General features: G+C 72.6%; 23 protein-coding genes (2 of these 23 running past the window's edge). 15 read left to right on the forward strand and 8 right to left on the reverse strand.

The features are described from left to right. The 3 genes from ACZ69Q_RS06500 to ACZ69Q_RS06510 all read left to right on the forward strand — a co-directional run. Positions 1 to 4,574: the final stretch of an SDR family NAD(P)-dependent oxidoreductase gene (locus ACZ69Q_RS06500; RefSeq protein ID WP_471037322.1), read on the forward strand. Its footprint begins 8,089 nt before the window's first position; 4,574 of the gene's 12,663 nt are visible here — the last part of the coding sequence; the start codon falls outside the window, past its left edge; the stop codon is at positions 4,572 to 4,574. Positions 4,575 to 4,743: 169 nt separating this feature from the next. Beyond that, a complete protein-coding gene (locus ACZ69Q_RS06505) occupies positions 4,744 to 22,311 on the forward strand; it encodes a type I polyketide synthase (protein WP_471037325.1) in 17,568 nt (5,855 codons plus the stop codon). Next, positions 22,308 to 30,953, forward strand: a complete 8,646-nt coding sequence (locus ACZ69Q_RS06510) for a type I polyketide synthase (RefSeq protein ID WP_471040109.1) — start codon at positions 22,308 to 22,310, stop codon at positions 30,951 to 30,953. The genes ACZ69Q_RS06505 and ACZ69Q_RS06510 overlap by 4 nt, the downstream gene beginning before the upstream one ends. Before the next feature lie 69 nt (positions 30,954 to 31,022). On the opposite strand, the gene ACZ69Q_RS06515 is transcribed toward ACZ69Q_RS06510, so the two are convergent. From ACZ69Q_RS06515 to ACZ69Q_RS06525, 3 genes are all read right to left on the reverse strand, one after another. Then, on the reverse strand, positions 31,023 to 31,856 hold the full coding sequence (locus ACZ69Q_RS06515) for a phytanoyl-CoA dioxygenase family protein (protein WP_471037327.1): 834 nt from the start codon (positions 31,854 to 31,856) through the stop codon (positions 31,023 to 31,025). Between the two features lie 55 nt (positions 31,857 to 31,911). Further along, positions 31,912 to 33,102 (reverse strand): cytochrome P450, encoded by a 1,191-nt coding sequence (locus ACZ69Q_RS06520; RefSeq protein ID WP_471037329.1) that lies wholly within the window; start codon positions 33,100 to 33,102, stop codon positions 31,912 to 31,914. Positions 33,103 to 33,297: 195 nt separating this feature from the next. Further along, entirely contained in the window at positions 33,298 to 34,479 is a 1,182-nt protein-coding gene (locus ACZ69Q_RS06525) for a cytochrome P450 (RefSeq protein WP_471037331.1), read from the reverse strand. A 361-nt stretch (positions 34,480 to 34,840) separates the two neighbouring features. On the opposite strand from ACZ69Q_RS06525, the gene ACZ69Q_RS06530 reads away from it, so the two are divergent. Together ACZ69Q_RS06530 and ACZ69Q_RS06535 are read left to right on the forward strand one after the other, a co-directional pair. Beyond that, positions 34,841 to 37,693: an ATP-binding protein gene (locus ACZ69Q_RS06530; protein ID WP_471037334.1), complete on the forward strand. Its 2,853-nt coding sequence runs from the start codon at positions 34,841 to 34,843 to the stop codon at positions 37,691 to 37,693. Between the two features lie 126 nt (positions 37,694 to 37,819). Next, positions 37,820 to 38,593: a thioesterase II family protein gene (locus ACZ69Q_RS06535; RefSeq protein WP_471037337.1), complete on the forward strand. Its 774-nt coding sequence runs from the start codon at positions 37,820 to 37,822 to the stop codon at positions 38,591 to 38,593. A gap of 61 nt (positions 38,594 to 38,654) precedes the next feature. Here ACZ69Q_RS06535 and ACZ69Q_RS06540 read toward each other — a convergent pair whose 3' ends face one another. The 3 genes from ACZ69Q_RS06540 to ACZ69Q_RS06550 form a co-directional block, all read right to left on the reverse strand. Continuing rightward, positions 38,655 to 39,347 carry a LuxR C-terminal-related transcriptional regulator gene (locus ACZ69Q_RS06540; RefSeq protein WP_471037341.1) on the reverse strand — a complete coding sequence of 231 codons (693 nt, stop codon included), beginning with the start codon at positions 39,345 to 39,347 and terminating at the stop codon, positions 38,655 to 38,657. A 420-nt stretch (positions 39,348 to 39,767) separates the two neighbouring features. Then, positions 39,768 to 42,548, reverse strand: coding sequence for a helix-turn-helix transcriptional regulator (locus tag ACZ69Q_RS06545; protein WP_471037345.1), 2,781 nt, complete (start codon positions 42,546 to 42,548; stop codon positions 39,768 to 39,770). A 3-nt stretch (positions 42,549 to 42,551) separates the two neighbouring features. Continuing rightward, positions 42,552 to 45,155 carry an AAA family ATPase gene (locus tag ACZ69Q_RS06550; RefSeq protein ID WP_471037348.1) on the reverse strand — a complete coding sequence of 868 codons (2,604 nt, stop codon included), beginning with the start codon at positions 45,153 to 45,155 and terminating at the stop codon, positions 42,552 to 42,554. 687 nt (positions 45,156 to 45,842) lie between these two features. On the opposite strand from ACZ69Q_RS06550, the gene ACZ69Q_RS06555 reads away from it, so the two are divergent. The 5 genes from ACZ69Q_RS06555 to ACZ69Q_RS06575 are packed head-to-tail and all read left to right on the forward strand — an operon-like array spanning position 45,843 to position 49,788. Next, entirely contained in the window at positions 45,843 to 46,028 is a 186-nt protein-coding gene (locus ACZ69Q_RS06555; RefSeq protein WP_393504700.1) for a hypothetical protein, read from the forward strand. Positions 46,029 to 46,050: 22 nt separating this feature from the next. Further along, positions 46,051 to 46,749, forward strand: a complete 699-nt coding sequence (locus tag ACZ69Q_RS06560) for a hypothetical protein (RefSeq protein ID WP_471037353.1) — start codon at positions 46,051 to 46,053, stop codon at positions 46,747 to 46,749. Then, positions 46,746 to 47,762 (forward strand): DUF6895 family protein, encoded by a 1,017-nt coding sequence (locus ACZ69Q_RS06565; protein WP_471037356.1) that lies wholly within the window; start codon positions 46,746 to 46,748, stop codon positions 47,760 to 47,762. The genes ACZ69Q_RS06560 and ACZ69Q_RS06565 overlap by 4 nt, the downstream gene beginning before the upstream one ends. Next, positions 47,759 to 48,679, forward strand: a complete 921-nt coding sequence (locus ACZ69Q_RS06570) for a DUF6895 family protein (protein WP_471037360.1) — start codon at positions 47,759 to 47,761, stop codon at positions 48,677 to 48,679. The genes ACZ69Q_RS06565 and ACZ69Q_RS06570 overlap by 4 nt, the downstream gene beginning before the upstream one ends. Further along, a complete protein-coding gene (locus ACZ69Q_RS06575; protein ID WP_471037364.1) occupies positions 48,676 to 49,788 on the forward strand; it encodes a serine hydrolase domain-containing protein in 1,113 nt (370 codons plus the stop codon). Before ACZ69Q_RS06570 ends, ACZ69Q_RS06575 begins: the two co-directional genes overlap by 4 nt. 77 nt (positions 49,789 to 49,865) lie before the next feature. Here the strand turns inward: ACZ69Q_RS06575 and ACZ69Q_RS06580 are convergent, their stop codons facing one another. After that, positions 49,866 to 51,236: an alpha-lytic protease prodomain-containing protein gene (locus ACZ69Q_RS06580; RefSeq protein WP_471037367.1), complete on the reverse strand. Its 1,371-nt coding sequence runs from the start codon at positions 51,234 to 51,236 to the stop codon at positions 49,866 to 49,868. Positions 51,237 to 51,437: 201 nt separating this feature from the next. On the opposite strand from ACZ69Q_RS06580, the gene ACZ69Q_RS06585 reads away from it, so the two are divergent. The 4 genes from ACZ69Q_RS06585 to ACZ69Q_RS06600 all read left to right on the forward strand — a co-directional run bounded on the left by ACZ69Q_RS06585 (position 51,438) and on the right by ACZ69Q_RS06600 (position 56,166). Then, positions 51,438 to 51,887, forward strand: a complete 450-nt coding sequence (locus ACZ69Q_RS06585; RefSeq protein ID WP_093748167.1) for a Fur family transcriptional regulator — start codon at positions 51,438 to 51,440, stop codon at positions 51,885 to 51,887. A gap of 24 nt (positions 51,888 to 51,911) precedes the next feature. Further along, positions 51,912 to 54,125, forward strand: coding sequence for a catalase/peroxidase HPI (gene katG, locus ACZ69Q_RS06590; protein ID WP_471037372.1), 2,214 nt, complete (start codon positions 51,912 to 51,914; stop codon positions 54,123 to 54,125). Between the two features lie 240 nt (positions 54,126 to 54,365). Next, complete coding sequence (locus tag ACZ69Q_RS06595) at positions 54,366 to 55,472, forward strand: NAD(P)/FAD-dependent oxidoreductase (protein ID WP_471037376.1); 1,107 nt, start codon at positions 54,366 to 54,368, stop codon at positions 55,470 to 55,472. 166 nt (positions 55,473 to 55,638) lie between these two features. Then, positions 55,639 to 56,166, forward strand: coding sequence for a hypothetical protein (locus ACZ69Q_RS06600; protein ID WP_471037379.1), 528 nt, complete (start codon positions 55,639 to 55,641; stop codon positions 56,164 to 56,166). 61 nt (positions 56,167 to 56,227) lie between these two features. On the opposite strand, the gene ACZ69Q_RS06605 is transcribed toward ACZ69Q_RS06600, so the two are convergent. After that, positions 56,228 to 56,791 carry a hemerythrin domain-containing protein gene (locus tag ACZ69Q_RS06605; protein WP_471037383.1) on the reverse strand — a complete coding sequence of 188 codons (564 nt, stop codon included), beginning with the start codon at positions 56,789 to 56,791 and terminating at the stop codon, positions 56,228 to 56,230. A gap of 130 nt (positions 56,792 to 56,921) precedes the next feature. On the opposite strand from ACZ69Q_RS06605, the gene ACZ69Q_RS06610 reads away from it, so the two are divergent. Further along, positions 56,922 to 57,671 carry the 5' portion of an SDR family NAD(P)-dependent oxidoreductase gene (locus ACZ69Q_RS06610; protein ID WP_471037386.1) on the forward strand. It continues 30 nt past the right edge of the window, so 750 of the gene's 780 nt are visible here — the first part of the coding sequence; it begins with the start codon at positions 56,922 to 56,924; the stop codon falls past the right edge of the window.

Raw genomic sequence — 57,671 nt, forward strand, 5'->3', positions numbered from 1 at the left:
GGGGTGTGACACCGGATGTGGTGTTGGGTCACTCCATCGGTGAATTCGCTGCCGCCTTCACGGCGGGTGTCTTCGAACTGCCGGATGCGGTGCGGTTGGTGGCGGCTCGGGCTCGGTTGATGCAGGCGCTGCCGGAGGGCGGTGCGATGGCCGCCGTGGAGGCCGGCGAGGCGGAGATCACCGAGCTGCTCGCCGACGGCGACGACGTGACGATCGCCGCCGTCAACGGACCGGCCGCAGTGGTCGTGTCCGGCGCCGAGGACGGCGTCGAGCGGGTCATGGCGGCTATCCGTGAACGCGGGCGCCGGGTCACCCGCCTGCGCGTCTCGCACGCCTTCCACTCCCCGCTCATGGAGCCGATGCTCGACGAGTTCGCCGCCGTCGCCGAACAGATCACCTACCGTCGCCCCGTTGTCGCGGCGGCCTCGTCGGTCACCGGTGAGACCGTCGGGGAGGGCGACTGGACCAACCCCTCCTACTGGGTCCAGCAGGTGCGCCGGCCCGTCCTCTTCCACGACGCCCTGGCCACCGCGACGGGGTCGCTCGGTGCCGGACGGTTGCTGGAGATCGGACCCGATCCGGTGCTGAGTGGGCTGGTCGACCCGGCGTTCGCGCCGTCCTTCTGCGCTCTGCGCAAGGGGCGCCCGGAGGCCGAGACCCTGCTCACGGCACTCGCCGAGCTCTTCGTCCGGGGGACGCGTGTCGACTGGGCGGCCCTGTTCGAGGGCAGCGGTGCGGGCCGGGTGTCGCTGCCGACGTACGCCTTCCAGCGGCGGCGCTACTGGCTCGAGCCGGCCCGCGCCGCCGCCGATGCACGCGGCCTCGGCCTGGCCCCCGCGGAACATCCGCTGCTCGGCGCGGCCGTCACCGTGGCCGGCTCCGACACCCTGCTGCTGACGTCCCGCCTGTCGGTGCGTACGCATCCGTGGCTCGCCGACCATGTCGTGGCCGGCAATGTCGTCGTACCGGGCACGGCGTTCGTCGAGCTCGCCCTCCAGGCAGGCGACCGCGCCGGTTGCGGGCGGCTGGCCGAACTCACCCTTCAGGCGCCGCTCGTGCTGCCTTCCGACGGAGGCGTCACGGTCCAGATCACCGTGGAGCCCCCGGCAGCGGACGGCGCTGAAGCCCGGGCCCTGCACATCTACGCCCGGCCCGACGACGCGGCCCCCGACCAGCCCTGGACCACGCACGCCACCGGCCTCCTGGACAACGCGGCAGCCACGCCTTCGGCCGCACCCGAACTGCGCACCTGGCCGCCGGCCGGGGCCCGTGAACTCGACCTCGACGGCCTCTACGAGCGACTCCACGGGTCCGGACTCTCCTATGGCGCCACCTTCCGCGGCCTGGCCCGCGCCTGGACCTCCGGCGACGACCTGCTTGTCGAAGCGGCCCTACCCGAGCCGGCCACCGGCGAGGCCACCGCCTTCGGGCTCCACCCGGCGCTCCTCGACAGCGTGTTGCACGCCCTCGCCCTGCGCGCGGGAGAGGAGGAGCAGGGAGCGCTGCTGCCGTTCCTCTGGTCGGGTGCCGCCTTCCACACCGTCGGCGCGAGCGTCGTGCGGGCCAGGCTCACCCCGCGCGGATCCGATACGTACGCGCTGCATGTCGCCGACGCCGCCGGCGCCCCCGTCGCCGTGGTCGACTCGCTGGTGCTGCGCCCCGTCTCGGCGGCCGACCTGACACGGGCGGCCACCGGCCCGGACGGCCTGTTCCGTCTCGACTGGGTGCAGTTGCCCAGCACCGATCGCCCCGAGACCGCCCGCACCGGTCACTGGGCGGTGGTGGGCGACCGTGACACGGCCGCATGGCGTGAGTCCGGGGTACCGACCAAGCACTACGCCGACCTGGACGCCCTGGTCGCAGCCGTGCACGGGGGCGAGCCCGCCCCGGTGGCCGTCGGACTGGCGGTCGGGGCCAACTCTGGTGAACTCCTGAGTCCGGTTGCTGATCTCCTGGGTGCCATGCGGACCTGGCTCGCACATGAGCGATGGGCTGACACGCCCTTGGTGGCACTGACCACCGGTGCGGTCGCCCTGCACCACGCCTCCGGCACCGACACCCCGGACCTGTCCGGCGCCGGTGCCTGGGGCCTGGTCCGGTCGGCGATCAGCGAGCACCCCGGCCGCCTCGCCCTCGCCGACGTCGACGGCACCGCGGCCTCGTACCGCACCCTCGCCGAAAGGCTCGCCCCCCTCGACGAGCCCCAACTCGCCCTCCGCGACGGCGAGGCGTGGGTACCGCGACTGGTCCGGATGGCTTCGGGCGGCGTCCTCGTGCCGCCGGCTCCGGCCCCGGGCACGACCTGGCGCGTGGAGGTCGCCGAGCAGGGCCGTCTCGACGGCGTGGCGGTGATCACGGAGGAACCGCGTGCCCTTGGCCCCGGTGAGGTGCGGGTGGCGGTGCGCGCCGCGGGTGTGAACTTCCGTGACGTGCTGAACGTGTTGGGTACCTACCCCGGGGATGCCGGGCGGCTGGGGTACGAAGGTGCCGGTGTCGTGGTCGAGCTGGGTCCGGAGGTGACGGGGCTGGCGGTCGGTGACCGGGTGATGGGTCTGCTGGACGGTGCGTTCGGTCCGTCGGCCGTCTCGGATGCGCGGTTGTTGGCGCGGGTGCCGGAGGGGTGGTCGTTCGAGCAGGCGGCGTCCGTGCCGATCGTGTTCCTGACCGCCTACTACGCCCTGGTCGACCTCGCCGGACTCAAGGAAGGCGAGTCCGTGCTGATCCACGCCGCTGCCGGCGGTGTGGGCATGGCCGCCGTACAGCTTGCCCGGCAACTGGGGGCCGAGGTGTATGCGACGGCGAGTGAGCCGAAGTGGCCCGTCCTGCGGGACCTCGGGATCGGCGATGAGCGGATCGCCTCCTCCCGGACGACCGAGTTCGAGGAGCGGTTCCGGCCGGGTGTCGATGTGGTGCTGGACTCGCTCGCGGGTGAGTTCGTGGACGCGTCGCTGCGGTCGGTGCGACCCGGTGGCCGGTTCGTCGAGATGGGCAAGGCCGACGTACGCGACCCGGAGAAGGTGGCGACCGCACACCCGGGCGTCACTTACCGAGCGTTCGACACGTTCGACGCGGGTCCGGACCGGATCGCGGGGATGTGGGCGGCGCTGCTGGAGCTGTTCGAGCAGGGCGCGCTGCGGCCGGTGACGTCGACTTCGTACGACCTCTCCCGGGCGCCGGAGGTGCTACGCCGGCTCGGCCAGGCCAAGCATGTCGGGAAGCTCGTGCTGCGGGTGCCGACGCCGTGGAGCGGCGACGGCACGGTGCTGATCACCGGTGGCACCGGTGGTCTGGGCGCGGAGGTCGCCCGGCACCTGGTAACCGAGCACGGCGTGCGGGACCTGCTCCTCGTCTCCCGGAGCGGGCTCGAAGCCGTCGGCGCCGTTGAACTCAGCTCCGAGTTGGCGGAGTTGGGTGCCCGAGTGGAGGTGCGGGCGTGTGATGTCTCCGATCGTGCCGCGCTCGCCGCCGTACTGGACGGGGTCGACCTGTCGGGTGTCGTGCATGCGGCGGGCGTACTGGACGACGGTCTTGTCGCCGATCTGACGCCGGAGCGGCTGGCCCGTGTCATGGCCGCGAAGGCCGAATCGGCGCTGCTTCTGCATGAGTTGACGGTCGACCGTGATCTCTCCGCCTTTGTTCTCTTCTCCTCCTTCGCCGGTGTCGTGGGCAATGCCGGTCAGGCCGCCTACTCCGCCGCGAACAACGTCCTCGACGCCCTCGCGGCCACTCGCCGTGCCCAGGGGCTGCCCGGCGTATCGCTGGCCTGGGGCATGTGGGAGGCCGGTATGGGGGGCCGGTTGCCGCAGGCGGACCTCGCGCGGTTGCGGCGTGGGGGACTGCCGCCGTTGGCCGCGAGTGAGGCGTTGGCGCTGATGGATGCCGCGCTCGTAGTCGACGAGCCGAACGCCGTCCCCGTAGCCCTCCGTCCCTCGGCGCTCTCGGGGGGCCGGGTGCCCTCCGTGCTGCGGGACTTGGCGCCGGCGGCGGGGCGGCGTTGGGGCGTCGCCGCCTCGGGTGCCGCTGCCGACGGTGGCGGCCTCGCCGAGCGGCTGCGTGGGCTGGGCTCGGTCGAACGGGACCGTGTGCTGCTGGACGCGGTGCTGGCCGAGGTGGCCGGCGTGCTGGGGCACGCCTCGGCCGGATCGGTGGACGCGTCGCGGGCGTTCAAGGAGCTCGGCTTCGACTCCCTCACCGCAGTGGATCTCCGCAACCGTCTGAACAACGTGACCGGGCTGCAGCTCCCCGCCACCCTGATCTTCGACCACCCCACCATCCTGTCCCTCCGCGACCACCTCGGCGTGGAACTCGCCCCTGTCGACGACGGTGACACCGCCTTCCTCATGGGCGAGTTGGACAAGCTCCGCACGGTCCTCGCCGAGACCGCGCCGGCCGCGGACGACGACGTGCGCGCCGCGATCGGCGACCGGCTCCAGCAACTGCTCGCCACGTGGTCGGCGGGCGCCACCGACGGGGGCGGACAGGACCCGGACCAGGGCAACCGCGTCGCAATCGACGACGCCACCGACGACGAGCTCTTCGCCCTTCTCGACGACAAGCCCTGGGTCGCCGAATGACCACCCCGCCGCACACCCCGCTCTGCCCGGCTCTGGCTCGGCGACCCGCCACCGGCGATCGGCCGGTTACCGGTCGACGGCCACCGGGCCGAGTCTCCTGACCCTGCCCCGGCACGACTTCCAGCGCCCTGATTCGGCTCTCCGCGCTCTTTCGAAGGACAAGGAACAGATGGCGAACGAGGAAAAGCTCCGCGAATACCTCAAGCGTGCGATCGCCGACGCCCAGGACGCCCACCTTCGCCTGCGTGAGGCAGAGGCGAAGGACCACGAGCCGATCGCCATCGTCGGCATGGGCTGCCGTTACCCCGGCGGAGTCGCTTCGCCGCAGGACCTGTGGGAGCTGGTGAGCGGCGGCGGGGACGGCATCACGTCGTTCCCCACCGACCGCGGCTGGGACCTGGACGCCCTGTTCGCGACCGACGCGGAGCGGGCGGCCGGCACCTCGGCCACCCGGGAGGGCGGCTTCCTGCACGAGGCCGCCGAGTTCGACGCGGAGGCGTTCGGCATCAGCCCCCGCGAGGCCCTGGCGATGGACCCGCAGCAGCGGTTGCTGCTGGAGACGTCCTGGGAGGCCCTGGAACGCGCAGGCATCGACCCGCTGTCCCTGCGCGGCACGGCGACCGGCGTCTTCGCCGGGCTCATGTACCACGACTACGCCTCCCGGCTCCAGGAGGTGCCGAAGGACGTCGCGGGATTCCTCGCCAACGGCAACGCGGGCAGCGTCTTCTCCGGACGCATCGCCTACGTCTTCGGCTTCGAGGGTCCCGCCGTCACCATCGACACCGCCTGCTCCTCGTCCCTCGTCGCGCTGCACCTGGCCTGCCAGTCCCTGCGCTCCGGCGAGTGCGCGACGGCGCTCGCGGGCGGTGTGACGGTGATGGCAGCGCCGACGACGTTCGTCGAGTTCTCCCGGCAGGGCGGACTGGCCGGCGACGGCCGCTGCAAGGCGTTCGCCGACGACGCCGACGGCACCGGATGGGCGGAGGGCGCCGGCGTCCTCGTCCTGGAGCGCCTCTCCGACGCCCGGCGTCTCGGCCACCCCGTCCTAGCCGTGATCCGGGGCTCCGCCGTCAACCAGGACGGCGCGTCCAACGGCCTCAGCGCGCCCAACGGGCCCGCACAGCAGCGCGTCATCCGCCAGGCCCTCGCGAGCGCCCGGCTCACCCCGGCCGACGTGGACGCCGTCGAGGCACACGGCACCGGAACCCGGCTCGGCGACCCCATCGAGGCGCAGGCCCTGCTCGCCACCTACGGCAAGGGACGGGACGAGAAGAACCCCGTCTGGCTCGGCTCCGTGAAGTCCAACATCGGGCACACCCAGGCGGCGGCCGGCGTCGCCGGCATCATCAAGATGGTCATGGCGCTGCGCGCCCGCCACCTGCCGCCCACCCTGCACGCGGACCGGCCCAGCTCCCACGTCGACTGGTCCGCCGGTGCCGTACGCCTCCTCACCGAGTCCCGCCCCTGGCCAGACGCCGAACGCCCCCGCAGGACCGCCGTGTCCTCCTTCGGCATCAGCGGCACCAACGCCCACGTGGTCCTCGAAGAGGCCACCCCCGAGCCCGCCCCGGCGCCCGAAGCCGAACTCCCGGCCGACGGCCCCGCCGAGGAGCCGCCCCACGCCCTGCCCCGCATCCCCTGGGTACTGACCGCACGCAGCGCAACCGCCCTGGAAGCGGCGGCCGAACGCCTCGCCGCCCACGTCACCGAAACCGACGCCTGCGCCCTCGACATCGGCCACAGCCTGGCCACCGGCCGAGCCGTCCTCGACCACCGTGCCGTCGTCCTCGGCCCCGACCGCGACACCCTGAGCGCCGCCCTCGACAACGTCACCGGCATCGCCGGTACCGCGACCGCCGTCAAGGGCACGGTCACCGAGGGCCGTACCGCCTGGCTGTTCACCGGACAGGGCAGCCAGCGCCCCGGCATGGGCCGCGAACTGTACGCGGCACACCCCGGCTACGCCCGCGCGTTCGACGAGATCTGCGCCCTTCTGGACGCCGAACTCGCCGGAGCGCCCGGCTTCGACACGCCCGTGCGTGAGGTCTGCTTCGCCGAGCCCGGCACACCCGAGGCCGCGCTCCTCGAGCGCACCGGCTACGCCCAGACGGCCATCTTCGCCGTCGAGGCGGCCCTCGTCGCCCTGCTGCGAAGCTGGGGCGCCGAACCCGACGTCGTCATCGGCCACTCGATCGGCGAGATCGTCGCCGCCCACGCCGCCGGAGCCCTCGAACTCTCCGACGCCGTACGACTGGTGGCGGCCCGCGCCCGGCTCATGCAGGCGCTCCCGGACGGCGGAGCCATGGCCGCGATCGAGGCCGACGAGACCGAGGCCACCGCGCTTCTCACGCAAGGCGCCGTCATCGCCGCCGTCAACGGCCCGCGCGCCGTCGTCGTCTCCGGCACCGAACACGCCGTCGGGCAGGTCATGGAAGCGGCCCGCGAACGCGACCTGCGCGTCACCCGCCTGCGCGTCAGCCACGCCTTCCACTCCCCGCTCATGGCCCCCATGACGGACGAGTTCGCCGAGACCATCGCGGGCCTCGGCCACCGCCGCCCGGTCGTCCCCGCCGTCAGCACCCTCACCGGACGGGCCGCCGACGGCGACGACTGGGCGAGCCCCGACTACTGGGTACGGCAGGTGCGGGAGGCCGTACGCTTCCACGCCGCCGTGCGCACCGCCACCACCGAACTCGGCGTCACCCGCTTCCTGGAGATCGGCGCGGACCCCGTCCTCACCGGCCTCGTCCAGGCCGCCGACCCCGACACCACCGCCGTGGCCACCCTGCGCGAGGGCCGCGACGAGTGCGGCTCCGTGCTGACCGCGCTCGCCGAGATGTTCGTACGGGGCGCCGCCGCCGACTGGGCCGCGGTGTTCCACGGCACCGGCGCCCGCCGCACCGACCTGCCCACCTACGCCTTCCAGCGCCACCGCTACTGGCTCGACGCCAACCGGCCCGCCACCGACGCCCGCGGCCTCGGCCTCGGCGTCGCCGGGCACCCGCTGCTGGGCGCCGCCGTCGCCGTGGCCGGCTCCGACAACGTCCTGCTCACCGCCCGGCTGTCGGTCGCCGGCACGCCCTGGCTGGCCGACCACCTGGTCGGCGGACTCGCCATCGTCCCCGGTACCGCCCTCGTCGAACTCGCCGTCCAGGCAGGCCTGCGCGTCGACTGCGGCCACCTCGACGAACTCACCCTCCAGGCCCCGCTGATCCTCCCCGAGCAGGGTGCCGCCCAGGTCCAGATCGTCATCGACGCCGCCACCGAAGACGGCCGCCGCACCGTGCGCGTCTACTCCCGCGCCGAGGACGCCGAGGTCGAACAGGCCTGGACGCTCCACGCCACCGGCACGGTCAGCGACAGCGCCCGTGCCCATACCGACGAGCCCTGGAACCTGCGCGCCTGGCCGCCCGCCGACGCCGAACCCGCCGACCTCGCAGGCCTCTACGACCGCCTCACCGACGTCGGCCTTCAGTACGGCCCCGCCTTCCGCGGCATCTCCGGCGTCTGGCGGACCGCCGACGACTGGTACGTCGAGGCCACCCTCCCCGAACCCCTCGCCGACGACGCCGGCTCCTTCGGCCTGCACCCCGCGCTCCTCGACACCGTCCTCCACGCCCTCGCCCTGCGCGCCAGCGACGACGACCGGTCAGCACTCCTGCCGTTCCTGTGGTCCGGCGTCACCCTCACGGCCGTCGGCGCCACCTCGGTCCGCGCCCGGCTCCGCATGCGCGGCGAGGGCGAGATCGGCCTGCGGATCGCCGACGCGACCGGCGAACCGGTCGCCACGGTCGACTCCCTCCTGCTCCGACCCGTCTCGACCACGGAACTCGCCGCCCAGCGAACGACCCAGGGCCCCGAGCAGCACCTGTACCGCGTGGAATGGACCGCCGTCACCGCGACGCCCACCGAAGGCCGGACGACTGACATAGCCGTCGTGGGAGACATCGCGCTCTGGACCATGGGCGACTCGGAGCAGCGGCGACGTCTCGACGCCGTCCCGATCCACCCCGACCTGGACGCACTGCTCACCGCCCTCGACACCGGCGCCGCCACCCCGCGCCGCGTCCTGCTGCCCATCGCCGACGGTCCCGTGGGGGAGGTCCTCGCCGAGACCCTCACGGTGCTGCAATGCTGGCTCGCCGAACCGAGGTTCGCGGACTCCCGCCTGGTCATCGTGACCTCGGGCGGCGTCGCCGTGACACCGGGGGAGAGCCCTGCCCCGTCCGCAGCCGCAGTCTGGGGCCTGCTGCGCTCCGCCATGAACGAGCACCCGGGCCGCTTCGCCCTAGTCGACACCGACCCCGATGCGCCGGCCGCTGCCCTGCACACCGGCGACGACACGGACCAAGTCGCCCTCCGGGACGGCCAGGTGTGGGTGCCGCGCATGGTGCGGATGGCGTCGGGTGGGGTGCTGGTGCCTCCGGTGGGTGCGGGTGCCGGTTGGCGGATGGATGTGGTGGCTCAGGGGCGGCTTGATGGCGTTGCTCTGGTGCCGGAGGAGCCGCGTGCGTTGCGGGCCGGTGAGGTGCGGGTCGCGGTGCGGGCGGCGGGGGTGAACTTCCGTGACGTGCTGAACGTGCTGGGGATGTATCCGGGAGACGCCGGACGGCTCGGCCATGAAGGCGCCGGTGTCGTCATGGAGGTTGCGCCCGACGTGACCGGCCTCGCCGTCGGCGACCGGGTGATGGGCCTGCTGGACGGCGCCTTCGGCCCGCAGGCCACCACTGACGCCAGGTTGGTGACGCGGGTGCCGGAGGGTTGGTCGTTCGAGCAGGCGGCGTCTGTGCCGATCGTGTTCCTGACCGCGTATTACGCGCTGGTGGATCTGGCTGGGCTGCGGGCGGGTGAGTCGGTGTTGATCCATTCGGCTGCCGGTGGTGTGGGGATGGCTGCCGTGCAGCTTGCCCAGCACCTTGGCGGTGAGGTCTACGGGACCGCGAGTGAGCCGAAGTGGCCGGTGGTGCGTGAGCTGGGGGTTGCGGAGGAGCGGATCGCCTCGTCGCGGACGACGGAGTTCGAGGAGCGGTTCCGGTCGGGTGTGGATGTGGTGCTGGACTCGCTTGCGGGTGAGTTCGTCGATGCCTCGCTGCGGTTGGTGCGGCCGGGTGGGCGGTTCGTGGAGATGGGCAAGACGGACATCCGCGACGCCGACGAGGTCCGGGCCGAGCATGGGGTGTCGTATCGCTCGTTCGACCTGATGGACGCCGGCCCGGACCGCATCGCCGAGATGTGGACCGCGCTGCTGGAGCTGTTCGAGCGCAGTGCGCTGCGTCCGGTGAAGGTGACTTCGTACGACCTTTCCCGGGCGCCGGAGGCGTTGCGTCTGCTGGGGCAGGCCAAGCACGTCGGGAAGGTTGTCCTTTCCGTGCCGTCGCCGTGGGGTGGTGAGGGCACGGTGTTGATCACGGGTGGGACGGGTGGTCTGGGTGCGGAGGTCGCCCGGCACCTGGTCACCAAGCACGGGGTACGGGATCTGCTGCTGGTGTCCCGGCGCGGTCCGGGAGCCCCGGGTGCCGCCGAACTCACGTCAGAACTCGTGCAGTTGGGTGCTCATGTCACGGTGGCCGCGTGTGACGTGGCTGATCGTGATGCGCTCGCTGCTGTCCTTGACGGTGTGGATCTGTCGGGTGTGGTGCATGCGGCGGGTGTGCTCGATGACGGCCTGATCGGTGACCTGTCGGCTGAACGGCTGGGCCGGGTGGTGGCCGCGAAGGCTGAATCGGCGTTGCTTTTGCATGAGTTGACGGCTGATCGTGAGTTGTCGGCGTTCGTGCTGTTCTCGTCGTTCGCCGGTGTGGTCGGCAATCCTGGCCAGGCGGCTTACGCCGCCGCGAACAACGCCCTGGACGCTCTCGCTGCGGCTCGCCGGGCCGAGGGGCTGCCGGCCGTGTCGCTGGCGTGGGGCATGTGGGCGAATGCCGACGGGATGGGCGGCACGCTGGGCGAGGCCGAGTTGGAGCGGATGGCGGGGCAGGGCTTCCCGGCGTTGGAGACGGGTGAGGGGCTGGCGCTGCTGGATGCCGCTCTGCTGGTGAACGAGCCACTCACCGTCCCCGTAGCCCTGCGAACGCCCGCCCTGGCAGTCGTACGAGACAGCCTTCCCGGCATCCTGCAAGGGCTCGTGCCTGCGGCCGACCGTCAACGCCGTGCCGCCGGTCAGGCGGGGGCGGCGGCTGCCGGCGGCCTGGCCCGGAAGCTGGCCGAGCTCCAGCCGACCGAGCAGGAACGTCAGTTGCTGGACCTGGTGCAGGCGCAGGTCGCCGCGGTGCTCGGGCATGCGTCCGCCGGGTCGATCGATACCTCACGCGCCTTCAAGGACCTCGGGTTCGACTCGCTCACCGCCGTCGATCTGCGCAACCGCCTCGGTTCCGCGACCGGTATCGCGCTCCCGGCCACCCTCGTCTTCGACCACCCGACGCCCTCCGCCCTCGCAGGCTTCCTCAAGACCGAGCTGCTGGGCGTGGCGGACACCGCGGACGGTAGCGCGGTAGCCGTCGGCCGCACGCGCACGGCTGTGGATGATCCGGTGGCGATCGTGGGGATGGGGTGCCGGTTCCCGGGTGGTGCGGATTCTGCTGAGGGGTTGTGGGATCTGGTGGTGGAGGGGCGGGACGGTTTGTCGGCGTTGCCGGTGGATCGTGGTTGGGATCCTGCTCTGTTGGAGGGGTTGGCTGCGGTTGGTGGTTTCGTCGAGGGTGCGGCGCTTTTCGATGCTGAGTTGTTCGGGATTTCGCCGCGTGAGGCGTTGGCGATGGATCCGCAGCAGCGGTTGTTGTTGGAGACGGCGTGGGAGGCGTTGGAGGACGCGGGTATTGATCCGTCCTCGCTGCGTGGAACCCCGACGGGCGTCTACGCCGGTGTCTCGGGGAGCGGCTACGGCGGGAACATGCAGAGCCCGCAGGGCGAGACCGGTGGCTATCTGCTGACCGGCAGTACGCCGAGTGTGGCGTCGGGGCGTCTTTCGTACGTGTTCGGGCTTGAGGGGCCGGCTGTGTCGGTCGACACCGCCTGCTCGTCGGCTCTGGTCGCCCTGCATCTGGCCTGCCAGGCGTTGCGGTCGGGTGAGTGCGACCTCGCGTTGGCCGGTGGCGCCACGGTCATGGCGACGCCGGGCATCTTCCTTGAGTTCGCGCGGCAGGGTGGGCTGGCGGGTGACGGGCGGTGCAAGTCGTTCGCCGATGCCGCTGATGGGACGGGCTGGGCCGAGGGCGGCGGCGTTCTCGTGCTGGAGCGGTTGTCGGATGCGCGGCGTAACAACCATCCGGTGCTGGCGGTGGTGCGGGGCAGTGCGGTCAATCAGGACGGTGCGTCCAATGGGCTGACCGCTCCGAACGGTCCTTCCCAGCAGCGGGTGATCCGCCAGGCCCTCGCGAACGCCGGGGTGTCACCGGCCGAGGTCGACGCGGTCGAGGCGCATGGCACCGGCACCCGGCTCGGCGACCCCATCGAGGCGCAAGCTCTGCTGGCGACCTACGGTCAGGCGCGCTCCGATGACGACCCGTTGTGGCTTGGCTCGATCAAGTCGAACATCGGGCACGCGCAGGCGGCGGCCGGTGTCGCGAGCGTGGCGAAGATGGTCATGGCGCTGCGGCGTGAGCGTCTGCCGCGGACCCTGCACGTTGATGAGCCGTCCTCGCATGTGGACTGGTCGGCGGGTGCGGTGGAGCTGCTGACGCAGGAGCGGGCGTGGCCGCGTGGTGAGCGTCCGCGTCGGGCAGGCGTCTCGTCCTTCGGCATCAGTGGCACCAACGCCCACATCATCCTCGAAGAAGCCCCGACCGTGCCGTCCCCGCGCCGGCCGGAGTCTCCGACCCAGGTGCCGGTCATTCCCTGGGCGCTCTCGGGGCGCAGCCGGCAGGCGATGGACGCGCAGGCGGACAGGCTGACCGCCTTCCTGGCCGAGCGGCCCGAACTGTCCCCGCTCGACATCGGACTGTCCCTGGCCACCTCCCGTGCGGCCCTCGAACACCGGGCTGTCGTGCTGGGCCCGGACAGCGACGCGCTCCGGTCGGGGCTCGCCGGGCCCGCTGTGACCGGCGTCGTCACCGAGGGCCGTACGGCGTGGATGTTCACCGGTCAGGGCAGTCAGCGTCTCGGCATGGGACGTGAACTCCACTCTGCCTACCCGCAGTTCGCCCGTGCCTTCGACGAGACGACGGCTCTGCTGGAGACCGAGCTGTCCGGCGTGGACGGCTTCCCCCTCCCGCTGCGCGCCGTCCTGTTCGCCGACGCCGGGACCGAAGCCGCCGCCCTCCTCGACCGCACCGGCTACGCACAGGCCGCCCTGTTCGCAGTCGAGACCGCGCTCGCGGCACTACTGGACTCCTGGGGGCTGCGGCCCGACCTCGTGCTGGGCCATTCCATCGGCGAATACGCCGCCGCCTGCACGGCCGGTGTCTTCGAACTCCCGGAAGCCGTACGGCTGGTGGCCGCTCGCGCCCGCCTCATGCAGGCCCTTCCCGAGGGCGGTGCGATGGCCGCCGTCGAGGCCGGCGAGGCGGAGATCACCGAGCTGCTCGCCGGCGGCGACGACGTGACGATCGCCGCCGTCAACGGACCGGCCGCAGTGGTCGTGTCCGGCGCCGAGGACGGCGTCGAGCGGGTCATGGCGGCGATTCGTGAACGCGGGCGCCGGGTCACCCGCCTGCGCGTCTCGCACGCCTTCCACTCCCCGCTCATGGAGCCGATGCTCGACGAGTTCGCCGCCGTCGCCGAACGGATCACCTATCACCGGCCGACGCTGCCCGGCGTCAGCACCCTGAGCGGGACCACGCTCGGCGACGGTGACTGGACCACGCCCGAGTACTGGGTACGGCAGGTGCGTGAGGCGGTCCGCTTCCACGACGCCGCACGCACGGCCGTGGACGAGCTCGGCGCCGTAAGGTTCCTCGAAATCGGCCCCGACCCCGTACTGTCCGCCCTGGTGGAGCCTGCGTTCGCGCTCTCCGCGCTGCGCAGGAACCTGCCGGAAGCGGAGATGGCTCTTCGTGCCGTCGCCGAGCTGTACGTCCGGGGCACCGCCGTCCACTGGCCGGCCGTGTTCGAGGGCAGCGGTGCCGTCCCGACGGCGCTGCCGACGTACGCGTTCCAGCGCGAGCGGTACTGGCTGCGCGACGCGGGCTCGGGCGGGGACGCGCGCGGGCTCGGCCTCAAGGCCGCGGACCACCCGCTGCTCGGCGCTGCCGTCCCGGTCGCGGGAACGGACGCCGTCCTGCTGACCGCGAGGCTGTCGACGGCCGTCGCACCGTGGCTCGCGGACCATGTCGTGGGCGAGACCGTCGTCGTACCGGGCACCGCGCTGGTCGAACTCGCCGTGGCGGCAGCCGACCGCGCCGGCTGCGACCGCGTCGACGAACTCACCCTCCAGGCCCCGCTGATCCTCCCCGAACAGGGCGCCGTACAGATCCAGATCGCCCTCGACGCCCCCGACGGCACGGGCGCGCGCCCGCTGCGGCTGTACGCCCGCCCGGACCACACTCAGGACGACGACGCCATCTGGACCCTGCACGCCGAGGGAACGGTGAGCGGCGGCACGGCACCTGCCCACCCCACGGAGCTGCGGAACTGGCCTCCCGCGGACGCGGAACCGATCGACACGACCGGGCTGTACGACAGGCTGGCCGAGACCGGCCTGCGCTACGGCAGCGCCTTCCGCGGCCTGCGGCAGGTCTGGGCCCGCGGCGAGGAACTGTACGTCGAGGCCGCGCTGCCCGACGGCGCGGCCACCGAGGCGAACGCCTTCGCACTGCACCCGGCACTGCTCGACTCGGTGCTGCACGCCCTCGCCCTGCGCGCCGACGAACAGCAGGGTGCACTGCTGCCGTTCGCCTGGACCGGCGTTTCCTGCCACGCCGTCGGCGCGGACCTCGTTCGCGTCCGGATCGTCCCGCGTGGCTCCGGCACCTACGCCCTGTACGTCGCCGACGGCACCGGCGCTTCCGTCGCCGTCGTCGAGTCGCTGCTGCTGCGTCCGGCGTCGCCCGCTCAGTTCGCCGCCGGCGCTGCCGCCACGAGCGCCGAGCACCTCTACCGCGTGCAGTGGACCCCGGCCGGCACCGACGACAACGTCGCCGCCGCCGTCACCGACCGGGTGACGGTCCTGCGGGTGCCGGACGACGCCGAGCCCTGGCGGGGGGCGGGGCTCGCGCTCGTTCCCTGCGATGGCGACGGTTCCTCCGCCGGAGATGCCGCCGTGTCCGCCACCGGCACCGTCCTGCTCCCGGTCCGCCGTGGGGCGGGGACCGAAGCCGTGACCGAGGTCCTGGCGGCCGTCCGCGCATGGGTCGACGGGGAGCGCTTCGCACGCGCACGCCTGGTCGTCGTGACCAACGGAGCCGTGGCCGTCCGGGACGGGGAGACCCCCGATACCGGTGGCGCCGGCGTCTGGGGACTGGTGCGCTCCGCCATGAACGAGCACCCGGGCCGCTTCGCCCTCGTCGACGTCGACGACGACCCGGCGTCGTACCGCCTCGCCGCCGCCCCCGTCGACGACCAGCAGGTCGCGATCCGCGCGGGCCGGATCTGGACGCCCCGGATGGTGCGCATGGCGTCGGGCGGGGTGCTGGTCCCTCCGACGGGTGTCGGTGCCGGTTGGCGGATGGACGTGGTGGCTCAGGGCCGGCTCGACGGGGTCGGGCTCGTTCCCGAGGAACCGCGCCCCCTCGGACCCGGCGAGGTCCGGGTCGGGGTGCGGGCCGCCGGCGTCAACTTCCGCGACGTACTGAACGTCCTCGGCATGTATCCGGGCGACGCCGGCCGGCTCGGGCACGAAGGTGCCGGCGTGGTCGTCGAGACCGGCGCGGAGGTCACCGATCTGGCGGTCGGTGACCGGGTGATGGGCCTGCTGGACGGCGCCTTCGCCCCGACGGCCGTGACCGATGGCCGACTGCTGACCCGGATACCGGAGGGATGGTCGTTCGAGCAGGCGGCGTCCGTGCCGATCGTGTTCCTCACCGCCTACTACGCCCTGGTCGACCTCGCCGGACTTGAGGCGGGGGAGTCGGTACTGGTCCACTCCGCTGCCGGAGGTGTGGGCACGGCGGCCGTACAGCTCGCCCGCCACCTGGGGGCCGAGGTGTATGCGACCGCCAGCGAGCCGAAGTGGCCGGTCGTGCGTGAGCTCGGGGTCCCGGACGAGCGGATCGCCTCCTCCCGGACGACGGAGTTCGAGGAGCGGTTCCGGTCGGGTGTGGATGTGGTGTTGGACTCGCTCGCGGGTGAGTTCGTGGACGCGTCGCTGCGGTTGGTGCGGCCGGGTGGGCGGTTCGTGGAGATGGGCAAGACCGATATCCGCGATGCCGACGAGGTCCGGGCTGAGCACGGCATCGACTACACCGCCTTCGACCTCATCGACGCGGGCCCCGACCGGATCGCCGAGATGTTCGCCGCCCTGCTGAACCTGTTCGAGGATGGCGCGCTGCGGCCCGCCCCGGTCACCGCCTACCGGATCTCGCACGCGCCGCAGGCCCTGCGCCTGCTGGGCCAGGCCAAGCACGTCGGCAAGGTCGTCATCTCGCTGCCGTCGCCGTGGAGCGGCGAGGGCACGGTGCTGATCACGGGCGGGACGGGCGGTCTGGGCGCGGAGGTCGCCCGGCACCTGGTCACCCAGCATGCGGTACGGGACCTGCTCCTTGTCTCCCGGCGTGGTCCCGAGGCACCGGGCGCCCCCGAACTCGCGGCGGAACTGGAGCAGTTGGGCGCCCGTGTCACGGTGGCCGCGTGTGACGTTGCCGATCGTGCCGCGCTGGCCGCCGCGCTCGACGGCGTCGACCTGTCCGGTGTCGTGCATGCGGCGGGCGTACTGGACGACGGTCTTGTCGCCGATCTGACGCCGGAGCGGCTGGCCCGTGTCATGGCCGCGAAGGCCGAATCGGCTCTGCATCTGCATGAGTTGACGGTCGACCGTGACCTGTCCGCCTTCGTTCTGTTCTCCTCCTTCGCGGGTGTCGTGGGTAACGCCGGTCAGGCTGCCTACTCCGCCGCGAACAACGTCCTCGACGCCCTCGCGGCCACTCGCCGTGCCCAGGGGCTGCCCGGCGTATCGCTGGCCTGGGGCATGTGGGCGCACGCGGACGGTATGGGCGGCACCCTCGGCGGGCCGGAACTGGAGCGGCTCGCCCGGCAGGGCTTCCCGGCGCTGGAGACGCGCGAGGGCCTGGCCCTCCTCGATGCCGCGCTCGTCGCCGACGAGCCGAACGCCGTTCCCGTCGCCCTGCGCACGTCCGCCCTGGCCGCCGTACGCGACAGCCTGCCCGGCATCCTGCGCGGCCTCGTGCCGGCCGCCGACCGCCGACGCCGTGCCGCCGGACCTGCCGCGAGTGGCGGTGCCCTGGCCGGACGGCTGCGGACGCTGTCCGTCGAGGAGCAGGAGCGCGAGCTGCTGGACCTGGTGCAGGCGCAGGTGGCGGCGGTGCTCGGGCACTCCTCCGCGGGGTCGGTCGACGCGTCCCGCGCCTTCAAGGACCTCGGATTCGACTCACTGACCGCCGTCGATCTGCGCAACCGGCTCGGCTCCGCCACCGGCATCACGCTTCCCGTGACCGTCATCTTCGACCACCCGACGCCGGCCGCGCTGGCCGCGTCCCTGCGGGAGCAACTCGTCGGCGCGTCGGACGACGAGCCGACGGAGGAGTACGCCGCGGTACCTGCCGACGAGCCCATCGCCGTCATCGGCATGGGCTGCCGCTACCCCGGCGGCGTGGACTCGCCCGAGGCACTCTGGTCGCTGGTCGCGGATGGCGGCGACGGCATCACGCCCTTCCCCCTCGACCGCGGCTGGAACATGAAGACGCTGGAAGGTGTGGCGGCGGTCGGCGGATTCGTCGACGGGGCGACGGAGTTCGACGCCGAGCTGTTCGGCATCTCGCCGCGTGAGGCCCTCGCCATGGACCCGCAGCAGCGGCTGCTGCTGGAGACGGCGTGGGAGGCCCTGGAGCGCGCGGGCATCGACCCGCTGTCCCTCCAGGGTTCGGCGACGGGCGTGTACGCGGGTGTGTCCGCGAACGGGTACGCCAGCGGGCAGGAGGACGACGACGCCGACCCGGAGACGGACGGCTATCTGCTGACGGGCAGCACGCCGAGTGTGGCGTCGGGGCGTCTTTCGTACGTGTTCGGGCTGGAGGGCCCGGCCGTGTCCGTGGACACCGCGTGCTCCTCCGCGCTCGTCGCCCTGCATCTGGCCGCCCAGGCGCTGCGGGCGGGCGAGTGCGACATGGCCCTGGCCGGCGGCGCCACCGTGATGGCGACGCCGGGCATGTTCCTTGAGTTCGCGCGGCAGGGCGGACTTGCCGGGGACGGCCGCTGCAAGTCCTTCGCCGACAGCGCCGACGGGACCGGCTGGAGCGAGGGCGGGGGCATGCTCGTCCTGGAGCGGCTGTCCGACGCTCGCCGCAACAACCATCCGGTGCTGGCGGTGGTGCGGGGCAGTGCGGTCAATCAGGATGGTGCGTCCAATGGGCTGACCGCGCCGAACGGTCCTTCCCAGCAGCGGGTGATCCGCCAGGCGCTGAAGGCTGCCCGCGTCTCGCCCGCCGAGGTCGACGTGGTCGAGGCGCACGGCACCGGCACCCGGCTCGGCGACCCGATCGAGGCACACGCCCTGCTCGCGACGTACGGCCGGGCGCGCACCGAGGACGAACCGCTTTGGCTCGGCTCGATCAAGTCGAACATCGGGCACGCCCAGGCGGGCGCCGCCGCTGCGAGCGTCATCAAGATGGTCATGGCGCTCCAGCGGCGCCATCTGCCGCGCACCCTGCACGTCGACCGGCCTTCCGAGCACATCGACTGGGAGTCCGGGGCCGTACGGCTGCTCACCGAGCCGCGGGACTGGGAGGCCGCCGGACACCCGCGCCGGGCCGGCGTGTCCTCGTTCGGCATCAGCGGTACGAACGCCCACGTCATCCTCGAAGAAGCCCCGGGCGGCCAGAGCGTGAACGGGCGGGAGCCGGATGGGACGCCGGGTGCGGGGGCGGCGGACCCCGGTTCCCCGCTCGTGCCCTGGGTCGTCTCAGGCCGTACCGACCGGGCGACCCGCGCCCAGGCGGCCCGGTTGACGGGCTTCATCGGCTCCCTGGACGAGCCGGCCCTCCCCGCAGACGTCGCGCACGCGCTGGCGACGACCCGTGCCGTGCTCGACCACCGTGCCGTCGTACTCGGCACCGGCCTCGACCAACTGCGCACCGGACTGGACGCGTTGGCGGCCGACGACACCCCGGCCGCCGGCCCTGCCACGATCGTCACCGGCACGGTCGGCGAGGGCCGCACGGCATGGATGTTCACCGGTCAGGGCAGCCAGCGGCCCGGCATGGGACGGGAACTCCATGCCGCCTACCCGGTGTTCGCGCAGGCATTGGACGCAGTGTGCGAGCTCCTCGAAGCCGAACTCGGGGGATCCGGGGCCGGATTCACGCATCCGCTGCGCGAGATGCTGCTCGCCGAGCCCGACGGCCGGCAGGACGACGCGAACCCGCTGAACGCCACCGGCTACGCGCAGTCGGCCCTGTTCGCCCTGCAAGTGGCCCTCGTCGAGCTCCTCAGGTCCTGGGGCGTCCGCCCCGACCTCGTGCTCGGCCACTCGGTGGGCGAGCTGGCCGCCGCGTACGCCGCCGGGGTCTTCGAACTCCCCGACGCGGTGAAGCTGGTGGCCGCTCGGGCCCGCCTGATGCAGGCGCTGCCCGAGGGCGGTGCGATGGCGGCCGTGGAGGGCGGCGAGGCCGAGGTGACCGAGCTGCTGAAGGAGCTGACCGGCAGCGGCCAGATCGCCGTCGCCGTCGTCAACGGGCCCTCGTCCGTGGTGGTGTCCGGTGACGAGGAACTGGTCGTCGAGGCGATGGCCGTGGCACGCGGACAGGGACGCAGGGTGTCCCGGCTGCGGGTCAGCCACGCCTTCCACTCACCGCTGATGGACCCGATGCTCGCCGACTTCGCCACCGTCGCCGCGACGATCGCCTACCGCCGCCCGACGACCCCCGCCGTGAGCACCGCCACGGGCGAGTCCGTCACGACCCAGTGGGCGTCCGCCGCCTACTGGGTGGACCAGGTGCGTCGTCCCGTGCGCTTCCACGACGCCCTCACCACCGCCACGGGTGGCCTCGGCGCGACCCGGCTCCTGGAACTCGGCCCCGACCCGGTCCTCACCGCGCTCGCCCGCTCCGCCACCGACGCGCGCGTGAGCGCGGCCGCCGCTCTGCGGGCGGGCCGACCCGAGGCCGAAACGCTGCTCACGGCCGTGGCCGACCTCTTCGTCCGCGGCATGCGGACCGACTGGGCCGCCGTCACGGCAGCCGCCGACCCCGCCGACCTCGGGGCCGGTGCACGCGTCGAACTGCCCACATACGCCTTCCAGCGCCGCCGCTACTGGCTGCGCGACCGCCGGGCACAACGGCCGGGCGTCGCACGGCAGCACGGCACCGACGCCGGCTTCTGGAGCCTCGTCGACGGCGGCGACCCGGCCGCGCTCGCCGACCGCCTCGGCGTCAGCGCCGACGCGCCCCTCGAAACCCTGCTTCCGGTGCTGTCCGACTGGCGCAGGCGGCAGAGCGAGGCGTCCGAACTCGCCGCCTGGCGCTACACGGTCACCTGGAAGCCGATCGGCGTACCGGCCGCCACGCTCACCGGGAACTGGCTGGTCGTCGCCCCCGAACAGGTGGCGGCCGACCAGAACGGCTTCGTCGAGCAGTGCGCGCGGGCCCTGCGGGACGCCGGCGCCCAGGTCACCGTACTGACCATCGGCAACCACGACAGCCGGACCGCGCTCGCCACCCGGGTGCGCGAACTCGCCCCGGACGGTGCGCTGTCCCTCCTGGCCTGGGCGGACGAGCAAGGGCCCGCCGGGGAGGGACAGCAGTCCGCCACGGACCGGCCGCGGCGGCAGAGCACCGGAGACGGTCACCGAGCCACGCGCGACGGGCACCAGGACACGGCCGATGGGCAGGCGCCCGTCGCGACCGCCCTGACCCTGCTGCTCGCCCAGGTGTGGGCCGACGCGGCCGGTGGAACCGGTGCGCCGCTGTGGTGCGCGACCCGGTCCGCGGTGTCCGTCGGCACCGGAGATCCGCTGCGCCACCCCGCCCAGGCACAGCTCTGGGGACTCGGCCGCAGCCTCGCCCTCGAACACCCCGACGTCTGGGGCGGATTGACCGACCTTCCGGTCCGCCCCGGGCACCGGGACCTGACCCGGCTCGCCCAGCTCCTCGCCCACGGCCGCTCAGCCACCTGGTCCGAGGACCAGCTCGCCGTCCGCGCGGGCGGTGTCTTCGCCGCGCGCTTCGTACGGGACGACGCTCCCGGCACCGTGCGCCCCGAAGTGCCGCCGGCGGACGGCCTGAGCGGCACCGTACTGATCACCGGCGGCACCGGAGCCCTCGGTCGGCGCCTCGCCCGACGGCTCGCCGAGCGAGGCGCCCGGCATCTGCTGCTCGCCTCCCGGCGCGGCGCCGACGCACCCGGCGCCAGCGAACTGCGCGACGAACTCGCCGCGTTGGGCGCCCGCGTCACCCTGACCGCCCGCGACCTCACCGACCGCGAAGAGGTCCGCGCGCTGATCGACGGGATCCCCGAGGACACCCCGCTCACCGGCGTCGTGCACGCGGCCGGCGTCCCCGCCAACGGCGTCCTCGCCGACCTCACCCCACGGCACCTCGCCGACGCCCTCGCCGCCAAGGCCCGCGCGGCGGACCTGCTGCACGAACTGACCGCCGACCGGGGCCTCGGACTCTTCGTACTGTTCGCCTCCGTGACCGGTGTCCTCGGCAACGCCGGCCAGGCCGCCTACGCCGCCGCCAACGCTCACCTCGACGCGCTCGCCCAGCACCGCCGTGCCGCGGGCCTGCCGGCCACGTCGGTCGCGTGGGGGCCGTGGGCCGGCGACGGCATGGCGGCCGACCGTGCCGCCGAGGAACGTATCCGCCGCTCCGGACTGCGCCCCCTGCCGCCCGAGCGCGCGCTCGCGGCCCTCGACCAGGTGCTCGCCGACGACCGACCCTGCACCGCAGTGGTGGACGTCTCCTGGGACCGCTTCGCGACCGCCTTCGCCCTGGCGCGTCCCAGCGCCCTGCTCGCCGACCTGCCCGACGCTGCGACCGCCACCCGCAACGGTGGCGGCACCGGCGCCGCCGAGGCCGGCGAACTCGTCGCACGGCTTCGCGGCCTGCCGGCCGGCGAACGCGAGCGCGCCCTGGGCGACTTCGTCCAGTCCCGCGTCGCGGCGGTGCTCGGCCACGAGACGCCCGCCGCGATCGACGCCGACCGTGCCTTCAAGGACTTCGGCTTCGACTCCCTCACGGCCGTCGACCTGCGCAACCAGCTCATGGCCGCGACCGGGCTCCGCCTCGCGACCACCCTTGTCTTCGACCACCCCACCCCGGCCGCCCTCGGCCGCCACCTCCACACCGAGCTCTTCCCCGACGACACCGCGGACACCTCCCCGCAGGACCTGACGGACCTCGACGAGGCCCGCCTGCGCCGCATCCTCGCCGCGGCCCCGCTCAGCCGACTGCGCGACGCCGGCCTCCTTCCCGGCCTGCGCACCCTGCTCACGGAAGCCGAGGAAGCGGAGCGTCGCGCCGAGGACGAGGGCGCGGTCTGGTCCGACGGCACGCCGGACGAGGACCCCTCCATCGCCGACCTCGCCGTCGACGACCTCGTGAACCTCGCACTCGGCGACATGACCGACCCGGCCGACGCGACCGACCGCTCGGACGACGACTTCGGCTTCGACTCCGACCCACGAGACTGACAGAGGCATCGATGAGCGCACCGTACGAAAAGGTCGTCCAGGCCCTGCGCAAGTCCCTGGAGGAGACCGAGACGCTGAAGAAGCGCAACCGCCAACTCCTCGCGGCCTCCCGCGAACCCATCGCGATCGTGGGGATGGCCTGCCGTTTCCCGGGTGATGTGTCTTCGCCGGACGAGTTGTGGGAGATGCTCGCGGCCGGCCGTGACGGAGTGGTCCCGTTCCCGGCCGACCGTGGGTGGGACATGGACGAACTTTATGACCCTGTTCCCGGGCAGCCCGGCCGTACTTACGCGAACTCCGGTGGGTTTGTGTCTGGTGTGGCGGATTTTGATGCGGAGTTGTTTGGGATTTCGCCGCGTGAGGCGTTGGCGATGGATCCGCAGCAGCGGTTGTTGTTGGAGGTGTCGTGGGAGGCGTTGGAGCGGGCTGGTGTGGATCCGGTGTCGGTGCGGGGGTCGGTGTCGGGTGTGTTTGTGGGGACGAATGGTCAGGATTATTTGTTGGCGTCGCGGGGTGGTTTTGGTGGGGTTGAGGGGTTTGTGGGGACGGGGTCTGCTGCGAGTGTGATGTCGGGGCGGGTGGCGTATGCGTTGGGGTTGGAGGGGCCGGCGGTGACGGTGGACACGGCGTGTTCGTCGGCGTTGGTGGCTCTTCATCTGGCGGTGCGTGCGTTGCGGTCGGGTGAGTGTGGTCTGGCGTTGGCGGGTGGGGTGACGGTGATGTCGTCGCCTGCTGCGTTTGTGGAGTTTTCGCGGCAGCGGGGTCTTGCGGTGGATGGCCGGTGCAAGGCTTTTGGTGAGGGTGCGGATGGGACGGTGTGGGGTGAGGGTGCGGGCATTTTGGTTTTGGAGCGGCTTTCGGATGCCTGCCGCAACAATCACCCGGTGCTGGCGGTGGTGCGGGGGTCGGCCGTCAATCAGGATGGTGCTTCCAATGGGCTGACCGCGCCGAACGGTCCTTCCCAGCAGCGGGTGATCCGCCAGGCGTTGCGGAATGCCGGTGTGGTGGCCGCGGATGTCGATGTGGTCGAGGCGCACGGTACGGGGACCGCGCTCGGGGATCCGATCGAGGCGCAGGCCCTGCTCTCCACCTACGGCCAGGAACGCACTGGCGGGCCGCTGTGGCTGGGGTCGGTGAAGTCGAATCTCGGGCATACGCAGGCCGCGGCGGGGGTGGCCGGTGTCATCAAGATGGTGCTGGCGATGCAGCGGGAGTCTCTGCCGGCGACGCTGCATGTGGACCGGCCTTCCTCGCATGTGGATTGGGAGGCGGGGCAGGTTCGGCTGCTGACGGAGTCGCGGTCCTGGCCGCGCGGGGAGCGGCCGAGGCGGGCGGGTGTGTCGGCGTTCGGGATCAGCGGAACCAACGCCCACGTCATCCTCGAAGAAGCCCCGGCCGAAAGGGCTGACCAGGCCGCCGACGAGCCCTCCACCGATTCTCGTCCCGCCGCTCAACCCCCCGTCACCCCCACCCCCTGGCTCCTGGCCGGCCGAGACGCCGACAGCCTTCGCGCACAGGCCGAACGCCTGGCCGCGCACCTCGCCGCGAACCCGGCATCCCCTGCCGACCTCGGCCACTCGCTGGCCACCACCCGTGCCGTCCTGACCCATCGTGCCGTCGTCCTCGGCCCCGGCTTCGACGAGCTGACCGGGGGCCTGTGCGCCCTCGCCGACGGACAGCAGCACTCGGCAGTGGTCACCGGGCACACCCTCAAGGGCCGTACGGCATGGATGTTCACCGGGCAGGGCAGCCAGCGGCCCGGCATGGGGCGCGAACTCCACGACGCATTCCCGGAGTTCCGCCGAGCACTGGACGAGGTCTGCGAGCTCCTGGACGCCGAACTCGGCGCGGACGACCCCGGCCACGTCCCCCTGCGCGAGACCATGTTCACCGGCGATCCCGAGACCCTGTCCCGCACCGGTCACGCGCAACCCGCCCTGTTCGCCCTGCAAGTGGCCCTCATCGCTCTCCTCGGCTCCTGGGGCATGCGACCGGACTGCGTCATGGGCCACTCCGTGGGCGAGTTCGCCGCGGCGTACGCGGCCGGGGTCTTCGAACTCCCGGATGCGGTACGGCTGGTGGCTGCGCGGGCCCGGCTGATGCAGGCCCTTCCCGAGGGCGGCGCGATGGCCGCGGTCGAGGCCACCGAGGACGACGTCACCGCGGTACTCGACGGGGACGTCGCGATCGCCGCCGTGAACGGGCCGCGCTCCGTCGTGGTGTCGGGCGCGCAGAGCGCGGTCGAGGCAGTGCTCACCGAGTTCCACGACCGTGGTTGCCGTACGAAGCGACTGCGGGTCAGCCACGCCTTCCACTCGCCGCTGATGGACCCGATGCTGGCCGAGTTCACCACCGTGGCGGCCGGTGTCTCCTACGGCACGCCGGCGGTGCCCGCCGTCAGCACCCTGACCGGCGAGGTGCTGCGCGACGGGGACTGGACCACACCGACGTACTGGATCGAGCAGGTCCGCCGGCCCGTACGGTTCCACGACGCGCTCACCACCGTCACCGGCCCCCAGGGAGCCGTCCGGCTCCTGGAGGTCGGCCCCGAAGCCGTCCTCACCGCGCTCGCCAGGGAGGCCGGGCACGCCGCGGCGGCCACCTTGCGCACCGGACAGCCGGAGCAGCAGGCCGTTCTGACGGCCGTCGCCGAGATGTACGTCCGTGGCGCCGACGTCCGCTGGTCCGCGCTCTTCGAGGGGACGGGGGCGCGGCGGGTGGACCTGCCCACGTACGCGTTCCAGCGCGAGCGGTACTGGCTGCCCGACCATGTCGTCGAGGAGCGGGGCACGGGGACCGGCCCCGACGGTGTCGAGGCACGATTCTGGGACCTCGTGGAGCGGGGCGAGGTCGGCGCGCTCGCCGAGCGGCTGGGTGTGCCCGGCGACCAGGCCCTGGACACCCTCGTCCCCGCGCTGTCCGCCTGGCGCCGGCAGGGCCGCCGGGATCTGGAGCAGGCGGCCCGCCGTTACCGCGTCCGGTGGCGGCCCGCCCGCCTCGCCGCCGACCCGGCCGGCCTCCCGGGCCGCTGGCTGGTGGCCGCGGCCGACCCCGCCGACCGAGCTGTCGCGGACATCGCGGCGGCCCTGCGCCGGTCCGGCGCCGTGGTCGACCTGATCCCCGTCGCGGCCGGCGACACCCGTGCCGACCTCGCGGACCGCATCCGCGCCACCGGCCACGAGCCCACCCATGCACTGGCGCTGGTGTCGTCGCCGGGCGCCGTGCTCGCCCTGTGGCAGGCACTCTCCGACAGCGCCCCGGCCGCTCGCTTGTGGTGTGCCACGCGCTCCGCTCAGTCGGTGGGCGCCGGTGACACCCCGTCCCGGCCCGACGAAGCCGCCGTATGGGGCCTGGGACGTACGCTCGCCCTCGAACAGCCCGACCGCTGGGGCGGCCTCCTCGACCTCCCCGCACACCCCGACCCCGACGAGCCGCAGCGCCTCGCAGGGCTGCTGGCCGCCCCCGGCGACGAGGACCAACTCGCCCTGCGCCCCACCGGAGTCCTCGCGGCCCGCCTCGTCCGCGACACCGCCGCGGCCGGGCAGTCCGCCGCCACCTCGGGCGGACGACCGCGGAGCACCCGCTTCCGCGGCACCGCCCTCGTCACCGGCGGCACCGGCGCGCTCGGCCGGCACATCGCCCACTGGCTCGTCGACCAGGGCATCGAGCATGTCGTCCTGGTCTCGCGGCGCGGCGTCACCGCCCCCGGCGCCCGAGAACTGCGCGACGAGCTGCGCGGCCGCGGAGCCGACGTCACGCTCGCCGCCTGCGACGTCGCGGACCGCACCGCCCTGGCCGGCCTCCTGGACGCCCACCCGCCGACCGTCGTCGTCCACGCGGCGGGAGTCCTCGACGACGGCCTCGCCGCCGACCTCACCCCCGAACGGCTGGCCCGCGTCCTCGCCGCGAAGGCCGACGCCGCCCAGCACCTGCACGAACTGACCGCCGACCGCACTCTCGACGCCTTCGTGCTGTTCTCTTCCACGGCCGGCGTCACCGGCAACGCCGGCCAGGCCGCCTACGCCGCCGCCAACGCCCAGCTCGACGCGCTCGCCCAGCACCGCCGTGCCGCCGGCCTGCCGGCCACGTCCGTCGCGTGGGGACCCTGGGCCGGCGACGGCATGGCGGCCGACCCGGTTGTCACCACGCACCTCGCCCGGCTCGGCATCCGGCCGCTCACCCCCGATGCTGCCCTGGACGCACTCGGACGCATCCTCGACGACGACCGCACCTGCGCCACCGTCCTCGACGCCGACTGGGCCCGCTTCGCCGAGACCACCGCCTACGCCCACCAGGGCTCACTCCTGCGCGAACTCACCGCCCCCGCTCAGCAGGACGCCCGTACCGGCAGCCCCGACCGCTCCACGGCAGGCGGCGGCGAACTCGTGACGGCCCTGCACGGCCGCCCGTCCGCGGAACGCGAACGCCTCGTCCTCGCCCACGTACGGTCCACCGTCGCCGAGGTCCTCGGGCACGACTCCGCCGCCGCGATCGCCGCCGACCGCCCGTTCAACGACCTGGGCTTCGACTCCCTCACCTCGGTGGAACTGCGCAACCGCCTGGGCGCCGCGACCGGGCTGCGGCTGCCCGCCACCCTCGTCTACGACCACCCGACCCCCGCCGCCCTCGCGACCCACATCCGCGCCCAACTACCCGGCGCCGACCCCGACATCGAGCCCCGGGACACCACCGCGGGTACCTCCACCGGCGATGCACTCGACGACGACGCCGTCGCGATCGTGGGGATGGCCTGCCGTTTCCCGGGTGGTGTGTCGTCGCCGGACGAGTTGTGGGAGATGCTCGCGGCCGGCCGTGACGGTGTGACCTCGTTTCCCGATGACCGCGGCTGGGACATCGAGCGCGTCTACCACCCCGACCCCGAGCATTCCGGGACTTCGTATGTGAATTCCGGTGGGTTTGTGTCTGGTGTGGCGGATTTTGATGCGGAGTTGTTTGGGATTTCGCCGCGTGAGGCGTTGGCGATGGATCCGCAGCAGCGGTTGTTGTTGGAGGTGTCGTGGGAGGCGTTGGAGCGGGCTGGTGTGGATCCGGTGTCGGTGCGGGGGTCGGTGTCGGGTGTGTTTGTGGGGACGAATGGTCAGGATTATTTGTTGGCGTCGCGGGGTGGTTTTGGTGGGGTTGAGGGGTTTGTGGGGACGGGGTCTGCTGCGAGTGTGATGTCGGGACGGGTGGCGTATGCGTTGGGGTTGGAGGGGCCGGCGGTGACGGTGGACACGGCGTGTTCGTCGGCGTTGGTGGCTCTTCATCTGGCGGTGCGTGCGTTGCGGTCGGGTGAGTGTGGTCTGGCGTTGGCGGGTGGGGTGACGGTGATGTCGTCGCCTGCTGCGTTTGTGGAGTTTTCGCGGCAGCGGGGTCTTGCGGTGGATGGCCGGTGCAAGGCTTTTGGTGAGGGTGCGGATGGGACGGTGTGGGGTGAGGGTGCGGGCATTTTGGTTTTGGAGCGGCTTTCGGATGCCCGCCGCAACAATCACCCGGTGCTGGCGGTCGTACGGGGTTCGGCAGTCAATCAGGATGGTGCTTCCAATGGGCTGACCGCGCCGAACGGTCCTTCCCAGCAGCGGGTGATCCGCCAGGCACTGAAGACGGCCCGGATCTCCGCTGCCGACGTCGACGTGGTCGAGGCCCATGGGACGGGCACGACGCTCGGTGACCCGATCGAGGCGCAGGCCCTGCTCTCCACCTACGGCCAGGAACGCACCGGCGGGCCGCTGTGGCTGGGGTCGGTGAAGTCGAATCTCGGGCATACGCAGGCCGCGGCGGGGGTGGCCGGTGTCATCAAGATGGTGCTGGCGATGCAGCGGGAGTCTCTGCCGGCGACGCTGCATGTCGGCCGGCCTTCCTCGCATGTGGATTGGGAGGCGGGGCAGGTTCGGCTGCTGACGGAGTCCCGGTCCTGGCCGCGCGGGGAGCGGCCGAGGCGGGCGGGTGTGTCGGCGTTCGGGATCAGCGGAACCAACGCCCACGTCATCCTCGAAGAAGCCCCCGAGCCGGAGCAGCCCCCGCGCCCCGAGCAGCCTGCATCCGACGACTCGCTCCCGCTCGTGCCCTGGGTCCTGTCCGCCCACCGCCCCGAGTCGCTCACCCAGCAGGCCGCCCGTCTCGCGACGGCGCTCACCGACGGCCACGCGGCACACGACATCGGCCACTCGCTGGCCACCACCCGCGCCGCTCTGACCCACCGCGCCGTTGCCCTCGGCCCCGACACCCGGACGCTGGCCACCGCCCTCACGTCCTTCGGTACCGGCACCACACCCCCGGACATCGTCAGCGGCACCGTCACCGAGGGCGGGACGGCATGGCTGTTCACCGGGCAGGGCAGCCAGCGCCCGGGAATGGGACGGGAGTTGTACGCCCGGTTCCCCGTGTTCGCGAAGACCTTCGACGAGGTGTGCGCGCACCTCGACGGGGAGTTCGACGGCGCCACCGGATTCACCTCGGGCGTACGGGCCGCGGTCTTCGCCCCCGAGGGCTCGGCGGACGCCGCGCTGCTGGACCGCACCGGCTACGCACAGGCCGCGCTGTTCGCCCTACAGGTCTCCCTGGTGGAGCTGCTGCGTTCGTGGGGGACCGAGCCCGACTGCGTCGTCGGCCACTCGGTCGGCGAGTTCGCGGCTGCTTATGCTGCCGGGGTCTTCGAACTCCCCGATGCGGTACGGCTGGTGGCGGCGCGGGCCCGGCTGATGCAGGCCCTTCCCGAGGGCGGCGCGATGGCCGCGGTCGAGGCCACCGAGGACGACGTCACCGCGGTACTCGACGGGGACGTGTCGATCGCCGCCGTGAACGGGCCGCGGTCCGTCGTGGTGTCGGGCGCGCAGGGCGCCGTCGAGGCAGTGCTCACCGACTTCCGCGAGCGCGGGCGGCGTACGAGCCGGCTCCGCGTCAGCCACGCCTTCCACTCACCCCTGATGCAGCCGGTCCTGGACGACTTCGCCGCCGTGGCCGACTCCATCGCCTACCGCACGCCGAGCGTGCCCGCCGTCAGTACGGTCACCGGGCAGGGGCTGCGGGACGGCGAGTGGACCACCGCACGTTACTGGGCGGACCAGATCGTCAGGCCGGTGCGCTTCCACGACGCCCTCACCACCGTCACCGCCGGCCAAGGGGTCAGCCGGCTCCTGGAGATCGGCCCGGACCCGGTGCTCAGCGCGCAGGCGCCCGCCGGGACCGCCGTCGCCGTGAGCGTCCTGCGCCGCGACCGGGCTGAGGCCGCCGCGCTGATCACCGCTCTCGCCGAGGTCTTCGTGCATGGCACGGACGTCGACTGGGGTGCCGTGTTCACCGGGACCGGTGCGCGCCGGGTCGACCTGCCGACGTACGCCTTCCGGCGCCGGCGGTACTGGCTGCCGGACCGTGCGGGTGAGAACGGCGCGATGAGCTTCCTCGGCCTTCCCGAGGTTCCGCGCGAGCTGCCCTCGTCCGACGAGCCCCTGCCCGCTCCCCACGAGCCGTCATCTCCGTCCGCGGCCGCCGACCGCCTGCGCTCCCTGCCGCCGGCCGAGCGCGAGGGCGCGGTCCTGGAGCTCGTCGTCGCGCAAGTGGCCCAGGTCCTCGGGCACACCGACACCGGCGAGGTCGGCGTCACGCAGCGGTTCCTCGAACTGGGCTTCACCTCCCTGTCGTTGGCCGACCTCAGCAACCGCATCGGCCGCGCCTGCGGAGTCGAGCTGCCGACGTCCGCCCTCTACGACCACGCCACGGCGCGCGCCCTTGCCGTCCACATCGGTGGTCAACTGGCCGATGCGGAAGGCCGGTCGGCCGTGGCCGGCGACGCCGTGACCGCGCTCGTGCGGTACGCCTTCGATCGGGAGCAGTACGACAGGGGACTGGACGTGCTGCACCTCGCGGCCGCGATGCGACCGGGATTCGGCCTGTCCGACACGCCGCCCGGCGAGGTGACCCACCCGGACGCCCGCCCCGGCGCGTCCGCCCCCGCCCCCCGGCCGGTCCGGCTCGCCACCGGCACCGACGGTGAGGCCCTGCTGTGCCTGCCGTCGTTGGTGGCACCCGTCACCGCCTACCAGTACTCCCGGTTCGCCGCCGCCCTGCACGGCAGCCGTGACGTCTGGGTGCTGCCCGCGCCCGGCTATGCGGCCGGCGAGGCGCTGCCCGACAGCCCCGAGGCCGCTGCCGCCCGGCAGGCGGAGGCCGTCCTTGCCGCCCTCGGGGACAAGCCGCTGACCCTCGTCGGCTACTCCTCCGGTGGCTGGCAGGCCCACCTTCTGGCCGCCGCGCTGACCGAGGCCGGCGCACCTCCGAACGCCTTGGTGCTGCTCGACTCGCCGGAGACACCCGACGAGAACCTCGCGCTGGCCATGGTCGCGACCTCTTGCCGGATCATGCGGGACTTCCCCGACGTCCCCGTCGACGCCGACCAGCTCACCGCGACCGCCCACTACGGCCGCCTGTTCGACGGGTGGCGGCCCGCGCCCGCCGCCGAGGCGCCGCGGACCCTCTTCGTGTCCGCCGCGGAGCACGACCCCGCCCTGCTCCTGGGCGCCGACCGGCCCGCCTGGCCGCTGCCGCACGAGGCGGTGGAAGTGCCCGGCACCCACGTCAGCCTGCTGGACGGTGACGCCGACACCACCGCGCGCGCGGTACACGGCTGGCTGTCGGAGCGCTGAACACGCCGAGGGCCGCCGCGCGGTGTGCGCGGCGGCCCTCGGCGTCGTGACGCCGTACGGCGACGGTGGTCAGCCGTCGAGCAGATGGATCGGGTCCTGCTGCTCGTACCAGCCCAGGAACGGCGGGCAAAGGCCCCAGCCGAGCAGCCGCTGGAGCTCCTCGGGGTACTCGCGGACGATTTCCCGCGGCACGGCCAGATACTGGTTCTCCTCCTGGCGCAGGTTGCCGCGCACCAACGCGAGCGTGAGGCCCGTGCGGGCGTCGTCGGCGAGGTTCGCGCCGCCGCCGTGGAAGAGGCCGCCCACCCAGATCAGGCAGGACCCCGGATCCATCTCCGCCTGTACCGCCTCCTCCGGGCGCGGCGCACGCTCCGCCTCCCACAGGTGGCTGCCCGGGTAGACCATCGTGGCGCCGTTCTCCTCGGTGAACTCGCTCATCGCCAGCATGATCTGCACCCGGTTCGTCGGGCCGGGGCTGGGCAGCAGATGCGCGATGTCGTCGCGGTGCGGCGGCTGTGCGGTCTCGCCGGGCCAGATCTGGATCACCTGGGTGATGCTGACCTGGACGTTCGGGGCGAGATCGGTGCGCTGCCGGCCGAACCAGTTCGTCGAGGGGCGCTCGATCAGATCCCGGGCGGCGCCCAGGTACAGCGGGTCGAGCGCGATGCGCTCCATGTGCCGGGAGCGGGCGAAGAGTGAGCTGAGCCGCTTGGTGCGCTGGCCGGTGAACGAGCTGTCGCCGTAGCCGACGCCGTCGAGCGCGGGACCGAGGTCGTCCCACAGACCCTTCAGGGTCGGCTCGTCGACGAGGTTCTCCACGATCACACCGCCGTCGCGTTCCAGGACGGCGGTGACGTCGGACACCGGTGCGGTGGCGGGAAGCCGGGTCAGGTCTGCGGGCATGCGAAATCCTGGTTCTGTCGGTTTCGGTCGGCGAAGCGGCCCGGCGGCCGGAAGCTCACCAGCGCACCGGGAGTTCGGCGAGCCCGTAGAGCACGCCGTTGTCCTTGTGGCTCAGGTCCTCGACGGCGCAGTCGAGCCGGATGCCGGGCAGCCGCTCGAACAGGACGCGGTAGGCCAACTCCATTTCGACGCGCACGAGATGCTGGCCCAGGCACTTGTGCCGTCCGTGGCCGAAGGCGACATGGCCCTGGGCCGAGCGGCTCGGGTCGAAGGCGTGCGGGCAGGCGAACCTGCCGTCGTCGTAGTTGGCGGCGGCCACCAGCGGTGCCACACCCTCGCCCGCCCTGATGAGCTGGCCGCCGATCTCCAAGTCCGCCACGGCAACCCGCAGCGGCACGAGATCGGCGACGGAGTAGAACCGCAGCAGCTCGTCCACGATGCCCGGGTCGCCGATCCACTCCGGATTCGTCATGAGGGGGACGGCGCCCAGGGCGATGTTGTTGGCGGTGGTCTCCTGGCCGGCGATGAGCAGCAGCAGGGCCGCCCCGCCGACCTCCATCGGGGCCAGCTCCCCGGAGGCGAGCATCGTGCTGATCATGTCGTCGCCGGGCCGGTGCCGTTTGATGGTGACCATCCGGCCCAGGTAGCGCAGGAGTTCCGTGGTCGCCTGGTCGCGCTCCTCGTCCGTGGCGGACAGGGTGACCAGGACCGAGATCCGGGACTCGAAGAAGGCCCGGTCGGCGTTGGGCACGCCGAGCAGCTCGCAGATCACCAGCGACGGAATGGGTACGGCGTAGTCCGCGACCAGATCGGCCGGGCTGCCCTTGGCGGCCAGCGACTCCACGCAGTCCTCGACGACCTTCTGGATGCGGGGGCGCAGCTCCTTCATCCGCCGTGCGGTGAAGTCCTGCATGAGGATCTTGCGGTAGCGGTCGTGCTCGGGCGGGTCGAGGGTGGCGAACCAGCCGGGAATCTGGGTCTGCGCGGGCGGTCCGCCCGTACGGCCCGGGGTGGGGAACCCCTCGTTGCGGGAGTCCGAGCTCAGGTGCGGGTGGAGCAGGGCCTCGCGCACGTCCTCGAACCGGGTCAGCAGCCAGACGCGCTGGCCGCCCGGCATCATCGACCACGCCAGCCCGTCCCGCCCCCGCAAGTCGGCGTAGCCGGGCGGGGGGAAGGGCTCGCCGGGCCGGCGGAACGGGAAGTCGACCTGCCGCGCGGCGTCGTCCTTCATGTCGGTCGCTGTCACGTGCCGTCCCCTCTCACCGTGAGGTGCACCGGGACTTCCGGACCCCGATGTGAGACGAAGGATGGGCCGCTCGCGGCGGGCAAATCCCTAGTCCTGGCACGAGATCCGAGGCCCCGGCGCGCTGTTCGGCGCCGCGCCGGGATCATGTCGTCCGTGACGTGCTCGGGTGAGCGCGGTGGTGGCCGGACCGCCTCGCTACCACCGCACCGGCAGGTCGGCGGGTCCTCCGACGAGCCGCCCGGCGCTGGTCATGAGCTCCTCGTGCGGGACCACCGGACGCAGTCGAGGCATGCGCGTGAACAGCGCGGTGAACGCCTCCGCCAGCTCGATCCGGGCGAGCGAGGCGCCGAGGCAGTGCCAGATGCCGTGCCCGAACGACAGGTGCGGGTTGGGCGCACGGCGCGGGTCGAACTCATCGGCCCGCTCGAAGACGCGCTCGTCGTGGTTGGCCAGCGCGAAGTCCAGCAGCACCAGGTCACCGGCCCGGATGGTGACCCCGGCGACATCGATGTCGGCGGCGGCGTAGCGGGGCAGGACGGAGCCGGACTGCTTGCCGTTGCGCAGGACTTCCTCCACGATCCCGGCCATCGTCTCCGGGTCGTCGAGCGCCGTCCTCAGTCGCTCGGGGTGGCGGGCGAGCAGGGCGACGCCCAGGGTGATGAAGCTCGCCACACTCTCCAGGCCCGCCATCAGCAGCGTCGCGGCGAGTGCGGCGGCCTGCTCGGTGGGGACGCCGGCGGTGACGAGCCGGGTCAGGACGTCGTCGCGCGGTGCGGTTCGCTTGGCCTCGGCGAGCGCGCCGAACAGCGTGAACAGCGGGCCGGGGCCGGGCGCGGCCTGCCCTTCCTTCCCGACCCGGCCGATGTCGGCGAGGAGCCTCGTGGCGCGGTCCCGCTCCTCGGCGGGCACGCCGATCAGCTCGTGCAGGATGCTCAGCGAGTACGGCAGCGCGAAGTGCCCGTGCAGATCGGCGGGTTGCTCACGGTCCGCGAAGTCCGCGGCGATCGCCTGCGCGGCGCCGGTCACGCGCGGCCTCAGCTCCTGCATACGGCGGGCGGCGAACTGCGGGCCGAGCAGGGACCGGGACCGGCGGTGCATCTCCCGGGCCGTGTCGGCGTCGTCGATGATCAGCATCTCCACTAGCGGGCTGTCGACGTACTTGGGCGCGGCGGCGGGGGCGGGATGGAAGCGGCCCAGCCGCTCGTCGTGGAGGAGTGCCTTCGTCTCGGCGTGGCGGGTGACGAGCCAGGCCTCGTCGCCGGCCGGGGTCCGCACGCGGCGGACGGGTGCCTCGTCCCGCAAGGTGCGCAGCGGGCTGGGGGCGAACACGGGGCGCGAGTCGGTGTCGAGCACCGGTAACGGCGGTGTGTGCGGCATGGGGCCGAGCCTGCCGTCCCGGCACTGACGAATTCCCGAGAGTTCTCGGCGCCGGCGCGCCACACCACTCATGTGTGGTGCGCCACACTCAAATGTGAATAGTACTCATCTTCCGTTCCTTGGGCGCCGACTGAACCGGCCCGAGTGATTCCGGTCAACCTCCTGACCGGCGGAAGGGTGCGGCGAGCCGGCCGCATGTTGGCAGTCGTGAACGTGTGAATGAGCCTTCGGGGGCGCGCGACCGCGTCGCGCGCGGGCGAGGAACAGCCCTGCTCGTGCGTATGATCGGACGAGAAAACGGTCGTTCGGTTCGTACATTCCGCCAACTGTGCTGTGTGGCGGCGCAATAGCAGGAGACGCGGTGGCCTTAACCTCCGGCCTGAAGGCGGAAGACGAGCCCACGCTCGTCGGTCGAGACCTGGAACTGGCCCTGATCCGTGAGCATCTCCACGGTACGGGGGAGGGCCGTGCGGTGCTGCTGCGCGGACCCGCCGGAATCGGCAAGACCCGGCTGATGCACGCCGCGTCCGCCGAACCGGACGCGAACGCCCGCGTCCTCACCGTGAAGTGCCAGGAGAGCGGCGGCGCCGCCTACGAGGCCGTGCGCGGACTGTTCGCGCCGCTCGGACTCACCGACGGTGACCCCGCCCGGCATCCGCTGCTCGCCGGCAGTGCCTCGCTTGCGGGCAGTGCCGCGCTCGCCCTGCCCGCCCTCACGACGGACGGCGACCCCGACGGCCGGCCCGCCGACATGTACGGCGTCATGCACGGCCTGTACTGGCTCACCGCCTCGCTCGCCGCCGAGCGCCCTCTCGTCCTCGCCGTCGACGACCTCCAGTGGTGCGACGAGGCGTCGCTGCACTGGCTCGGCTTCCTGCTGCGCCGGGCCGAGGGCCTGCCGGTCTCCCTGCTCCTCACCCTGCGCACCGAGGTGGAGCCCGCGCGCCCCGACGTGCTGGACGAGATGGCCGACGCCCCGTCCTGCCTCACCGTCGACGTCGAACCGCTCACCGACGACGCCGTACGCGACATGCTCGCCGCGTCCCTGACCGTCACACCCGACGCCGCCGTCGTCGCGCGCTGCATGGAGCTCACCGGCGGCACCCCGTTCCTGGTCCAGCTCCTCGCCCGCGAGCTGAAGGAACGCGCCCCGGACGCGGCCCTGGACGCCGAAGCGCTGCGCGACGGCCTCGGGCACGGCACCGTGGCCCGCTTCCACCTCGACCGGTTCACCCCCGAACGGCTCGCGGTGGCGAAGGCGCTGGCGGTTCTGGAGTCCGACGACATCGAAGCCGTCGCCGCCCTCGCCGGCACCACCCCGGGGCCCGCAGCCGGCGCAGTCGACGCCCTGCGCGCCGCCGGGCTGCTGCGCCCCGACTCCCTCGCCTACCGCCACGACCTCATGCGCCAGGCCGTCCTGGACGCGACGCCCGCCGGGGAACGCCTCGCGCTGCGCGAACGCGCCGCACGCCTGCTCAACGACTCGGGGCGCCCCAGCGACCAGGTCGCCGTCCAGCTCATGCATCTGCCCGAGGTGCCCGAGCCCTGGATGGTCACCGTCCTGCGCTCCGCGGCCCTCGGCGCCGAACAGCGCGGTGCACCCGCCACCGCGGGCCAGTACCTCTCCCGCGCCCTGCGGCACGACCTCGACGACATCGAGCTGCTGTCGGCCTCCGCCCGGGTCCTCGCCCACTCCGACCACCGCACCGCGCTCAGCCGACTGGAACACGCGCTGTCCCTCGCCACCGACCCGCGCCTGCGCTGCCGTCTCGTCCTTCAGTACGTCATCACCTCCCTCGGCGCCCAGAACTCCCTGCGGGCCTTCGAGTTGGTCGGCGAGACACTGCCCATGGTCGAGTCCGAACTCGGCGACGCCCCGGACGAACAGGCACTGCACACCCTCGTCGAGGCGATGGCGCTGGTCTCCGGGCTCGACGAGAAGTCCACCGTGCGCCGCGTCAGCGAACGGTTCCGCGAGCACACCCTGCCGCCCGGCGAGACCGCCGAGGAGCGGCTGCTGCTCGGCATGCTGTGCGCCCTCGGCACCCTGGAGGGCCGTCCCGCAGCCGAACTGGTCCCGGCCGCCGAGCGGGTCCTGCGGGTCGGGGACGTCTCCCTGGGCGGCTGGGGCGCGCTCGGCGCCAGCCTCACCCTCTACCTCGCCGACGAGATCAAGCCCGTCGAGCTGGTGCTCACCACCCTGCTCGAACACGCCCAGAAGCACGGCCAGGCCTGGAACAGCGCCCTCGCGTCCACCACCCGCGCCCAGGTGCACATGTGGGCCGGCAATGTCGCGCAGGCGCTGGCGGACGCACAGCTCGCCTTCGACCTCGTCCACCGCGACCTGCACGTGAAGAGCGCCGTCGGCCCGCAATGCACCCTCGCGGACGTCCTGGTCCTGCGCGGCGACGCCCGCCGCGCCGAGGAGATCCTCGATCTGGTGCGCCGGCCCCGCCTGGACCAGTTCACCCTGGAGTCGCACACCTACATGATGAGCCGGGCCCGCACCCGTGCCGCGCTCGGCGACCTGGAGGGAGCCCTCGGCCATCTCGTGCGGTGCGGCGACAGCCTTGCCGAGGCGGGCATCGGCAACCCCGTGCTGGCGCCGTGGTGGTACGACGCCGCCCAACTGCTCGCCGACCTCGGCCGGTACGGCGAGGGGCGGGACGTCGTCGAACGGGTCGCGCCGGCGGTGCGGCGCTGGGGCACGCCCCGGGCCCAGGGCATGCTCGCCGTCGCCCGGGGCGTCCTCACGCCCGGCGACACCGGCGTCGACGAACTGACCGAGGCCGCCCGTCTCCTCGACGGCAGCCCCGGCCGCCTGGAGCACGCCCGCGCCGAGTACCTGCTCGGCCGTCGGCTGCTGGAGCGCGACGACCTCGAGGGCGCGCGCGAACGGCTGCGCCGCGCCATCGACATCGCCGTACTGTGCGGCGACCGGCAGCTCCTCGACCAGGCGGTGCCCGCCCTCGGCGCGGCCGGCGGACGGCTGCGCAGCGGCACCGAGTCGCCGACCGACGCGCTGAGCGGCAGCGAACGGCAGGTCGCCGAGCGGGCCGTCGCGGGCGCCACCAACCGGGAGATAGCCGAGGCCCTCTTCCTCACCCAGCGCACGGTGGAGTTCCACCTCACCAGCGTGTACCGCAAGCTCGGCATCCGAGGGCGGGGCGAACTCGCGGCCGTCCTCGCCGCCGAGCGCAGACCCGTCGGCTGAGACGACTGCCGCTACCCGGCGGGCCGGAAGTTTAGGGTTTTGCGGGTGGCGGCCTGCGTTCAATGGGCGGCGACGGCGGGCCGGTTGCTGCCGCCGCACCGACGAAAGCTCTGGAAAGGGACGCCCATGTCGCGTATCGCCGACGACGCCACCACGGCGTGGATCCGCCGCTACCACCCCTCCGCCTCCAGCGCCGTACGGCTGGTCTGCTTTGCGCACGCGGGCGGTTCGGCCAGCTTCTTCCATCCGGTGTCGGTGCGCTTCACCCCGGAGGTCGACGTGGTCGCGCTCCAGTACCCGGGACGCCAGGACCGGCGCACCGAGCCGTGCGTGGAGGACATCGGCAAGCTCGCGGACCTGCTGTGCGATGAGATCCGCGAACTGAGTGAGAAGCCCACGGTGTTCTTCGGCCACAGCATGGGCGCCGTCCTGGCCTTCGAGACGGCGCTGCGGCTGGAGGAACTCGGCGCCAACCCGCCGCGCGCCGTCGTCGCCTCCGGCCGCCGCGCCCCGTCCTCCCACCGGGACGAGCAGGTGCACCAGCGGGACGACGCGGGCGTGATCAACGAGCTGCAGCTCCTGAACGGCACCGACGCGGCCGTGTTCGGCAACGACGAACTGCTGCGGATGGCGCTGCCCGCGATCCGGGGCGACTACCGCGCCATCGAGACCTACACCTGCCCGCCCGGGCGCCGTATGCGCGGCGCGCTGACGGTCCTCACCGGCGACGCCGACCCGCGCACGACCCTGGCGGAGGCCGAGGCCTGGCGCGACCACACCGAGGGCGCGTTCCGCATGCGGGTCTTCGAGGGCGGCCACTTCTTCCTCACCGGCCACCTGAACGAGGTGTACGCCGAGATCCTCACGGAGCTCGACGCCGCCCGTGCGGCCGGCTCCTGAAAAGCCCGAAGGCCCCGCCGGCGGAAACGGCGGGGCCCTCGAAGCAAGGAAAAGGTCGCGGTCACTCGGACACGAACTCAGGGCGAACCCGTGGTGGCCACTGACCGACGGCGAAGACACCGAGGGAGTAGCTCTTCGATATCAGCGCCGGCCGGTTCGTCACCTTCAACTTCCGCAGCAGAGAGGAGACGTGATACTCCACTCCACCACGGCTGAGGAAGAGTTTCGTGGCGAGCTGTACCGTCGACTCGCCTGATGCCACTCCCTCCAGAATTCGGGCGTGCATCGGGCTGAACAGTTTGCGCCGTGCGTTGGCGATCTGCGGACCGGTCTCGGACTGCTCGGGGTCGACCAGCACCAGAATGCGGTCCACTCGGCCGACACCGCTCCGCACGGCAATTCCGGTCATCTCGCCCCGGAATACGGCGTCCTTCGCGCCCAGTGCGACCAAGTGGTCGGCGAACCGGGGGCTCTGACCGTCCGCCAGACGGATCAGCTCGTTCTTCAGCTTGCCCTGCACACTCGGGTGCAGGAGTTCACAGAAGTCCCTTCCAGCACCCTGCCCGGGGTTCCAGTCGAATTGCCGGGCGAAGGATCGGTTTGCCTCCATGATCCGGAATTCCAGATCGAGGTTCGCGATGCAAACGAGGGACTGCTCGAAAAGCGCCAAATAATTGTCGCGATACGGTTCCGGAGACCAGTTCCACGGTGCGTCGGGGGCGATCTCTGCAGAGTCCAGGCCGGCGTTTTTCATGGGGGGTGGGCCACTCTCTCTCAGCGCTCATGACCAGTGGTGCATCCCGCAGCGGGGAGTGTTCCTTCGCCCATTACATTGCCACCGAATGAAAATACATGTCAAGGCATACAGGGTTCGCGCGGCACTATTCGGCGTTAAGACTGCGGTGCCCGCAGGCGGTGGTTCGGTGCGCAATGCGGTCCCGTATGCGGGTGCCTTTGAGTACCGTTCGGTAACCGGTGAACCTGACGCGCAAGCAACGATGAGGTGAGGAATTGTGCACGTCAGGTGGGTTGTTCGTGTGCCGGCGGGGTCGGGGGAGTGTGCGGTAGTGAAGGTGATGGAGAACGGTTGCCCCGTGTTCCCCGGATTCCGTGAACACAATGAACAAAATTCCGCGCAGGTCGGCGAGCATGGATCAATGCAGTCCTGGGCAGGCTAGCGGGTTCCGTCCATTCCCATGGCGCCGGCCAGTTGTTCCCGGCCAGTAATACGGAATTTGCGGTAGGAGCTCGTGAGGTGTCTTTCCACGGCCCGTAGACTCGTTTCGAGTTCCTCCGCTATCTCCCTATTGCTCAGACCGCGTGCCGCGCGCTCCGCCACCCTCGTCTCGGCCGGGGTGAGCCCGGCCGCGAGCGCCCGCGCAGGGCGGGCCGTGGTGCCGTTCGCGGCGTCCGCCGGGGTTTCGACCAATTCGGCGGCCAGCCGACGGCCTCGCCTGAAGAGCCGATCGCCTTCCGGGAGGGACTCCCGTTGCAGACGTCTGCCCAATTCGGTGAGGGAGTGGGCCAACTCCAGGCGGCTGCCTTCCGTTTCCACGACGTCGACGGCCTGCCGCAGCAATTCGATTCCCGGCGCGCCCTCGGTCACGATGCCGAGCAGGCGCAGCGCCCGGCTCATCGTGGTCGGCGCGCCCCAGGCCAGGGCACGTTCGTGATGGGTCCGGGCGGCGGAGAGGGCCTCGGCGGTCCGGCTCGCGCGATGGTGGATCAGCGCGACCCGCACCTGCCAGTGCGCGAACGCCGGATTCACCCAGCCCGCGCGTTCCAGGACGCGCCCGCAGTCCAGGTAGTGCGCGAGCGCCACCGGCAGATTCCCGCGGTCCTCCGCGAGCATTCCGTTCAGCGCCCCGAACAGGGCGAACATCCGCAGGTCGGTGGTCGATTCGGCGGGCTCCAGCAGACGCTCGGCGAGTTCGGCGTCGCCGACCGCGAGCGCGACGTGGCCCAGGACGAGAGTGGCGTGCACCTTGTCCGCAGGCGTCCCGCCCTCGGTCAGCGCGAGCGCGCGCATCCCGCACTGCCGGGCCGCGCCGGCCTCACCCTGCGACAGCAGTGCGAGCCCGTGCACCGCCTCGACCCGGGCGAGCGACATGCGGTTGTTCTCCTGCGAGGCATGCAGGCGTGCCGCGTCCAGCCAGGACGCGACGAAGTGGGGGCTGTCCGTGCAGTAGAGCACCGGAGGCAGCAGTTCCAGCGCCAGACCGGCCAGCGCGCTGTGCGCCGGCTCCTCCTCCAGGACCTGCCGGGCCATCCGGGCCACCGTGCGGTGGTCGGTCTGCCCGCCCATGGCGGCCGAGAACACGAGGACCGTGCGCAGTTCGCGTTCGGAGGCCGAGGCGCCGTAGCGCTGCTCGCCGAGGTCGAGCAGCCGGCCCGTCGCCGATGTCACCAGGCCGGGGTCCTCCAGCCCGGCATACCGGGCGCGGGCCTCCAGCCGCATCGCGAGATAGCCGCCCTGCCGGTCGCCCTCGCGCGGAGTCCCGAGACCGGCGGCGGTCTCCCGGACGAGGGCGGCGACCTCGGGATCGCTGCGCACGATGTCCATCGGCGTGCTGGAGACGACCTCGGCGCGGCGCCGCAGCCTTTTCATCAGCCGCGCCGCCTGCACGAAGTGGCGGCCCGCCACCGGGGACTTGAGGTCCAGCTCGGTGACCCCGAGTTCGTACAGCAGCTCGGCGCGGACATGGCTGGCGGCCGGTACGTCGACGAGGGCACGGCCCAGATACCGCACGGCCGCCTCCGGCGCTCCCCGGCGGCGGGCGGCCGCGGCGGCGGCGCGCAACTGGTGGATCTCCCACGGGTCGCCGAGCCGGTCGACGTGCAGCAGCGGCTGCGCGACCTCCTCCGGTCCGGCGCCGGACGCGTCGAGCACCGCGGACGCCTGCCGGTGCCGGCGGGAGCTCTCCTCGTCCCCCAGGGTCTGCAGGACGACGGCACAGGCCGCCCGCATGTGGGCGGCCTCGTCCTGGCCCGGCGCGGCCGGCCAGCCATGCGCGAGGACCTCACGGGCGTACGCGCACTGCCGCACCGTCAGATCCGCGAGCCGGGCCACGAGATCGTCCGTGGCGTGTTCGGCGAGCACGGCGGTGGCCTTGAGGAAGGCGTCGAGGACGGGTTCGCGCCGCAGCAGCGACAGCAGCCGCTCGCGCCGCAACGACTCGCCCAGCCCGCGCAGGCGCTGGGTGTGCCAGTGGGGTGCGCCGAGCCGCCGGAGCCGGGCCCGGTCGCACAGCACCCGCAGATCCTTGGGCCGGCCCCCGGTGACGTCGTGGCAGGTCCGGCGGAACTCTTCGGGACAGCCGTCCCCGAAATGCCGGGCCACCAGCGCCGCCGTGCCCCGGCGGGACAGGCCGCGGGCCCGGACGCGGTGGGTGGCGGCCGCCGAGATCTCGCGGACGAGCGGGTCGCGGGTGCCCAGGCCGTCCTTGCAGACCACGGCCAGCAGCATGCGCAAACCGTCGAGGCGCGCCGCGAGATGGGCGAGAGCCTCCAGGGAGTCGTCGTCGACCCAGCCCAGGTCGTCGACGGCGACCACCACGGACTGCTCGGCGCTGAGGCCGGCGAACAGGATGTGCAGCCAGTGGAGCGTGTCGGCGTGCGCGGCGGCGCACGCCCCGCCGTCCGGGCCGAAACGGCCGGGGTCGGCGGCTATGGGCGGCACCGCGGTGAGCAGCGGAGCGGGCAGGTCGCGTTCGGCGACCAGCGGAAGCACGAGCCGGCGCAGCACACCGAAGGGGACGCTGCGTTCCGCGGGGACGCCACCGGAGCGCAGGACCAGGGCACCGGTCGCCGTCGCCCGCTCGGCCAGCCGGTTCAGCAGGGCCGTGGTGCCGGTGCCGGTGCCGCCCTCGACGACGACGAGGACGCCGGCGCCCGCTCCGGCGTCGGCGACCGCGCAGTTGAGTACGGCCAGCTCCTGCTCGCGCTCCAGCAGCATCGATCAGTCGCCCTCCTGCCGGGCTCGCAGAAGGGCGACCAGGGCGGCGCGCCCCTTCACGCCGAGCTTGCGGTAGGTGTGCGTCAGCCTCAGCTCGACGGTGCGGGTGGCCAGGCCCAGTCGGTGGGCGATCTCACGGTTGGCCAGCCCGGCCAGGACGAGGTCGGCCACGTCGCGCTCGGACGGCGTGAGCGGGTCCGGCTCCGGGGTGGTCGCCTCGGGCGGCGCGGTGACCTGGGGGGACCGGACGGCATGGGCGGAGCGCCCGGACTCGGCCGGCGCCCAGGGGACCTCGACGCCGTTGCGCGCCAGTGCCTCGTGGGTGCGGGCGCGCAGCGCCGTGAGGGCGTCCAGCGTCCCCCAGCGCTCGGCGACGTCGTCTTCCCTGGTGAGCAGGTCGTCTGCGATGTCGGCGGTGCCGAGGAGGTGGTGGGCGACGGCCGCGGCGCTGCGCCACGGTATGAGCATGGGGTTGCGCCAGCGCTTGGCCCGCAGCATGCGGCCGCACTCTTCCAGCAGGAGCAGCGCACGGGCCGCGTCCCGGTCGATGAGGGCGAGTTCGGCGCGGGCGTACAGCAGGAACGCCGTGGTGACGCTGTGGCCCTCCGGCCTGCTGCGGGCGCGTTCCGCGGCGCGCCGGGCCTCGGCCACGCGTCCGCAGCGGATCAGGGCGAGGGTCTCGGCGGCGGCGAGCCGGGGGGCGAGGAGGCTGTGCCACGACGCGGGGGGCAGGGCCCGCGTGGCCGCGGTCAGCTCCCGCAGTGCTTCCTCGCCGTGGCCGAGGCCCATCTGTGCCTCGGCGCGGCTGAGCAGGGCCTGCGCGGCCGCCGCGAGAGCGTCGCTGCGGCGGGCGTCCGCGGCGACGGCGTCCAGGCGGTCCAGGCCCGCGGGCACGTCGTCCGCGCACAACAGGGCCCGTGCCGCGGCTATGCGGCACATGAAGGGCACGGACGCCGGCTCGTCCAGCGCCGTGCCCGCGAGTTCGAGGACCCGGGCCCGGTCGTCGCCACGGGTGGCGAGGGTCCAGGCGAGCACGGCGGACTGGGCGGGGTGCTCGGGACGGTCGGAGTGGATCGGGGGCGGGGCGACGAGCGGCAGGCCGCCCTTCTCCTTGTGGGCGAGGCGGCCGAGGGCGCGCAGGGGACGCAGGTCGTCGTCGGGGATCTTGGTCAGGGCCCGCTGGTGCACGTCGGCGATCACCCAGCGCGCGGTCTCGGCGTCGCCACGGCTGAGCAGCAGATCGGCGGCGTTGAGCACGTCCGGCCAGGTCTCGCGGCTGAGGTGGCGCAGCATCACCTGACGCAGCCGTCCGTCCGCGGCCTGCGGGGCGGTGACCGCCTCCGCGGCGGCCAGCCGGATCAGGCGCCGGGCCCGCTCGGCCTCGGTCACCGGCTCGCACAGTGAGTGCCGCAGCGACGCGGTCGTGAGGTCGGCCGCTCGCCGCGGGCGCGAGGAGGCGGCGAGGTCCGAGGCCGTCCACGAGCGCACGAGCGAGGTGACGTCGCCGAGGAGTTCGGCGACGGTGCCCACGCGTGCGCCCTCCTGGCCGTGCAGCGCGGCGGCGCGACGGTGCAGCCGGTCATGTTCGGGCCCGGTCATGCCCGCCAGGACGTCATCGGCGAACCAGGGGTGCCGCAGCCGGGGAATGTCGGTGTCGGCGAGCAGCCCGCAGGCCCGCAGGGCGTCCACGGCGTCGGCGAAGGCGGTGGCGTCGAGGCCGGCGAGGGCCGCGAGCCGCGCCGGCTCCAACTGGTGCCCGCCGACCGCCGTGGCCCGCAGCAGGGCCACCACGTTCTTGGGCAGGCCCTGCACGGTGGTGAGGGCGCGGGTGGACCAGGCGGTGCGGGCGGCGGCGATGAGCTGCGGTACGGCGTCGGTGTCCAGGGGCCGCCCGAGCGCGGCGATCCGGTCGGCGACGGCGTGCAGGACGGCGGGGGACCAGCCGGCGACCCCGGCCACCGTGAGCACGGACCGCTCCACGGGGTGGCCGACACGGGCCTCGACCACGCCGCGCGCCTCCGCGGTGGTGAGCGCGTCGAGGCGCAGGGTGTGCACGGGGCAGGGCGCGGCGGGCCGGGCTCCCGCAGCGTCGAGGACCTGGCGGACCGGTACGGGGGAGGTGACGACGGCGAGGACGGCGCCCTGCCGGGCGCGGTGGATCAGGTCGACCAGCCGGCGCAGGGAATGGTGGTCGGCGAGATGGAGGTCGTCCACGGCCAGCAGCACGGGCCGGCCGGCCGACAGCGTCAGAAGCGTGTCACACATGCGGGCCACGGTGTCCGTGGGCCTGCTGGTGGGGCCGATGCCGGAGGCGAGGGCTCCGATCCGGGAGGGCAGGCACAACGTGCCCAGGAGCTGTGTGATGGCGCCGTACGGGAGCTTCGACTCGCGGGGTGAGCAGCGGGCGACGCCGACGGCGAGACCCGAGGCGCGGGCCCGGTCGACGGCCCGGTCGAGAACGGCACTGCGGCCGGAGCCCACGGGGCCGGTGACGACGGCGATGTCCGAGACCCCGTCCTGCAGTCGTCGTACGAAGCCGTCGAGGGTGTCGAGCACGGCCTGCCGGCCGACGAGTTGAGCGGGGACGGAAGCGGGGGTGGCGGTCATGGGCGACCCTGGGGGGTCGCGGCACGCACCTGGTGAGGGGCGGTGGGGGGTCGGTCGGCGAGCCGCGGGCGGTTTCGCATGCGCACCTCTCGTCTGATGACAGCGGGTGACCTGCTCTTCCTTCAAATCGGAGATTAGCGAGCCGAACACCCCTATTACAGGTTCACCAGGGGATCCCTGAGCTTTTTTTGAGGTTACTGAGGAATCAACACGCGTTGATAAGTGCGCGGCACCGGCAGAGCGCGTTGGTTGAATCCCGCGTCGGCCTCTTGGCCGTTCCTCTCCGCCAACCGGCCTGATCAGGCCAGTCAGTTGGTGCCGTCCCAGCCATCGGCGGGTCATCTGCGAGAAACTGGCCGGTAACTCCGGTGAACACTGGATTCCCGCTCTGAGGGCCATAGTTGGGCTTCATCAGTACCCAGCGGAGTAAAGACGAATCCAACCAGCTCGGCGATAGAGCTCTGACGGCCTTTCAGTTGACTTGGATTGCAATTCCACGGCCCGATACCCGCTGGGAGGCCCGCGGTGCCAGGGGTGCCTGAGCGGGCCTTTGCCGGCCGCCTCGCGGCCGTCGCCCGGAATGTTTCCCACGTGGCGTATGCGCCCTGTGGGAAAAGATGCGCGCTTTGTGACTGTGTGGTGCTCTTGGTTGTGGAGGCTATGGCTGACCCCAGAGGAGATGGTGATATGCCTTCCATTGACAAGGCGATCGAGGAAACGACCGGCGTGCGGACCGACCTCGAAGCTGCACTCGACCCGGCCGAACCCGACGGCGTCTTCCGCGACAGCCGCGAGTGCGCAGCACTGGCGCTGCTCTCCGCGGACACCAAGCTGCTGCTGTCCCCGCCGACCCCTCGCCCGAAGAAGGGCTGAGCGGACGAACGGGAGCGACTGAATGGAGCAGTCAGGCACTTCGGCCCTCTTGAAGGGCGCTGTGCAGGACATTGCGTCCGACGTGGTCTCCGCCCTTCGGGGCGGAGACCACGTGCGCATGTCAGGCACGGCGGCGATGAACGACGTCGAAGGAGGCATGGCCCTCGCGGCCGTACGGGTGGTGGGAGCGGATCTGCTGCTGCCGCACGTCCTCTTCCCGACTCCGCCCGCCCCGGAGGCACTTGAAGCGTTCCGCAGAACGGTGGAGGCATTCCCGCCGCGTCCCGACGCGGCACCCACCGTGATGTGGAGCCACTGGGCGATGCGCCGCACCCTGGTGCGGCTCGACCCGCCCCCGACCGGCGACTACGACACCGAACCCGGCGCCGACTGGCTCGACGAGGCGCCCTGGCAGACACTCACCCACCAACTCGCGGTCCTGGCACCCCTCGCCCTGCCCGGCGAGGACTGCGCCGTTGCCCGCGCGGCCCGGCGCCGCCCGGTCGACGTGGCCCGGGGCTTCGTACGGGCGGTACGCCGCAGGGACTGGCAGCAGGCGGCCGGCGCCGGGCGCTGGCTGACCGTGCTGGACGGCGTCCCGGACACGCTGGGCCTGGAAACCGGCCTGGACTTCGTGGAGTTGATGGGCGGCAGCGACCCCCGAGTGGCCCTCCAGGTGCAGGCGGCACGGGTCATGCGGGCGGCCGGAGCACTCGTATGACGGCGACCGCCATGAGCGTCGGAGAGATCCGGGAGGTGGGCGCCGCGGCGTTCGCCTGGTTGTCCGCGCACAGCGCCGACTTCGCGCTGGACGAGGACGCGTTCACCGAGGACGGCCACGTCGACGTCACCTGGAAACCACTCGGGGAACTGGCCCAGACCTGCCAGAGCGTACGGGCGCACCTGCCGCCGTCGGACCCGCTGCACGGGTGCGCGTCGGACCTGCTGCGGTTCGCCTGGCAGCAGACCGGCCGCGGCGAACTCTTCCTCCGCCTCCAGCGGTTGGAGCCCTTCGCGACCTACCCCCTGGAGGTCTACTCGGTGTTCGCCGCGGCCGGGCTGCGGCACCCCGGGTACGAGGCCGCCGCCGCCACGACGGCCCGCACCCGTGGCTGGCGGCTGACCGAACAGGAACCCACCCGCCGGCTCGGCGTGCTGAAGGCCGAGCGGCGCAGCGGCATCGAACGGCCGGACGAGTCCGGGCAGGTGCTGCGGCGCACCTGGCTGGGCGGCCTGCCGGAACCCTGGACGTTCGAGCGCTCCTCGGGGTACGCGCTCACCCACGTCGTCTTCCACCTCACCGACTGGGGCCGCACCCCGATGGGCGTCCCCGCCGACCTCGCCGCCTATCTGGCCCACTGGCTGCCGTCCTGGCTCGACACCTGCCTGGACGCCACGATGTGGGACCTGAGCTGCGAACTGCTGGTCGTGGCCGCGAGCCTGCCGGCCCCGCCCGACCTGCCGACCTTCCAGGCCGCCTGGACCCGGATCGCGCGGGCACAGCACGACTCCGGCGCGCTGCCGCAGGAGGGCCCCGGCGCCGACGCGGCGGGCCCGGAGCCGGACTTCCTGCGCTGCTACCACTCCACCCTGATGGCCGCCTTCGCGGCGGCACAGACCGTCAAGCGCCTCACCGGCGAGGGCGACGACGACATCGACGCGGGCGGTGACGGTCACCGATCGCGAGCGGGCCGCGCGCGGACCCGCCACGACGGACAAGGAGTGCCCGGATGACCGACACCCGTCTGATGCACACCGTCGGCGTGCGCGCCCTGGAGTGGCTGTGGGCCCACCGCGACGGGTTCCGCCTGGAGCCCGACGTCGATCCCGAGATCGGCTTCCTTGAGCGCTTCAAGCCCGTCGGTGAACTCGCCCTGATCTGCCGGGTGCTGTTCCGCGAGGGCGTCGCCGGATCCCGGCAGGCCGACCTGGCCCGCCGGCTGCTGGACCACACCTGGCGGCACACCCTGGACGGTGGTCGCATGCTGGCGCGCGGCCAGCGCATCGAGCCGATGTCGCCCATTCCCTTCGAGGTGTACCTGCCGTACAAGGAACTCGGCTACAGCGAGCCCGAGGTGGAGCGCGCCACCGTGCTCTACCACCGGCTCGAGAGCTGGGCGGCCCTCGAACTCGACCCGACCCGGCGCCTCGGACTGGCCGCGTTCCAGCGCCGCTTCGGCCTCACGCCGCGCCCGCCCGAGGCGGCCCTCGTCGGTCCCACCTGGCTCGCCCGCAGGCCCGAACCCTGGACGGTCAGCGGGCACATCGCCTACGACGTCACCCACACGGTGTTCCACCTCACCGACTGGGGCGCGCATCCCGAGGCCCTGCCGCCGGACATCGCCGACTACCTCGCCACCTGGCTGCCCGTCTGGATCGACGACTGGCTGGACCTCAAGCGCTGGGACCTGCTCGGCGAACTCCTCGTCGTCGACGCCTGTCTGCCGCGGCCCACCCTGGACGAGCGGGCCTGGGAGGGCTTCGCCGCCGCGCAGCAGCCCGACGGCGCCATGCCGGCCGTACGGTCGATGCCGGAGGGCGAACCGGACGAGGTGTTCGACATCGTCTACCACCCCACCCTGGTAGCCGCGTTCGCCTCGCTCCTGGCCACCTCCCGCGCCCTCACCGAACTGACCCACGCGGCGACATGAGCGCCGGGCTGATGCCCTGGCCGGGCATCGACGACGACACATCGGCGGCGGGCGAGGGCGGCATCCTCGGCAACACCGGGACGGACCGGCCCACTTCAGCCGGCGACGAAGACGCCCTGCGCGAACGCCTCGCGCGGGCCGTCGACGCCATCGACGCGCCCGACGTGGTCTTCGCCGTCTCCCGGGACGGCCGCCGCACCCTGCACTGCGGTGGCAGCACCCCGCACCCTCCCGTGCCCCGCGAGGACCTGCGGTACGAGATCGGTTCGGCCTCGAAGACGTTCACCGGGCTGCTGCTGGCCCAGCTCATCGAGCGCGGACTGCTCACCGGGGGCGAGCCGGCCACCGCCTGGCTGGACCCGGGACGCCGCACCGACGCGGCCCCGGCGACCCTCGCCCACCTCGTCACGCACACGGCCGGACTGCCCACCCTGCCCGCCGACTTCTACCGGCGCGCGCTGCCCGCCTGGCGCACCAACCCCTACGGCCGCTACCCCGCCGAGCGGGTGATCGACGCCTTCCTGCGCCACCGCCCGCGGCACCGGCCCGGCACCCGGTGGCAGTACTCCAACTTCGGCGTCGCCGTCCTCGGCCACGCCCTCGCCACCGCGGCCGGCACGGCCTGGGAGGAACTCCTCGGCACCCACGTGCTGCGCCCGCTGGGCCTCGGCGGCACCACCCTGTGGCCCGAGGACCCGAAGACCGACGCCGTCGGCCACGGCAAGGACGGACGCACGCCCACCCTCGCCTTCGACTCCGGGGGCTTCGAGGCGGCCGGTGCCGTGCGCGCGACTCCGCACGACCTGCTGACGTTCCTGGAGGCCCACCTCGACCCGGCCGGCTCGCCGCTGGCCGGAGCCCTGAGAGCCGTCCGCACCCCTGTACTGCGCCGCGGCCTCGGGCACCGGCACGTGCACACGATGACGTGGTTCCGGCACCCCACGGACGGCGGGCCGATGTACTTCCACAGCGGGGCGACCCTCGGCCAGCAGGCGTTCCTGGGCTTCAGGCCGGACACGGCCACCGCTCTGGCCGCGCTGTGCACCCGCCGCTTCCGCGCCCGCGACGCCTTCATCGCCACCGCGTACGCCCTCCTAGCGGAACAGTGACCGGACCGGGGCGCCGGAAAAGAGGACGGTGCGGGGCTCGCGCCCCGCACCGGAAGCCGTACGACTCCTGCATCCGCCTACAGCCGCTGCCACAGGGCCGGGGTGGCACCCGGCGACCAGCGGCCCTGCGCCTGGTGGCTCTGGAGGCACTGGTAGCGCACGCCCGCGTGGGTCACCGTGGCGCCCGCCTCGTAGACCCGGCCCGCGGCCCATGTGGCGGCCGTGCCGTTGTCCTGCGGCGCGGGGGAGCCGGCCTGGGCGGTCGCGGTCTTCAGGACCAGGCCGAAGTCGCTCAGGATCGGGTTGATCGGCTGATAGAAGGTGGTCCCGCCGCCCGTGCAGTCCCCCGAACCGCCCGAGGTCACGCCCTGTGCCTGGGAGCCCGAGATGTACGGGCCGCCGGAGTCACCCGGCTCGGCGCACACGGTCGTCTCGGTGACGCCGTCCACGGTGCCCTCGGAGTAGCTGACACTCGTGTCGTGCTGCTGGATGGTCCCGCAGTGCCAGCCGGTGGTCGAGCCGGAACGGCAGATCGACGCGCCGACGAGTGCCTGCACCGAGCCCGTGACCTGCGTCCGCTGGCCGCCCTCGCCCTCCACGTCCGGTGTGGCGGTCCAGGTGTTGTTCACGCTCACCCAGGACATGTCCTTGCCGGGGAACGTGGACGCCTCGAAGGTGCCCTGCGCGGCCATGTTGAACCCGGTGGTCGAGTCGTCGGCGTTGCCGCAGTGACCCGCCGAGGCGAAGCCCTGCTGGGTGTCCTTGGTGACGGAGAACCCGATGGAGCAGCGGGCCGAGCCCTCGATGTAATAGGCGTCGCCGCCGACGACGTCCGCCAGCGGGCGGGGACGCGCCGCCGACACCTGGACGGTCACGCCCTTGTCCTGGACACCGGCGGCCTTGATGAACGCGGCCGCGGCCGGCCGCTTGACCGCCTGGACGACCACCCGGTTCGTCGGCACATCGACGTACCAGACCGGCGTGTCGCGCGTGTTGGCGCTGTTCGCGGCCTTGTCCAGCTTCTCCTTGACGTCCTGGAGTTCGCTCAAGGGGTGCTTGACGACGACGGCCTTCGCGCCCTGCGCCTGAATGGCGGACACGTCATCGGCGTGCGTGGTCGCGACCGCGAGCTCGGCGGAGGTCGCACCACGCAGCCAGGCGCCCGCGAAGCGCTTGCCCAGGGAGTTGCGCAGGCGCCCCGCGCGGACGCCCGCCTCCGCCTCGTTGACCAGCCGCTCGGCCGCCTGCCCCGGCTTCAGCTTCAGGTCACGCTCCATGGCGCGTACCACCGCGGCCGGCGGCCGGTCGGCACCGAGCGTCTGCGCGGCGGTGGACGCGGGCGCCGGCGGCGGCGCGGCCGTGGCGGCCGAGGTGACGCCGGTGAGGACGAGGGCGCCCAGAGTGGTCAGGGCGGCGCGGCGACGGGCCGCGGTATGTCTGCGGAGCATGCGATGTGCCTCCATCGAGTACGCGTGGGATTCCGAGCAGATGGAGGCCTTGACGCAAAGACATGAGTCAATGTCAGAAAAGATGATTTTTCGCGCTTTGGGGGGGTGTCGTTGGGTGCCATGTGCGCCAGCGGGACGATCACCAGAGTTTCATCGTTCGTTTTCTTGAATCATTCGTGTTTACGGAGGTAGGTTGGCCGCATGACCGCATCCCAGACTCCGACCCCCGCCGAGGAGCTCCGCGGTGCCGGCCTGAGGGTGACGGCGGCGCGTGTCGCGCTGCTCGACGCCGTCCGGGCCGGTGACCATCTCGGTGTCGAGGCCATCGCCTCCGGGGTGCGTGATCGCGTAGGTCATGTCTCCCTTCAAGCCGTGTACGAGGGCCTCCACGCGCTCACCGCGGCGGGACTCATACGTCGTATCGAACCGGCCGGCAGCCCGGCCCGGTTCGAGGGGCGCGTCGGCGACAACCACCACCACATCGTGTGCCGTTCGTGTGGTGTCGTCGCCGACGTCGACTGCGAGGTCGGCGAGGCGCCCTGCCTGACCGCGTCCGACGACCACGGCTTCGCGATCGACGAGGCCGAGGTCATCTACTGGGGCCTGTGCCCCGACTGTTCCACCGCCAACAGTGCACCCCGAGCACTGTGATCCACCTAGTTCGGAAGGTTTCCCATGGCTGAGAACCCCGATGCGATCGTCACTGACGCGAAGACGGAGGGCACCGGTGGCTGCCCCGTCGCGCACGGTCGCGCCGCGCACCCCACGCAGGGCGGCGGCAACCGTCAGTGGTGGCCGGAACGGCTCAACCTGAAGATCCTCGCCAAGGACCCCGTCGTGGCGAACCCGCTCGGTGCGGACTTCGACTACGCGAAGGCGTTCGAGGCCCTCGACCTCGCGGCCGTGAAACAGGACATCGCCGAGGTGCTCACGGACTCGCAGGACTGGTGGCCCGCCGACTTCGGCAACTACGGCCCGCTGATGATCCGTATGGCGTGGCACAGCGCCGGCACCTACCGCATCAGCGACGGCCGCGGCGGTGGCGGCCGCGGCCAGCAGCGCTTCGCGCCGCTGAACAGTTGGCCGGACAACGGCAACCTCGACAAGGCCCGCCGTCTGCTGTGGCCGGTCAAGAAGAAGTACGGCCAGTCCATCTCCTGGGCCGACCTCATGATCCTCACCGGCAACGTCGCCCTGGAGCAGATGGGCTTCGAGACCTTCGGCTTCGGCGGCGGCCGTGCCGACGTCTGGGAGGCCGACGAGGACGTGTACTGGGGTCCTGAGACCACCTGGCTCGACGACCAGCGCTACACCGGCGACCGTGAGCTGGAGAACCCGCTCGGCGCCGTCCAGATGGGTCTGATCTACGTCAACCCCGAGGGCCCGAACGGCAACCCGGACCCGATCGCGGCGGCCCGCGACATCCGCGAGACGTTCCGCCGCATGGCGATGAACGACGAGGAGACCGTCGCCCTGATCGCCGGTGGCCACACCTTCGGCAAGACCCACGGCGCCGGCCCGGCCGACGCGGTCGGCAACGACCCCGAGGCCGCCGACATGGAGCAGCAGGGCCTGGGCTGGAAGTCGACCTACGGCAGCGGCAAGGCAGGTGACGCGATCACCAGTGGTCTGGAGGTCACCTGGACCACCAAGCCCACCCAGTGGAGCAACGACTTCTTCGACATCCTCTTCGGCTACGAGTGGGAGCTGACCCAGTCCCCGGCCGGCGCCAACCAGTGGGTGGCGAAGGACGCGCAGGAGATCATCCCCGACGCGCACGACGCGTCGAAGAAGAAGCTCCCGACGATGCTCACCACCGACCTGTCGCTGCGCTTCGACCCGATCTACGGTCCGATCTCGAAGCGCTTCCACGAGAACCCGGCCGAGTTCGCGGACGCCTTCGCCCGCGCCTGGTACAAGCTGACCCACCGTGACCTGGGCCCGAAGTCCCTGTACCTCGGCCCGGAGGTCCCGGCGGAGACCCTGCTGTGGCAGGACCCGCTGCCCGCCGCCGAGGGCGAGGCCATCGACGCCGCCGACGTGACGGCGCTCAAGGCCAAGATCCTCGACTCCGGCCTGACCGTCCCGCAGCTCGTCAAGGCCGCGTGGGCGTCCGCCGCCACGCACCGCGCCAGCGACAAGCGCGGCGGCGCCAACGGCGGCCGCATCCGCCTGGAGCCGCAGCGCGGCTGGGAGGTCAACGACCCGGACGAGCTCGCCCAGGTCCTGCGCACCCTGGAGAACATCCAGGGCGAGTTCAACTCGGGCGCCAAGAAGGTCTCCCTGGCCGACCTGATCGTCCTCGGTGGCTCCGCCGCCGTGGAGAAGGCCGCCAAGGACGCCGGCGTCGCGGTCGAGGTCCCGTTCGCCGCGGGCCGTGTCGACGCGACCGAGGAGCACACGGACGCCGAGTCGTTCGCGGCGCTGGAGCCGGCGTACGACGGGTTCCGCAACTACCTCGGCAAGGGCAACCGCCTGCCGGCCGAGTACCTGCTGCTGGACCGCGCCAACCTGCTCGCGCTGAGCGCCCCCGAGATGACCGTCCTGGTCGGCGGTCTGCGCGTGCTGGGCGCCAACCAGAACGGGTCCAAGCACGGTGTCCTCACCGAGACCCCGGGCAAGCTGACCAACGACTACTTCGTCAACCTGCTCGACCTGGGCACGACCTGGAAGTCCACCTCCGAGGACCAGACCACGTTCGAGGGTTTTGACGCCTCGGGCAAGGTCAAGTGGACCGGCACCCGTGCCGACCTCGTCTTCGGCTCGAACTCCGAGCTGCGCGCCCTCGCCGAGGTCTACGCGAGCGACGACGCCAAGGAGAAGTTCGTCAAGGACTTCGTCGCGGCGTGGGTCAAGGTCATGAACCTGGACCGGTTCGACCTCGTCTGATCACTCCCCGCAAGACGTCCAGGCCGGCCCGCACGGGTCGGCCTGGACGTCTTTTTTCTGCGCCCGTGCGCGCTGTCCCACGCGTCGCACCCTTCACAGAACGCACACCACACCCCATCAATTATTTATGTTTCAAGCGGATAGGCTCGCCGAAACAGGGGAGAGGCCGACGACGGCCCACCCGTCGCGCCCGTCGCGCCACTCGCTCCTCCTGCCCCCCACCAGCACAGGAGACTCGGCGTGGTTGACGGCGACGTAGTGGTGATCGGCGGCGGCTATGCCGGCGTCCGCCTGGCCAAGCGACTCGACACGACCGCACGGGTCACGCTCGTGGACCGCAAAGAGGTCTTCTTCCATCGCATCGCCTCCCTGCGTGCCGGAGTGCGCCCGGACTGGTCGCACAGCCCGTTCATCCCTTACGACCGGCTGCTGCGCAACGGCCGCGTGGCCGTCGGCAAGGCGGTCCGTATCGACACCGGCGAGCGGCAGGTCGTCCTCGGGACGGGCGAGCGGCTCCGGTACGACGTGCTGGTGATCGCCACCGGCGCCGACTACCCCGAGCCGGCCCGCTTCAGCGGCACCACCACCGACGAGGCGGTGAAGTCCTTCGTCACGCACCAGCAGCACATCGCCACGGCCGAGCACGTCCTGGTCGTCGGCGGCGGGCCCTCCGGTGTCGAGCTCGCGGCCGAGATCCGCCTCGCCCGGCCCGATGCCCGGGTCACGCTCGCGCACTCCGGGCCGGAGCTGCTGCACTCCACGGGCGGCACGCGGGCCGGGCGCAGGGCGCGGAGCTGGCTGGAGTCCCATGACGTGGAGGTTTGGCTGGACTCCTTCATGTCCCCGGGCAACGATTTCGGCACCTACCGCGACGCCCGCGGCAACATCATCGAGGCGGACCGTTCCTTCTGGGCGACCGGCACCACGCCCAACACGCTCTGGCTGCGGCTGGCCGGCCACGGGGACTGGCTGAACGGCACGGGTCACGTCAAGGTCGACGAGGCGCTCCGCCTCCGGGGATGGCTGGACGTCTTCGCGGTCGGGGACGTCAACGACGCCACGGACCTCAAGATCACCCCGGCCGCGCTCGCGCAGGCCGACCTGGCCGCCCACAACATCCGCGCCTACCTCAACAGCGCCGGCAAGCACCGCAAGCAGCCCCGGTTCTACCGGCCGATCCACCGCACCCCGCTCATCGTCCCGTTCGGCCCGGCCGACGGCGTGACGGTCCTGCCGGTACCGGGCGGCGAAACGGCGGTCCTCGGCAGCCGTACCACGACCCTTGCCAAGGCGAAGAACCTGATGACGCCGTACATGAGGCGCCAGCTCGGCTACAGCGCGGCGTGAGCGCCATCGGCCGGGTGGCCTGAGCGTGTCCGTCCGGTGTGGGGGAGGCCACGTCGTTCGGGAGATCGTGGGCATGTTCCGTGCCGGGGCAGCCGGGCTACCGTTTGAGGGATCCCTCTTCCCCTGATGGCTTTCGGCCATCGCCAGTGTCTCGGACGGTCCGGCAGTGCTCGCAGACCTCTCCCCGATCATCGCGGCGACCACCCAGTGGCTGACCCGCTCCTACCCGGCGTGCGGCGGTGCCCTGGCCGCCGCCCTGGGCGAGGTGCAGGCCCGGCAGGCGGTCACGGTCGCGGCATGGCTGCGCTACCCGACGCCGACGGACGCCGCGCTGGTCCGGATGGCCGGCCCCGGCGGTTCGGCCGGCCTGGACTGGATCACCGGCTCGGACGCGGCCGCGCAGGAGGACCCGGACGACTTCGCCTGGCGCACCTGGGTGGACGAGGTCGTCGCGAGCTGGGCCGGCTGCCTGCTGATCGACGCCGACCTCGCCCGGCGCGCGATCGACGCCGTCGCCGACGGCGGCATGACCACCGCCGCCCCGGTCGAGTTCCGGCGCCTGGTGTCGCCCGATGCCGACGACCGCCGCGCGGCGGCCCTGCTGCGCCACCCCGACCTCCTCGCCCCCGTGGCGGCCCTGCACCGCACGGCACTTCACGAGCGCCTCGGCCCGGGGCAGGCGCTGATCGCCTGAGGCGGATCAGCGCTGTCGGAGGAGCACAGGAGCACCACGAGGCGACGGCCCCGAGGGTGCCTCAGGCCTTCTTGCCGCGGCCCGTCAGCGCGTCGCGCAGGCGGTCGACGAGGCCGACACCCGGGGCCAGCAACTTGTTGGCCGGCGGCTTGTCCGGGGCGGACGGGTGCGGTCGGGTCGGTGCCACCTTCTTGGCCTGACGCACCTTGTCGCCCAGGTCGTCGAGCGCCTGAGGGGGACAGGCGGCCCGGAGCTGCGGGAAGAGGTTCCCCTCCTCGTCGGCGATGTGCGAGCGGACCTCCGACATCAGCATCCCGATCAGCCGGTCGAACTCGGGATCGCCGGCGTCGCACCCCTCCAGGTCCTTCATGATCCGCTCGGCCGTGGAGTGGTCCTCGGTCTCCCGGTCGGCGATGGCGTCGCCGCCCGCCACATGCTGCCGCACGGCGGGGTACAGGTAGGCCTCCTCGGCCACGGAGTGCCGTACCAGCTCGATCGTGACCTGGTCGGCGTACAGCTTGCGGTCCTTGCTGCCGGGCGTGAGCCCTTCGATCCTGCCGAAGAGCTCCTCGACCTCGCGGTGATCGGTCATCAGCTCGTCGATGACGTTGCCGCCATGACCCATGTTCTCCACCTCCAGCCTCGGTCGGCGGCCCGGACGGGCACGCCGTGCGCTTCGAGTGCCCGCGGCGGACGGGCTCACACGACGCCGCCCCGAGCGCCGGCGCCGCGAGCATGCGTCCTAGGGTGCGGGCATGAGCTCGCAGGCATACCTCTCCGAACTGTTCTCGCTGGAAGGCCGGGTCGCCGTGGTGACCGGTGGCAGCTCCGGCATCGGCCGCGCCATCACCGAGGCCCTCGCCCGGGCGGGCGCGAGCGTCGTGGTCGTGGCCCGCAGAAAGGCGGAGCTGGCCGCGACCGTCGGCGAGTTGGAGGCCCAGGGCTGCCGCGCGGCCTGGGTGAGCGCGGACCTGGGCACCCGCGACGGCGTGCGCGCCGCGGCCGAGGAGGCGGTCGAGGCGTTCGGGGAGCCCGACATCCTCGTGAACTGCGCCGGGATCAACCTGCGGCCCCCGATGGCCGAGCTCGGCGAGGACGTCTGGGACACCACGATGGCCCTGAACCTCGACGCGCCCCATCTGCTGGGCCGGCGGTTCGGACCCGGCATGGCCGAGCGGGGCTTCGGGCGGATCATCCACATCACCTCCCAGCAGGCGCACCGGGCCTTCGTGCAGAGCGGCGCCTACGGCGTCTCCAAGGGGGCGCTGGAATCGCTGGCCCGTTCCCAGGCGGAGGCCTGGTCGCCGTACGGCGTCACCTGCAACACGCTCGTGCCCGGCTTCGTCATGACGCCGCTCAACACCCGCCTGTCGTCCGACCCGGACAAGGTGGCGGCGCTCGCCGCGCGCACCATGGTCGGGCGCAACGGCCTCGCGGAGGACTTCGCAGGCGCGGCCGTGTTCCTCGCGAGCCGCGCCTCCGCCTACGTCACAGGACAGTCGATC

The organism is Streptomyces sp. NPDC036764, from assembly GCF_055609385.1.

Bases quoted from the DNA above. Each gene is read 5' to 3' on its own strand.
- ACZ69Q_RS06555 (WP_393504700.1), top strand. From the start codon at position 45,843: ATGCCTTCCATTGACAAGGCGATCGAGGAAACGACCGGCGTGCGGACC.
- ACZ69Q_RS06585 (WP_093748167.1), top strand. From the start codon at position 51,438: ATGACCGCATCCCAGACTCCGACCCCCGCCGAGGAGCTCCGCGGTGCC.
- ACZ69Q_RS06565 (WP_471037356.1), top strand. From the start codon at position 46,746: ATGACGGCGACCGCCATGAGCGTCGGAGAGATCCGGGAGGTGGGCGCC.
- ACZ69Q_RS06550 (WP_471037348.1), bottom strand. From the start codon at position 45,155: ATGACCGCCACCCCCGCTTCCGTCCCCGCTCAACTCGTCGGCCGGCAG.
- ACZ69Q_RS06525 (WP_471037331.1), bottom strand. From the start codon at position 34,479: ATGCCGCACACACCGCCGTTACCGGTGCTCGACACCGACTCGCGCCCC.
- ACZ69Q_RS06580 (WP_471037367.1), bottom strand. From the start codon at position 51,236: ATGCTCCGCAGACATACCGCGGCCCGTCGCCGCGCCGCCCTGACCACT.
- ACZ69Q_RS06560 (WP_471037353.1), top strand. From the start codon at position 46,051: ATGGAGCAGTCAGGCACTTCGGCCCTCTTGAAGGGCGCTGTGCAGGAC.
- ACZ69Q_RS06575 (WP_471037364.1), top strand. From the start codon at position 48,676: ATGAGCGCCGGGCTGATGCCCTGGCCGGGCATCGACGACGACACATCG.
- ACZ69Q_RS06535 (WP_471037337.1), top strand. From the start codon at position 37,820: ATGTCGCGTATCGCCGACGACGCCACCACGGCGTGGATCCGCCGCTAC.
- ACZ69Q_RS06540 (WP_471037341.1), bottom strand. From the start codon at position 39,347: ATGAAAAACGCCGGCCTGGACTCTGCAGAGATCGCCCCCGACGCACCG.
- ACZ69Q_RS06505 (WP_471037325.1), top strand. From the start codon at position 4,744: ATGGCGAACGAGGAAAAGCTCCGCGAATACCTCAAGCGTGCGATCGCC.
- ACZ69Q_RS06605 (WP_471037383.1), bottom strand. From the start codon at position 56,791: ATGGGTCATGGCGGCAACGTCATCGACGAGCTGATGACCGATCACCGC.
- ACZ69Q_RS06570 (WP_471037360.1), top strand. From the start codon at position 47,759: ATGACCGACACCCGTCTGATGCACACCGTCGGCGTGCGCGCCCTGGAG.
- ACZ69Q_RS06515 (WP_471037327.1), bottom strand. From the start codon at position 31,856: ATGCCCGCAGACCTGACCCGGCTTCCCGCCACCGCACCGGTGTCCGAC.
- ACZ69Q_RS06545 (WP_471037345.1), bottom strand. From the start codon at position 42,548: ATGCTGCTGGAGCGCGAGCAGGAGCTGGCCGTACTCAACTGCGCGGTC.
- katG (WP_471037372.1), top strand. From the start codon at position 51,912: ATGGCTGAGAACCCCGATGCGATCGTCACTGACGCGAAGACGGAGGGC.